Source organism: Paenibacillus nuruki, from assembly GCF_963311185.1.
Taxonomy (GTDB): Bacteria; Bacillota; Bacilli; order Paenibacillales; family Paenibacillaceae; genus Saccharibacillus; species Saccharibacillus nuruki.
This window is the reverse complement of the sequence record NZ_OY725677.1, coordinates 5,005,001-5,062,671: the sequence shown is the minus strand read 5'-3', so window position 1 is coordinate 5,062,671 and position 57,671 is coordinate 5,005,001. Positions and strand designations below refer to the sequence as shown.

65 protein-coding genes, 2 rRNA genes, 2 pseudogenes and 1 other annotated feature (2 of these 70 running past the window's edge) are annotated in these 57,671 nt (G+C 41.5%); of the genes and pseudogenes, 1 reads left to right on the top strand and 68 read right to left on the bottom strand.

All coding sequences use genetic code 11. From position 1 onward, the window contains the following. From RCP16_RS22470 to RCP16_RS22145, 66 genes and pseudogenes are all read right to left on the bottom strand, one after another. Positions 1 to 521: the 5' portion of a phosphoadenylyl-sulfate reductase gene (locus RCP16_RS22470; protein ID WP_069328379.1), read on the bottom strand. The gene continues 172 nt to the left of window position 1, outside the view; 521 of the gene's 693 nt are visible here — the first part of the coding sequence; it begins with the start codon at positions 519 to 521; the stop codon falls past the left edge of the window. Positions 522 to 880: 359 nt separating this feature from the next. Further along, positions 881 to 1,273 (bottom strand): 30S ribosomal protein S9, encoded by a 393-nt coding sequence (gene rpsI, locus RCP16_RS22465; RefSeq protein ID WP_069328378.1) that lies wholly within the window; start codon positions 1,271 to 1,273, stop codon positions 881 to 883. 19 nt (positions 1,274 to 1,292) lie between these two features. Continuing rightward, a complete protein-coding gene (gene rplM, locus RCP16_RS22460) occupies positions 1,293 to 1,730 on the bottom strand; it encodes a 50S ribosomal protein L13 (protein WP_069328377.1) in 438 nt (145 codons plus the stop codon). Positions 1,731 to 1,998: 268 nt separating this feature from the next. Next, complete coding sequence (gene truA, locus RCP16_RS22455) at positions 1,999 to 2,778, bottom strand: tRNA pseudouridine(38-40) synthase TruA (protein ID WP_308641377.1); 780 nt, start codon at positions 2,776 to 2,778, stop codon at positions 1,999 to 2,001. A 144-nt stretch (positions 2,779 to 2,922) separates the two neighbouring features. Next, positions 2,923 to 3,288, bottom strand: a complete 366-nt coding sequence (gene rplQ / locus RCP16_RS22450) for a 50S ribosomal protein L17 (protein ID WP_069328375.1) — start codon at positions 3,286 to 3,288, stop codon at positions 2,923 to 2,925. A gap of 35 nt (positions 3,289 to 3,323) precedes the next feature. Next, a complete protein-coding gene (locus RCP16_RS22445; RefSeq protein ID WP_069328374.1) occupies positions 3,324 to 4,268 on the bottom strand; it encodes a DNA-directed RNA polymerase subunit alpha in 945 nt (314 codons plus the stop codon). A gap of 139 nt (positions 4,269 to 4,407) precedes the next feature. After that, positions 4,408 to 4,803 (bottom strand): 30S ribosomal protein S11, encoded by a 396-nt coding sequence (gene rpsK, locus RCP16_RS22440; RefSeq protein ID WP_017815387.1) that lies wholly within the window; start codon positions 4,801 to 4,803, stop codon positions 4,408 to 4,410. Between the two features lie 17 nt (positions 4,804 to 4,820). Then, entirely contained in the window at positions 4,821 to 5,186 is a 366-nt protein-coding gene (rpsM, locus tag RCP16_RS22435) for a 30S ribosomal protein S13 (RefSeq protein WP_069328373.1), read from the bottom strand. Positions 5,187 to 5,209: 23 nt separating this feature from the next. After that, a complete protein-coding gene (rpmJ, locus tag RCP16_RS22430) occupies positions 5,210 to 5,323 on the bottom strand; it encodes a 50S ribosomal protein L36 (protein ID WP_003333770.1) in 114 nt (37 codons plus the stop codon). 113 nt (positions 5,324 to 5,436) lie between these two features. Beyond that, positions 5,437 to 5,652, bottom strand: a complete 216-nt coding sequence (gene infA / locus RCP16_RS22425) for a translation initiation factor IF-1 (RefSeq protein WP_017815385.1) — start codon at positions 5,650 to 5,652, stop codon at positions 5,437 to 5,439. A 2-nt stretch (positions 5,653 to 5,654) separates the two neighbouring features. Further along, positions 5,655 to 5,951: a KOW domain-containing RNA-binding protein gene (locus RCP16_RS22420; protein WP_069328384.1), complete on the bottom strand. Its 297-nt coding sequence runs from the start codon at positions 5,949 to 5,951 to the stop codon at positions 5,655 to 5,657. 29 nt (positions 5,952 to 5,980) lie between these two features. After that, on the bottom strand, positions 5,981 to 6,730 hold the full coding sequence (map, locus tag RCP16_RS22415; protein WP_137225640.1) for a type I methionyl aminopeptidase: 750 nt from the start codon (positions 6,728 to 6,730) through the stop codon (positions 5,981 to 5,983). A 5-nt stretch (positions 6,731 to 6,735) separates the two neighbouring features. Then, positions 6,736 to 7,383: an adenylate kinase gene (locus RCP16_RS22410; RefSeq protein ID WP_069328371.1), complete on the bottom strand. Its 648-nt coding sequence runs from the start codon at positions 7,381 to 7,383 to the stop codon at positions 6,736 to 6,738. A 94-nt stretch (positions 7,384 to 7,477) separates the two neighbouring features. Then, positions 7,478 to 8,776 (bottom strand): preprotein translocase subunit SecY, encoded by a 1,299-nt coding sequence (gene secY, locus RCP16_RS22405; RefSeq protein WP_069328370.1) that lies wholly within the window; start codon positions 8,774 to 8,776, stop codon positions 7,478 to 7,480. Continuing rightward, positions 8,776 to 9,216 carry a 50S ribosomal protein L15 gene (gene rplO, locus RCP16_RS22400; protein WP_069328369.1) on the bottom strand — a complete coding sequence of 147 codons (441 nt, stop codon included), beginning with the start codon at positions 9,214 to 9,216 and terminating at the stop codon, positions 8,776 to 8,778. Before rplO ends, secY begins: the two co-directional genes overlap by 1 nt. A gap of 45 nt (positions 9,217 to 9,261) precedes the next feature. Further along, entirely contained in the window at positions 9,262 to 9,447 is a 186-nt protein-coding gene (gene rpmD / locus RCP16_RS22395; RefSeq protein WP_069328368.1) for a 50S ribosomal protein L30, read from the bottom strand. A 12-nt stretch (positions 9,448 to 9,459) separates the two neighbouring features. Beyond that, positions 9,460 to 9,957 carry a 30S ribosomal protein S5 gene (gene rpsE / locus RCP16_RS22390; protein ID WP_069328367.1) on the bottom strand — a complete coding sequence of 166 codons (498 nt, stop codon included), beginning with the start codon at positions 9,955 to 9,957 and terminating at the stop codon, positions 9,460 to 9,462. A 26-nt stretch (positions 9,958 to 9,983) separates the two neighbouring features. Then, positions 9,984 to 10,349: a 50S ribosomal protein L18 gene (gene rplR / locus RCP16_RS22385; RefSeq protein WP_069328366.1), complete on the bottom strand. Its 366-nt coding sequence runs from the start codon at positions 10,347 to 10,349 to the stop codon at positions 9,984 to 9,986. 81 nt (positions 10,350 to 10,430) lie between these two features. Next, positions 10,431 to 10,973, bottom strand: a complete 543-nt coding sequence (rplF, locus tag RCP16_RS22380) for a 50S ribosomal protein L6 (protein ID WP_069328365.1) — start codon at positions 10,971 to 10,973, stop codon at positions 10,431 to 10,433. A gap of 31 nt (positions 10,974 to 11,004) precedes the next feature. Continuing rightward, on the bottom strand, positions 11,005 to 11,403 hold the full coding sequence (rpsH, locus tag RCP16_RS22375) for a 30S ribosomal protein S8 (protein ID WP_069328364.1): 399 nt from the start codon (positions 11,401 to 11,403) through the stop codon (positions 11,005 to 11,007). Positions 11,404 to 11,435: 32 nt separating this feature from the next. Continuing rightward, positions 11,436 to 11,621, bottom strand: a complete 186-nt coding sequence (locus RCP16_RS22370) for a type Z 30S ribosomal protein S14 (protein ID WP_037291562.1) — start codon at positions 11,619 to 11,621, stop codon at positions 11,436 to 11,438. A 68-nt stretch (positions 11,622 to 11,689) separates the two neighbouring features. Then, positions 11,690 to 12,232: a 50S ribosomal protein L5 gene (gene rplE / locus RCP16_RS22365; protein WP_069328363.1), complete on the bottom strand. Its 543-nt coding sequence runs from the start codon at positions 12,230 to 12,232 to the stop codon at positions 11,690 to 11,692. Positions 12,233 to 12,265: 33 nt separating this feature from the next. Further along, positions 12,266 to 12,622 carry a 50S ribosomal protein L24 gene (gene rplX / locus RCP16_RS22360; protein WP_069328362.1) on the bottom strand — a complete coding sequence of 119 codons (357 nt, stop codon included), beginning with the start codon at positions 12,620 to 12,622 and terminating at the stop codon, positions 12,266 to 12,268. 57 nt (positions 12,623 to 12,679) lie between these two features. Then, entirely contained in the window at positions 12,680 to 13,048 is a 369-nt protein-coding gene (gene rplN, locus RCP16_RS22355; RefSeq protein WP_069328361.1) for a 50S ribosomal protein L14, read from the bottom strand. A gap of 37 nt (positions 13,049 to 13,085) precedes the next feature. After that, the gene (rpsQ, locus tag RCP16_RS22350; RefSeq protein ID WP_017815371.1) at positions 13,086 to 13,349 is read right to left on the bottom strand and encodes a 30S ribosomal protein S17; all 264 of its coding nucleotides are present in this window, start codon (positions 13,347 to 13,349) and stop codon (positions 13,086 to 13,088) included. 48 nt (positions 13,350 to 13,397) lie between these two features. Next, positions 13,398 to 13,598, bottom strand: coding sequence for a 50S ribosomal protein L29 (rpmC, locus tag RCP16_RS22345; RefSeq protein WP_017815370.1), 201 nt, complete (start codon positions 13,596 to 13,598; stop codon positions 13,398 to 13,400). Continuing rightward, positions 13,588 to 14,022: a 50S ribosomal protein L16 gene (rplP, locus tag RCP16_RS22340; protein WP_069328360.1), complete on the bottom strand. Its 435-nt coding sequence runs from the start codon at positions 14,020 to 14,022 to the stop codon at positions 13,588 to 13,590. The genes rpmC and rplP overlap by 11 nt, the downstream gene beginning before the upstream one ends. A 2-nt stretch (positions 14,023 to 14,024) precedes the next feature. Further along, complete coding sequence (gene rpsC / locus RCP16_RS22335; protein WP_069328359.1) at positions 14,025 to 14,690, bottom strand: 30S ribosomal protein S3; 666 nt, start codon at positions 14,688 to 14,690, stop codon at positions 14,025 to 14,027. 20 nt (positions 14,691 to 14,710) lie between these two features. Further along, positions 14,711 to 15,058, bottom strand: coding sequence for a 50S ribosomal protein L22 (rplV, locus tag RCP16_RS22330; protein ID WP_069328358.1), 348 nt, complete (start codon positions 15,056 to 15,058; stop codon positions 14,711 to 14,713). A gap of 36 nt (positions 15,059 to 15,094) precedes the next feature. Beyond that, on the bottom strand, positions 15,095 to 15,373 hold the full coding sequence (rpsS, locus tag RCP16_RS22325) for a 30S ribosomal protein S19 (protein ID WP_069328357.1): 279 nt from the start codon (positions 15,371 to 15,373) through the stop codon (positions 15,095 to 15,097). Positions 15,374 to 15,435: 62 nt separating this feature from the next. After that, a complete protein-coding gene (gene rplB, locus RCP16_RS22320) occupies positions 15,436 to 16,266 on the bottom strand; it encodes a 50S ribosomal protein L2 (protein WP_069328356.1) in 831 nt (276 codons plus the stop codon). A 13-nt stretch (positions 16,267 to 16,279) separates the two neighbouring features. Further along, positions 16,280 to 16,573 (bottom strand): 50S ribosomal protein L23, encoded by a 294-nt coding sequence (rplW, locus tag RCP16_RS22315; RefSeq protein ID WP_069328355.1) that lies wholly within the window; start codon positions 16,571 to 16,573, stop codon positions 16,280 to 16,282. Next, positions 16,573 to 17,196, bottom strand: a complete 624-nt coding sequence (gene rplD / locus RCP16_RS22310) for a 50S ribosomal protein L4 (RefSeq protein WP_069328354.1) — start codon at positions 17,194 to 17,196, stop codon at positions 16,573 to 16,575. Before rplD ends, rplW begins: the two co-directional genes overlap by 1 nt. A gap of 25 nt (positions 17,197 to 17,221) precedes the next feature. Then, positions 17,222 to 17,845 carry a 50S ribosomal protein L3 gene (gene rplC, locus RCP16_RS22305; RefSeq protein WP_069328353.1) on the bottom strand — a complete coding sequence of 208 codons (624 nt, stop codon included), beginning with the start codon at positions 17,843 to 17,845 and terminating at the stop codon, positions 17,222 to 17,224. 44 nt (positions 17,846 to 17,889) lie between these two features. Continuing rightward, the gene (rpsJ, locus tag RCP16_RS22300) at positions 17,890 to 18,198 is read right to left on the bottom strand and encodes a 30S ribosomal protein S10 (protein WP_028609655.1); all 309 of its coding nucleotides are present in this window, start codon (positions 18,196 to 18,198) and stop codon (positions 17,890 to 17,892) included. A gap of 329 nt (positions 18,199 to 18,527) precedes the next feature. Then, positions 18,528 to 19,718: an elongation factor Tu gene (gene tuf, locus RCP16_RS22295; RefSeq protein WP_069328352.1), complete on the bottom strand. Its 1,191-nt coding sequence runs from the start codon at positions 19,716 to 19,718 to the stop codon at positions 18,528 to 18,530. A gap of 112 nt (positions 19,719 to 19,830) precedes the next feature. Continuing rightward, positions 19,831 to 21,906, bottom strand: a complete 2,076-nt coding sequence (gene fusA, locus RCP16_RS22290) for an elongation factor G (protein ID WP_069328351.1) — start codon at positions 21,904 to 21,906, stop codon at positions 19,831 to 19,833. A gap of 51 nt (positions 21,907 to 21,957) precedes the next feature. After that, positions 21,958 to 22,428 (bottom strand): 30S ribosomal protein S7, encoded by a 471-nt coding sequence (gene rpsG / locus RCP16_RS22285; protein WP_069328350.1) that lies wholly within the window; start codon positions 22,426 to 22,428, stop codon positions 21,958 to 21,960. Between the two features lie 15 nt (positions 22,429 to 22,443). Then, the gene (gene rpsL, locus RCP16_RS22280; RefSeq protein ID WP_308641376.1) at positions 22,444 to 22,896 is read right to left on the bottom strand and encodes a 30S ribosomal protein S12; all 453 of its coding nucleotides are present in this window, start codon (positions 22,894 to 22,896) and stop codon (positions 22,444 to 22,446) included. Between the two features lie 138 nt (positions 22,897 to 23,034). Then, on the bottom strand, positions 23,035 to 23,283 hold the full coding sequence (locus RCP16_RS22275) for a ribosomal L7Ae/L30e/S12e/Gadd45 family protein (protein WP_069328348.1): 249 nt from the start codon (positions 23,281 to 23,283) through the stop codon (positions 23,035 to 23,037). A gap of 237 nt (positions 23,284 to 23,520) precedes the next feature. After that, positions 23,521 to 27,135 (bottom strand): DNA-directed RNA polymerase subunit beta', encoded by a 3,615-nt coding sequence (rpoC, locus tag RCP16_RS22270; RefSeq protein WP_069328347.1) that lies wholly within the window; start codon positions 27,133 to 27,135, stop codon positions 23,521 to 23,523. A gap of 156 nt (positions 27,136 to 27,291) precedes the next feature. Then, positions 27,292 to 30,840, bottom strand: coding sequence for a DNA-directed RNA polymerase subunit beta (gene rpoB / locus RCP16_RS22265; protein WP_069328346.1), 3,549 nt, complete (start codon positions 30,838 to 30,840; stop codon positions 27,292 to 27,294). A gap of 368 nt (positions 30,841 to 31,208) precedes the next feature. Next, positions 31,209 to 31,805: a class I SAM-dependent methyltransferase gene (locus RCP16_RS22260; RefSeq protein WP_069328345.1), complete on the bottom strand. Its 597-nt coding sequence runs from the start codon at positions 31,803 to 31,805 to the stop codon at positions 31,209 to 31,211. Positions 31,806 to 31,892: 87 nt separating this feature from the next. Then, positions 31,893 to 32,255 carry a 50S ribosomal protein L7/L12 gene (rplL, locus tag RCP16_RS22255; protein ID WP_069328344.1) on the bottom strand — a complete coding sequence of 121 codons (363 nt, stop codon included), beginning with the start codon at positions 32,253 to 32,255 and terminating at the stop codon, positions 31,893 to 31,895. 102 nt (positions 32,256 to 32,357) lie between these two features. Then, entirely contained in the window at positions 32,358 to 32,861 is a 504-nt protein-coding gene (rplJ, locus tag RCP16_RS22250; RefSeq protein ID WP_069328343.1) for a 50S ribosomal protein L10, read from the bottom strand. 72 nt (positions 32,862 to 32,933) lie between these two features. Further along, positions 32,934 to 33,098, bottom strand: a sequence feature (ribosomal protein L10 leader region). A 76-nt stretch (positions 33,099 to 33,174) separates the two neighbouring features. Further along, complete coding sequence (rplA, locus tag RCP16_RS22245) at positions 33,175 to 33,867, bottom strand: 50S ribosomal protein L1 (RefSeq protein ID WP_069328342.1); 693 nt, start codon at positions 33,865 to 33,867, stop codon at positions 33,175 to 33,177. Between the two features lie 95 nt (positions 33,868 to 33,962). Further along, the gene (gene rplK / locus RCP16_RS22240; RefSeq protein ID WP_069328341.1) at positions 33,963 to 34,388 is read right to left on the bottom strand and encodes a 50S ribosomal protein L11; all 426 of its coding nucleotides are present in this window, start codon (positions 34,386 to 34,388) and stop codon (positions 33,963 to 33,965) included. A gap of 174 nt (positions 34,389 to 34,562) precedes the next feature. Next, on the bottom strand, positions 34,563 to 35,096 hold the full coding sequence (gene nusG / locus RCP16_RS22235; protein WP_069328340.1) for a transcription termination/antitermination protein NusG: 534 nt from the start codon (positions 35,094 to 35,096) through the stop codon (positions 34,563 to 34,565). 22 nt (positions 35,097 to 35,118) lie between these two features. Beyond that, complete coding sequence (secE, locus tag RCP16_RS22230; RefSeq protein WP_069328339.1) at positions 35,119 to 35,310, bottom strand: preprotein translocase subunit SecE; 192 nt, start codon at positions 35,308 to 35,310, stop codon at positions 35,119 to 35,121. 320 nt (positions 35,311 to 35,630) lie between these two features. Then, positions 35,631 to 36,275, bottom strand: a complete 645-nt coding sequence (gene sigH / locus RCP16_RS22225) for an RNA polymerase sporulation sigma factor SigH (RefSeq protein WP_069328338.1) — start codon at positions 36,273 to 36,275, stop codon at positions 35,631 to 35,633. A 185-nt stretch (positions 36,276 to 36,460) separates the two neighbouring features. After that, positions 36,461 to 36,985, bottom strand: coding sequence for an NYN domain-containing protein (locus tag RCP16_RS22220; RefSeq protein ID WP_069328337.1), 525 nt, complete (start codon positions 36,983 to 36,985; stop codon positions 36,461 to 36,463). Between the two features lie 5 nt (positions 36,986 to 36,990). Continuing rightward, a complete protein-coding gene (rlmB, locus tag RCP16_RS22215) occupies positions 36,991 to 37,743 on the bottom strand; it encodes a 23S rRNA (guanosine(2251)-2'-O)-methyltransferase RlmB (protein ID WP_069328336.1) in 753 nt (250 codons plus the stop codon). Between the two features lie 31 nt (positions 37,744 to 37,774). After that, positions 37,775 to 38,242: a Mini-ribonuclease 3 gene (locus RCP16_RS22210; protein ID WP_193555972.1), complete on the bottom strand. Its 468-nt coding sequence runs from the start codon at positions 38,240 to 38,242 to the stop codon at positions 37,775 to 37,777. Beyond that, the gene (cysS, locus tag RCP16_RS22205; RefSeq protein ID WP_069328334.1) at positions 38,227 to 39,624 is read right to left on the bottom strand and encodes a cysteine--tRNA ligase; all 1,398 of its coding nucleotides are present in this window, start codon (positions 39,622 to 39,624) and stop codon (positions 38,227 to 38,229) included. The genes RCP16_RS22210 and cysS overlap by 16 nt, the downstream gene beginning before the upstream one ends. A gap of 67 nt (positions 39,625 to 39,691) precedes the next feature. Next, positions 39,692 to 40,339 (bottom strand): annotated as a pseudogene (gene cysE / locus RCP16_RS22200) (serine O-acetyltransferase); the annotation flags it as partial. A gap of 461 nt (positions 40,340 to 40,800) precedes the next feature. After that, positions 40,801 to 42,261: a glutamate--tRNA ligase gene (gltX, locus tag RCP16_RS22195; protein ID WP_308641375.1), complete on the bottom strand. Its 1,461-nt coding sequence runs from the start codon at positions 42,259 to 42,261 to the stop codon at positions 40,801 to 40,803. A gap of 42 nt (positions 42,262 to 42,303) precedes the next feature. Next, the gene (ispF, locus tag RCP16_RS22190) at positions 42,304 to 42,780 is read right to left on the bottom strand and encodes a 2-C-methyl-D-erythritol 2,4-cyclodiphosphate synthase (RefSeq protein WP_069328331.1); all 477 of its coding nucleotides are present in this window, start codon (positions 42,778 to 42,780) and stop codon (positions 42,304 to 42,306) included. Then, the gene (ispD, locus tag RCP16_RS22185; protein ID WP_308641374.1) at positions 42,780 to 43,475 is read right to left on the bottom strand and encodes a 2-C-methyl-D-erythritol 4-phosphate cytidylyltransferase; all 696 of its coding nucleotides are present in this window, start codon (positions 43,473 to 43,475) and stop codon (positions 42,780 to 42,782) included. Before ispD ends, ispF begins: the two co-directional genes overlap by 1 nt. Before the next feature lie 127 nt (positions 43,476 to 43,602). Beyond that, complete coding sequence (locus RCP16_RS22180; RefSeq protein WP_308641373.1) at positions 43,603 to 44,595, bottom strand: PIN/TRAM domain-containing protein; 993 nt, start codon at positions 44,593 to 44,595, stop codon at positions 43,603 to 43,605. Between the two features lie 104 nt (positions 44,596 to 44,699). Further along, a complete protein-coding gene (gene pssA / locus RCP16_RS22175) occupies positions 44,700 to 45,410 on the bottom strand; it encodes a CDP-diacylglycerol--serine O-phosphatidyltransferase (RefSeq protein ID WP_069328328.1) in 711 nt (236 codons plus the stop codon). 55 nt (positions 45,411 to 45,465) lie between these two features. Beyond that, positions 45,466 to 46,542, bottom strand: a complete 1,077-nt coding sequence (gene disA, locus RCP16_RS22170; protein ID WP_069328327.1) for a DNA integrity scanning diadenylate cyclase DisA — start codon at positions 46,540 to 46,542, stop codon at positions 45,466 to 45,468. A gap of 12 nt (positions 46,543 to 46,554) precedes the next feature. Beyond that, positions 46,555 to 47,928, bottom strand: a complete 1,374-nt coding sequence (radA, locus tag RCP16_RS22165; protein WP_069328326.1) for a DNA repair protein RadA — start codon at positions 47,926 to 47,928, stop codon at positions 46,555 to 46,557. Positions 47,929 to 48,126: 198 nt separating this feature from the next. Continuing rightward, entirely contained in the window at positions 48,127 to 50,622 is a 2,496-nt protein-coding gene (gene clpC / locus RCP16_RS22160; RefSeq protein WP_069328325.1) for an ATP-dependent protease ATP-binding subunit ClpC, read from the bottom strand. Between the two features lie 20 nt (positions 50,623 to 50,642). Further along, complete coding sequence (mcsB, locus tag RCP16_RS22155) at positions 50,643 to 51,716, bottom strand: protein arginine kinase (protein WP_137225658.1); 1,074 nt, start codon at positions 51,714 to 51,716, stop codon at positions 50,643 to 50,645. A gap of 13 nt (positions 51,717 to 51,729) precedes the next feature. Further along, positions 51,730 to 52,253 (bottom strand): annotated as a pseudogene (mcsA, locus tag RCP16_RS22150) (protein-arginine kinase activator protein McsA). 27 nt (positions 52,254 to 52,280) lie between these two features. Continuing rightward, positions 52,281 to 52,742 carry a CtsR family transcriptional regulator gene (locus RCP16_RS22145; protein WP_069328322.1) on the bottom strand — a complete coding sequence of 154 codons (462 nt, stop codon included), beginning with the start codon at positions 52,740 to 52,742 and terminating at the stop codon, positions 52,281 to 52,283. A gap of 713 nt (positions 52,743 to 53,455) precedes the next feature. On the opposite strand from RCP16_RS22145, the gene serS reads away from it, so the two are divergent. Then, positions 53,456 to 54,757: a serine--tRNA ligase gene (serS, locus tag RCP16_RS22140; protein WP_308641372.1), complete on the top strand. Its 1,302-nt coding sequence runs from the start codon at positions 53,456 to 53,458 to the stop codon at positions 54,755 to 54,757. 325 nt (positions 54,758 to 55,082) lie between these two features. On the opposite strand, the gene rrf is transcribed toward serS, so the two are convergent. Further along, positions 55,083 to 55,199: ribosomal RNA gene (gene rrf / locus RCP16_RS22135) — 5S ribosomal RNA — on the bottom strand. Between the two features lie 63 nt (positions 55,200 to 55,262). Next, a 23S ribosomal RNA gene (locus RCP16_RS22130) occupies positions 55,263 to 57,671 on the bottom strand (it continues 514 nt past the right edge of the window).

Genomic DNA, 57,671 nt, shown 5'->3' with positions numbered 1-57,671 from the left:
TCAGAAGTCCAATCTGCAATAGGGTTAAACTTCATCAAACCAAATTTGGAATCATATTCGATCTTTTTAGCATTTGCACGAGTGGGTGCTTGGTCACGCCGAATACCCGTAATCCATGAATCATATTGAGATAATATCCGAGTTAAAGGTTCTACTTTGCGAATATTGCAGCAAGCATTAGGATCGACAGTCCATAGCGATTCTCCATGAGCAGCAGCTTGTTCTTCAGGAGTCAGCTTTGGAGCTACTTTAACAAATTCCATACCATAACGCTCAATCATACGATCACGAGTCTCATAGGTTTCTTTAAAATGGAAATCAGTATCTAAATAGAAAATATCAGTGGACGGGCTGATATTCTGTAACATATCCACAATGACTACATCTTCTGCTCCAAAACTACAAGCAAAAGTAAGACTTTCAAAATTATCCACAGCCCAACGGATGACTTGTTCAGCTGTAGCATGTTCTAACTCTTCCGCTTTTACTCGAGCTAACTCTTCTTTTTCCAACAGATTCATATTTAGTTCCCCCATCTTTGGAATTCATTTTACCATTTTGGTTTTAAGTACCTTCAGTAAATGACTACACTTTTAAAAGGATTCAAATTAAAGCCGACTAAACAACTAAGAATTATGTATATTATAGTACTTAATGGTTGAGGATTCAATAGTATTTTTGGAGTTAATCACAAGTTATTCACAATCTTGTACAGCTGATTCTATATTTAATTTTAATTGCTATTAATATTTATGATTGTACACAGGGTTATACACATATAAAATGGTGGTCAAAATGTGGTCACGTTTCTTTTAAACACAAAAAAACCTCCAACCATTTCTGGTAAGAGGTCTTTGTAAACCTTGATATACAAGGAATATTAACGTTTGGAGAACTGAGGTGCGCGACGTGCTGCTTTAAGACCGTATTTTTTACGCTCTTTCATACGAGGGTCACGAGTCAGGAATCCAGCTTTTTTCAAAGATCCACGAAGTTCAGGATCAGCTTTAAGCAATGCACGGGAGATACCGTGACGGATTGCTCCTGCTTGACCAGAAATACCACCACCGTGAGCCAATACGATTACATCGTAGCTTCCGATTGTTTCTGTCAAGTTAAGTGGTTGTTTAACGATCAGTTTAAGTGTATCTAAACCGAAATATTCATTGATGTCGCGTTTATTGATGACAATGCGTCCTTCACCCGGTACAAGGCGAACACGTGCTACCGAATGTTTACGACGACCTGTCCCATAGTATTGTACTTGTGCCATGAAACTGTCCTCCTTTTAATTAGCCGCGAAGTTCGTAAACTTCCGGTTTTTGTGCTGCATGTGGGTGTTCTACGCCAGCATATGCTTTCAATCTTAACTTCATTTGGTTACCCATACGAGTTTTTGGAAGCATACCATGAACTGCAAATTCGATTACACGTTCTGGTTTGTTTTTAAGCATTTCATCAGCAGTGGTAACTTTAAGACCACCTGGATGCATTGAGTGACGGTAGTATTTTTTGTCTTGCAATTTTTTACCAGTCAAGTGGATTTTGTCAGCATTGATTACGATAACGAAATCTCCACCGTCTACATGAGGGGTAAATTGTGGTTTGTGTTTGCCGCGAATAAGTGCTGCTGCTTCACTAGCCAAACGACCAAGCGTTTTGCCTTCAGCATCGATAATGTGCCAATTGCGTTCTACTTCACTTGGCTTGGCAATGTACGTCGTACGCATGAAAAGTTCCTCCTTAGTGTGCTTTTGAAAATATATCATTACGGTATATTCTCATATATCTTCGTTCTTGAGTTAGTGTTGTTAGTACACAGTGTTACATAGTTATTAAGTGATGGATTAAAAATTTTAGGTGGTGTTATTCTTAATGGGGCTGTGGGATAGCCTTAAGAAAACACAAACTTTATTTTACAGCATAAAAACACGTTAAGCAAGAACTATTTGAAGTTTTTCTAGAAAAAATTTCGTAGGCATTTGCTTTGAAATTTTACTATGTATTAAACTCCTCATAGTGAACCCCCCACATCGTCAACGCTTTGCTGACTGCAGTTGGTCCTGCCTCACTACGATCCTCCGCAGCAATCATATTAGAAATAGCATCTGGTGCGTGTTTACCTTCTCCCACTTGTACCAGTGTCCCCATAATAATACGTACCATATGCTGTAAAAATCCACTGCCCGTTATATAAAAGTGTAGAATACCTTGGTCTCTTGTATCAGGACGGGTCATAGAATAATCTACTTCCAATCGTGCTTCGTAGATTGTACGGATATGACTTTGCTTTTCAGAATGTTTTGAAGCAAAGGTTGTGAAGTCATGAGTACCTATAAAGTGGGAAAGAGCTTCACGCATTGCTTCAATATTCAGTTTGCCTGGATGATGTAATTGCATATGCCTTAGAAAAACATCTGGATATTGATTAGCGTTAATCGTGTATCGATATGTTTTTCGTTTGGCTGAGCGCCGTGAGTGGAAGTCCAAATGAACCTCGCGCGCATTTGTAACAATAATATCTTTGGGCAAGCGACCATTTAAAGCAAGTGGCCAACGTTCTGCTGGGACAGTTGATTCAGTCAAGAAATGAAAGACTTGTCCAATCGCATGTACACCTGCATCTGTACGACCTGAGCCATGAATCTTTGGTTTTTCTCTAATGATCGAGGCAATTGCTTTTTCTAAATGATCCTGAATCGTATTTCCGTCCGGTTGGGTCTGAAATCCGTTATATCTAGTTCCATCATAATTGACAGTCATACAAAGATTCCTCATATATCCTCACCTTTTATACAAAGCAAGGGAGCCCCTAATGGAGCTCCCTCCCTCATTATCCTCAAACACTGCATGTTCCAAACAGAGAAAAAAAGGGTTTTGTCAGAATCTGTTGACCCTGTCCACCCTTTCCTCATCTGCATGTTACGCGCGGTCTACCAATTCAAGATAAACCATAGGTGCAGCATCGCCGCGACGAGGTCCTAATTTAAGAATACGAGTGTATCCACCTGGACGCTCTGCATAGCGAGTTGCTAAATCAGAAAACAATTTTTGGATAGCATCTTGTCCACCATCGAGAGACTCGCGACGAACATAAGCAGCTACTTGACGACGAGCATGAAGATCTCCACGTTTAGAAAGGGTGATCAGTTTTTCAGCGATAGAACGAACTTCTTTCGCTTTAGCTTCAGTCGTTTGAATACGCTCATACAAGAACAGGTCAGTTACCAGGTCACGAAACAAAGCTTTACGAGCGCTGGAGTTACGACCCAATTTTTGGTATGCCATGTTGTTTTTCCCTCCTTCATTACACTATTAAATGATTAGTCTTCTTGACGAAGTCCTAATCCTAATTCTTCAAGCTTCTCTTGAACTTCCTCAAGCGATTTGCGGCCCAAGTTGCGGACTTTCATCATATCGTCTTCGGATTTCGTAGTTAGCTCTTGTACGGTATTAATACCAGCACGTTTCAAGCAGTTGTAAGAACGTACAGAGAGATCAAGCTCTTCGATAGTCATCTCGAGCACTTTCTCTTTTTTATCTTCCTCTTTTTCGACCATGATTTCAGCATCCTTTGCTTCGTCAGTTAGACCAACAAATAACATCAAATGCTCAGTCAAAATTTTAGCGCCCAGACTAACTGCTTCTTCAGGGCGAATGCTACCATCCGTCCAGATTTCAATAGTTAGCTTGTCATAGTTCGTTACTTGACCTACACGAGTATTTTCCACGCCATAGTTAACGCGGGAAATCGGAGTATAGATAGAATCTACAGGAATGACACCAATTGGTTGATCATCACGTTTATTCTTATCTGCAGCAACATAGCCACGACCACGATTTGCAAAAATACGCATGTGAAGTCTAGAACCTGGAGCTAAAGTGGCGATATGAAGATCCGGATTCAGGATTTCAACATCACTGTCTGCACGGATATCTCCTGCAGTGATCGCCCCTTCTCCTTCCGCATCAATCTCCAACACTTTTTCTTCATCAGAGTGGATCTTAAGCGAAAGGGCCTTGAGGTTCAGAATGATTTCTGTAACGTCTTCCATCACACCTTGAACCGTTGAGAACTCATGCAATACACCATCGATTTGAACAGATGTTACTGCTGCTCCCGGAAGAGAAGATAACAAAATTCTACGAAGTGAGTTGCCAAGTGTTGTGCCATAACCACGTTCGAGCGGTTCAATGATGAATTTACCATAGTTACCTTCATCATTTACATCTACGGTCTCAATTTTCGGCTTTTCGATTTCTATCACTGCAATATCCCTCCTTCAAAACGTCGCTCCTGTGAAACTGTCGCTGAATACTTACAAATAGACATGCAGTAGTATACCCAGTAAACGGATCTTTACCTTTGCCGGGAATTATACTACAAAATGAAGAGACATGCTTCAATTATACGCGGCGACGTTTTGGTGGACGGCATCCGTTATGCGGGATTGGCGTTACATCTTTGATTAGGTTAACTTCAAGACCAGCTGCTTGCAAAGAACGAATTGCTGCTTCGCGTCCAGCTCCTGGACCTTTAACCATAACCTCAACGGCTTTCATACCGTGTTCCATTGCTGCTTTAGCTGCTGTTTCAGCTGCTAATTGCGCTGCGAATGGAGTAGACTTACGAGATCCTCTGAAACCTAGACCGCCTGAGCTCGCCCAGGAAATCGCGTTACCATGAGGGTCCGTAATTGTAACGATCGTATTATTAAACGTGGAACGGATGTGCGCCACGCCAGATTCAATATTTTTACGGTCACGACGTTTTGTACGTACGACTTTTTTAGCTTTAGCCATTGTGTGTTATACCCCCCTTACTTCTTCTTGTTCGCTACAGTACGACGAGGACCTTTACGTGTACGAGCATTAGTTTTAGTACGTTGTCCACGAACCGGCAATCCACGACGGTGACGAACACCACGGTAACATCCGATTTCGATTAGACGCTTAATGTTTAGAGAGATCTCACGACGAAGATCACCTTCAACTTTAGTACTACCAATTACTTCACGCAATTTTCCAACTTCATCTTCTGTAAGATCGCGGACACGAGTGTTCAGGTCAATACCAGTATCACTCAGAATTTTCTGGGAAGTCGTTTTACCGATTCCGAAAATATATGTCAAGGCGATCTCAACGCGTTTATCACGTGGTAAATCCACGCCAGCTATACGTGCCATTTTACGCTACACCCCCTAGATAATTATCCCTGTTTTTGTTTGTGTTTAGGATTCTCACAAATTACCATTACATTCCCTTTGCGGCGAATGACTTTGCATTTTTCGCAGATGGGTTTTACAGAAGGTCTTACCTTCATGTTAATTACCTCCTCAAGTTTTACGTCCGTAAAACTTACTTGTAATCATTGTATCTGCTGACAAGCAATGATTTCATAAACATCTATTATAACATAGATTAGTGTTAAAGTGTCTATTTGCGGTAAGTTATACGACCTTTTGTCAAATCATAAGGTGACAATTGTACAACTACTTTATCTCCAGTCAAAATACGGATAAAGTGCATCCGTAGCTTTCCAGAAACGTGAGCGAGAATCTGATGACCATTCTCTAATTCAACTTTGAACGTTGCATTTGGCAAGGGTTCAAGAACCACGCCTTCTACCTCAATAACATCTTCCTTGGCCACAGTCAGTCTCCTTTCTGTTCAACATTGTTTTCGGCAGATTCCAAGAACTTGGTAACTGCATAGCGCAATTTCCCGTTCGTGACCCGACCGCTTTCTTGCAAACTGTTTACTACTTCGCTGCTAATCACCGGCATTAGCTCCAGATGAAGCAGATTCTTCTTCTTCGGCTGGTCAAACTTTCGTTTGTTCCCGTCGGCGATATAAACAAACTTTTCATCCGGTACTGCAATGATAACAGCAGGTTGAGAAGCTCCCTGACCTTTTAACACTTTCACAATTTGACCGACCTGCGGGTTCATTGTTGTTTTCACAAGAATCACCTACGCATTTAGTTTAGTTTTGTGAAAATTTCCATACCGTCTGGTGTAACCGCAACTGTATGTTCAAAATGGGCACATAATGAGCCATCAACAGTAACTACTGTCCATTTGTCTTCAAGCGTTTTGACATGTTGCTTGCCGGCATTTACCATCGGCTCGATTGCCAGAACCATTCCCGGCTTCAGCCTCGGTCCGCGATCCGCAACTCCATAGTTTGGAATTTGAGGGGCTTCGTGCAGCTTCGCTCCGATACCATGTCCTACGTATTCACGTACGACAGACATACCGGCATCTTCAATAAAACGCTGTATCGCATGCGATATTGTAAACAAGCGTACATCTGGCTTGACCAGTTCAAGTCCTGCATACAAAGAACCTTCAGTTACTTCCAAAAGTTTTTTTGCATCATCAGAAATCTGTCCTACCGGATAAGTCCATGCAGAATCTCCATGATAACCTCGGTATTCAGCACCAATATCAAGTGTAACGATGTCGCCTTCTTGCAATTTGCGTTTATTCGGGAATCCATGAACTAATTGCTCATTAACCGAAGCACAAATGCTGGCAGGAAAACCATTGTATCCTTTGAATGACGGTAAGGCATTTTGACTGCGAATATAACGGTCTGCAATCTGATCAAGATGTTCGGTCGTAATACCTGGCTCGATCGCTTGCTTGATTAGACGATGCGTCTCAGCTACAATTCGCCCTGCTTCCCGCATAAATCCTAGTTCTGTTTCGGATTTGCAAATGATCATTCTGCTTAACCTCTAAGCAATGAAACAATATCCTTAGATACCGCATCAATACTTTGATCGCCATCAATCTCTCTCAATAGCTTTTGATCACCGTAGTAAGCAATAAGTGGCGCTTCTGTTTTCGTATGATACTCATTCAGACGCGTTCCTACGCTTTCTTCGTTATCATCAGCACGTTGATAAAGTTCACCACCATCAATATCGCATACGCCTTCTTGCTTCGGCGGATTGAATTCAATATGGTAAGTAGCTCCACAAGTTTTGCAAATACGTCGTCCGGTAATCCGAACAAGCAATTTGTTAAGGTCTACTTTTAAATTGATCACGTGGTCCAGCTTACGCTCCATTGCTGCCAGCATTTTATCCAACGCTTCAGCTTGAGCTAAAGTTCTTGGAAAACCGTCAAGCAAGAAACCTTTTTTACAATCGGGCTGAGCAAGACGCTCTTCCACGATTCCGTTCGTTACGTCATCCGGTACAAGTAAACCTTGATCGATGAACTCTTTGGCTTTTACTCCAATTGGAGTTTCCTGTTTGATCGCTAGACGAAATGCATCGCCTGTAGAAATATGAGGAATACCTAGCTCTTTCACAATCACTGCTGCTTGTGTTCCTTTTCCTGCTCCCGGAGGCCCCATGAATATGATGTTCACGTAATGTCACTCCCCCTAAGACTAATGCTGCAAGAACAGCACGGAAAGGCGCCGGTGTGAACAAGCATGACTTGTCCCAGCCGGAACCTGCCGTCTATTTATTGATAAAACCTTTGTAATGGCGTTTAATGAGCTGGCTTTCGATCGTTTTCATCGTATCAAGTGCAACCCCGATTACGATAAGAAGCGATGTACCGCCGATTTGCACAGATTGTGGCAAACCTGAAATAGCTCCTAAGAATACTGGTAATACCGAGATGACCGCAAGGAATAATGATCCTGTCATGGTCAAACGAGTCATAACACGAGTCAAATAAGTAGCCGTTGGCTTACCTGGACGAACACCCGGGATATATCCACCATTCTTTTTCATATTATCTGCCATTTGCGTAGGATTCATTTGCACAAATGTATAGAAGAAAGTAAAACCTATGATCATTATAACATACAGTACCATACCAAGCGGTTTGTCATACCACAAGTTTGCAGTAATCCATTTTGCCCAGATATGAGTAGACCAGAAGCTTGCTATAATAATCGGAAATTGTAGCAATGAAACGGCAAAGATAACAGGGATAACACCCGCTGAGTTAACTTTCAACGGAATATGTGTGTTCTGTCCACCATACATTTTGTTACCTACAACGCGTTTTGCATATTGTACTGGAATTTTACGGATACCCTGTTGGATAAATATAACTCCGACAACGATGAAAATCACGACGATAACAACGATGGCTAACTTCGCAACATTAAAGAATGTCTGACCTTGTTGAAGGAAATCCGATTGAACCATATCACGGATATGCTGCGGCATAGCTGCAACAATACCAGCGAAGATGATGATCGAAATACCGTTACCGATTCCTTTTTCAGTGATTTGTTCCCCAAGCCACATCAAGAATGATGTACCTGCCGTTAACACAATAGCAATAATGATGTAATCTACCGCCGTAGCGTTAGGAATCATTTCTGCATTGTATAAACGGTTGAAACCGATCGATGTACCAAAGGCTTGGATAAGACCCAGAATAACAGTACCATACCGGGTAATCTGTGCCAGTTTCTTTTTACCGTGTTCCCCTTGTTTGGCCCATTCCGCAAATTTCGGAATGACATCCATAGATAATAGTTGAACTATAATGGATGCAGTGATATACGGCATGATCCCAAGGGCAAAAATGGAGAAATGCCCCAAAGCTCCCCCTGAGAAAGTATTTAGAAGACCGAACAATTCTTTACCTTGAGCGTTAGCAGACTGGAATACACTTTTGTCTACACCCGGAACCGGTACAAACGCACCGATACGGTAGACAATGAGCACCAGCAAGGTAAAGATAATCCGATTTCTAAGATCCTCAACCCGCCATATATTCTTTAGGGTCTTGAACATTAGATCACCTCGGTTTTACCGCCGGCAGCCTCGATTTTCTCTACCGCAGATTGAGAGAACTTATTCGCTTTTACAGTCAATTTCACAGTGATGTCGCCATTACCAAGAATTTTAATTCCGCTTCTTGCATTTTTAACGATTCCCTGTTCCATCAAGAACGTAGGAGTTACTTCTGTATCAGCAGCAAAGCTGTTTAAATCTTCGATGTTTACGAGTGCATATTCTTTACGAGTAGGGTTAACAAATCCGCGTTTAGGCAAACGACGATACAATGGGTTTTGTCCGCCTTCAAATCCTGGACGAACGCCCCCGCCTGAACGAGAGTTTTGTCCTTTGTGACCACGACCCGATGTTTTACCAGTACCACTACTTGGACCGCGACCTACACGTTTGCGTTCCTTGCGTGAACCTGGGCTTGGTGAAAGCTCATGCAATTTCATCGTTCGTTGCACCTCCTTATTAATAATAGGTTAATTTTTAATCAATTAACCTTCGATTTCTTTTACAGATACTAAATGTTGTACTTGTTTGATCATACCGCGCATAGCAGCATTATCGTTTTGAACTACTGAGTGATTCATTTTACGTAGTCCTAGTGTTTTAACAGTAGTACGTTGTTTCTCTGAACGACCGATCACGCTACGGACGAGGGTAATTTCCAATTTAGCCATGAGGTTCCCTCCTTAACCGAGCAACTCTTCGATAGATTTTCCACGCAGTTTAGCCACGTCTTCAGCACGTTTCAAACGAGACAAGCCTTCCAACGTTGCGTTAACCATGTTCATGGAATTCGAAGAACCCAGAGATTTAGTCAAGATATTGCCTACACCAGCAAGTTCTAATACAGCACGAACCGGTCCACCAGCAATAACTCCAGTACCTTCGGATGCTGGTTTCAACAATACACGTCCTGCTCCGAATTTACCTGTAACAAGGTGAGGAATTGTTGTTCCAACGATAGGAACATGAATCAAGTTTTTCTTAGCATCTTCGATGCCTTTACGGATAGCGTCAGGTACTTCACCGGCTTTACCGATACCAGCGCCTACCCAGCCATTACCATCGCCCACTACTACAAGTGCGCTAAAGCTGAAACGACGTCCACCCTTAACTACTTTAGCTACACGATTAATGTTTACAACTCTTTCAGTCAGCTCTAAAGTGTTTGGATCAATACGCAAGTCGTTAACCTCCTTTTTACAATGTTTTAGAATTGAAGACCAGCTTCACGAGCTGCATCTGCCAAGGCTTGAATCCGTCCGTGATACAAGTAGCCTCCGCGATCAAATACAACAGCTGTGTGCCCTTTTTCAGATGCACGTTTTGCAACCAATTCGCCAACTTTAGTAGCAGCTTCTACGCTACCGCCGTTTTTAATATCTGCAAGTTCTTTATCAAGAGTCGAAGCGGAAACTAAAGTTACACCCGCTACGTCATCGATCAATTGAGCGTAGATATGTTTAGCAGAACGGAATATGTTCAAACGTGGACGTTGAGAAGTACCAGTGATGTTCTTACGAACACGTAGGTGTCTTTTCAGACGCGCTTTATTTTTATCTGCTTTTGTAATCATGACTGTACATTTCACTCCTTTCACGTTGCCTTCACAGGCTCACTTCAACATGCATAAGGTAAAGGAACGTATTCCTTTATCTTATTTTTTCTTACCAGCTTTACCTTCTTTACGAAGAATACGCTCGCCTTCATACTTGATACCTTTACCTTTATATGGTTCTGGTTCACGTACGGAACGGATTTTAGCAGCGTAAGCTCCTACGCGCTCTTTATCGATTCCATTAACGATGATTTTCGTATTTGTAGGAACATCGAACTCGATGCCTGGTTCAGGAGAAATTTCCACTGGATGAGAGTAACCCACGTTTAGAACAATTTTGTCGCCAGATTTGCTTGCGCGGTATCCAACTCCAACTAGCTCTAGGGATTTGGAGAAACCTGTAGTTACTCCACTCACCATATTACTTACTACACTACGAGTAGTGCCGTGCAGGGAACGATGAGTCTTATTATCAGAAGGACGTTCGATTGTGATCACGTTCTCTTCGATGTTTACTTTCATATCTTTATGAATCTCACGGGAAAGCGTACCTTTCGGTCCTTTTACCGTAATTTGAGTATTATCCAAGTTAATTTCAACACCACTTGGTACTTCGATTGGTTTGCGGCCAATACGAGACATAGAGTTGCACCTCCTTATTATATGACGTTAATTACCAAACGTAGCAAACGACTTCGCCGCCGCTTTTCGATTGACGAGCTTCTTTATCAGTTACTACCCCTTTAGAAGTAGAGATGATAGCGATTCCCAGTCCACCTAGTACGCGAGGGATTTCATTGCTTTTCGTGTAAACACGAAGTCCTGGTTTACTGATACGTTTCAAACCAGTAATTACACGTTCGTTATTTTGACCGTATTTCAAGAAAATACGGATAATTCCTTGTTTGTTATCCTCAACAACTTCAGCATCACGAATGAAACCTTCGCGTTTTAGGATATCAGCGATTTGCTTCTTCATTGTAGAAGCAGGAACTTCAACTGTTTCGTGACGCACAACGTTCGCGTTACGAATACGAGTAAGCATATCAGCAATTGGATCTGACATAGTCATGTGTGTAAACCTCCTTCCCCTTAATCAAATGTTTACCAGCTTGCTTTTTTCACACCAGGGATCTGGCCTTTATGAGCCAATTCACGGAAGCAAATTCTGCAAATTTTGAACTTTTGCAATACCGAGTGTGGACGACCACAACGTTCGCAACGTGTGTATGCACGTACTTTGAACTTCGGTGTGCGTTGTTGTTTAACTTTCATTGAAGTTTTAGCCACTTAGCCTGACACCTCCTAATATTTTCGGAGAACTAGGGTTTATATTCGAACCCTGTACGTTTCAATAATTATTTTACGAAAGGCATTCCCAATTGGGTAAGCAATTCACGAGACTCTTCGTCAGTTTTAGCTGTCGTTACAATAACGATATCCATACCGCGAACTTTGTCTACTTTATCATACTCGATTTCAGGGAAGATCAATTGTTCTTTCAAACCTAGTGTATAGTTACCGCGTCCGTCGAACGCTTTAGAAGATACACCACGGAAGTCACGTACACGTGGAAGTGTAATGTTGAACAATTTATCCAAGAAATAATACATACGATCGCCACGAAGTGTTACTTTAACACCGATAGGCATGTTTTCACGAAGCTTAAATCCAGCGATAGATTTTTTAGCACGTGTGATAACTGGTTTTTGACCAGAGATCAATTGAAGATCACTAACAGCAGAATCCAATACTTTGGAGTTCGATACTGCTTCACCTACACCCATGTTGATAACAACTTTTTCAACTTTCGGTACTTGCATAACCGTTGTATAGTTGAATTTTTGTACCAAAGCTGGGGAAATTTCATTCAAGTAAAGCTCTTTCATTCTTGTTGCCATGTTGGAAGATCCTCCTTTCCGTAACAATTAGTATTAGTCGATTGTTTCACCGGAGCGTTTAGCTACGCGAACTTTTTTGCCGTTATCCAATGTTTTGTAACCGATACGGGTTACTTTTTTTCCGTCCTTAGGATCAACGTGCATTACGTTCGAAACGTGGATCGGCGCTTCTTGCTCAACACGTCCTCCTTGCGGATTCAGTTGAGTTGGTTTTTGGTGTTTGGTGATCATATTCACGCCTTCAACCAACACGCGGTTTTCACGAGGATACGCTGCGATAACGCGACCTTTTTTACCTTTGTCTTTACCGCTGATTACAAGAACCGTATCATCTTTTTTCACGTGAAGTTTGTGGTTGTGAGATTCCAACACTTTTTTCACTTTCGCCATTTGTGTACACCTCCTATAACTCACTTCAGGCCATAGCCTTTATATCTTACAAATCGTTTAGATAACTTCCGGAGCCAAAGAAACGATTTTCATGAAGTCTTTATCACGCAATTCACGAGCAACTGGTCCAAAGATACGAGTACCACGAGGGCCTCTGTCATCTTTAACGACTACTGCTGCATTCTCATCAAATGCGATGTAAGATCCGTCTTTACGACGAACGGAACTCTTTGTACGAACGATTACCGCTCTTACAACATCACCCTTTTTGACAACGCCGCCTGGTGTTGCTTGTTTTACAGAACAAACGATCAAATCGCCGATTGCAGCTGTACGACGTCCAGTACCACCTAGTACGCGGATACACATAAGTTCTTTTGCGCCAGAGTTATCGGCTACAGCCAAACGTGTAAATGGTTGAATCATTGTTAGTTCCTCCTTCCAGACAGGTTTGCATCATTCATCAAATGATGATTGCTTCTTCTACTACTTCCACTAATCTCCAGTTTTTATCTTTAGATAATGGACGTGTCTCCATGATTTTAACAACATCACCAATTTTAGCAGTGTTATTTTCATCATGAGCCTTGAATTTTTTCGTATATTTAATACGTTTGTGATACAAGTCATGCTTTTTATAAGTTTCTACAGCAACAACGATGGTTTTATCCATTTTATCACTGACCACTTTGCCTACTTGTACTTTACGGGCATTGCGTTCGCTCATAGTTAATCTCCTTCCTAGCTGATAGCATTTAAGCTCTCAAATATTGGATTACGATGTGATTCCAAGTTCTCTTTCACGAACTACTGTTTTAGCACGTGCAATTTGTTTACGCACAGCGCTGATACGAGTAGGGTTATCCAATTGACCGGTAGCAAGTTGAAAGCGCAGGTTAAAGAGTTCCTCTTTAAAACCAGCAATCTTTTGCTCGATTTCAGCAGTGGTAAGGTTGCGCAATTCATTAGCTTTCATTTGCTTCACCACCCAATTCTTCACGTTTCACAAACTTAGTTTTTACAGGCAACTTGTGAGAAGCAAGACGCATAGCTTCACGTGCGATCTCTTCAGAAACACCTGCAAGTTCAAACATAATTTTACCTGGTTTAACAACGGCAACCCATTTTTCTACGTTACCTTTACCACTACCCATACGAACCTCAAGAGGCTTTTGAGTAATTGGCTTATCCGGGAAAATTTTAATCCATACTTTACCACCACGTTTGATATAACGAGTCATAGCAATACGAGCAGCTTCGATTTGACGGTTAGTGATCCAAGAAGGCTCAGTAGCTTGCAAACCGAATTCTCCGAAGTTCAATTCAGTACCGCCTTTAGCGCGACCTGACATGCTTCCGCGTTGTTGTTTACGGTGTTTTACACGTTTTGGTACCAACATGATTAGTTGCCTCCTTCCTGAGCAGCTTGTTTCTTAGCCGTAGGAAGAACCTCTCCACGATAAATCCATACTTTTACGCCAATACGACCATAAGTAGTATGCGCTTCTGCTGTACCATAGTCAATATCGGCACGAAGCGTATGAAGTGGAACAGTTCCTTCGCTGTAGCCTTCAGAACGGGCAATTTCAGCACCGCCAAGACGTCCGCTAACTGCTGTTTTAATTCCTTTAGCGCCTGAACGCATAGTTCTTTGAATTGCTTGTTTCAATGCACGACGGAAAGAAACACGACGTTCCAATTGTTGTGCAATACTTTCTGCAACTAGAATTGCATCAAGCTCTTGATTTTTGATTTCAGAAATGTTGATATGAACTTTTTTGCCACCAGCAATTTTAGTTACTTGTGTACGAAGAACTTCAACTTCTGAACCACCGCGTCCGATAACCATACCAGGTTTAGCTGTATGGATCGTTACGTTAACACGATTAGCCGCTCTCTCGATTTCGATATGAGAGACAGCAGACTCTTTAAGTTTGGTTTTAAGGTATTCACGGATTTTAACGTCTTCGATAAGAAGATCGCCAAAGTCTTTACCAGCATACCATTTAGATTCCCAATCACGGATAATACCTACACGTAATCCGACGGGATTTACTTTTTGGCCCACACGTTTTCCCTCCTTCTATCTTATTTTTCAGCTACCACCAAAGAAATATGGCTGGTGCGTTTGTTGATTTTACTTGCACGTCCCATTGCACGAGGGCGGAAACGTTTTAGTGTTGGTCCTTGGTTAACATAAACCTGAGAAATTACCAAGTTGTTAACATCAAAAGTCAACTCTTTTTCTGAGCTAATGAACTCAGCGTTGGCAATTGCGGAGTTAAGAAGCTTCTCAACAATTGGGGATGCGGATTTCGGCGTATGACGCAGAATCGCGATCGCTTCTCCAACTTGCTTACCGCGGATCAAGTCAACTACTAATTGAACTTTACGCGGAGCGATGCGTACAAACTTTGCGTGTGCTTTCGCTTGCATTGCGTGACCTCCTCTCTTACTTTAAATCCTTATATATTAACGTCTTGTTTTTCTGTCGTCATTAGCATGACCTTTGTACGTACGAGTTGGTGCGAACTCACCAAGCTTGTGTCCGACCATATCTTCCGTTACATATACCGGTACATGTTTGCGACCATCATAAACAGCGAATGTATGTCCGATAAATTGTGGGAAAATCGTCGAGCGACGGGACCAAGTTTTGATTACGACTTTTTTATCGTCTTCGTTCAATACTTCTACTTTTTTAAGCAAGTACCCGTCCACGAAAGGACCTTTTTTAAGACTACGGCTCATAGGTTGAATCCTCCCTTCATCTTTTCGTCACTTCACACTTTACAAGCATTCAAGCACAAATCTTACTTCGTGCGGCGGCGAATGATGTATTGATCGGAAGCCTTACCTTTTTTACGAGTTTTGTAACCAAGAGTAGGTTTACCCCATGGAGACATTGGAGATTTACGTCCGATTGGAGCTTTACCTTCACCACCACCGTGTGGGTGATCATTAGGGTTCATTACTACGCCTCGAACTTGTGGACGTTTGCCCAACCAGCGATTACGACCGGCTTTACCGATTTTAATCAATTCATGATCTTCATTACCAACTGATCCGATTGTAGCACGACATACTTTAAGTACGCGACGTACTTCACCAGAAGAAAGGCGAATGGAGACATATTTTTCTTCTTTACCAAGTAATTGAGCTTCCGTACCAGCTGCGCGAACGAGCTGACCACCTTTACCTGGTTTCAATTCGATATTGTGAATAACTGTACCAACTGGAATGTTTTCCAATGGAAGGCAGTTACCGATTTTGATGTCAGATCCTACGCCAGAGAAAATTTGATCTCCAACTTTTAATCCTTTAGGAGCGATGATATAACGTTTCTCTCCATCAGCATAGTGGATCAGAGCAATGTTAGAAGTACGGTTAGGATCGTACTCGATTGTAGCAACGTTACCTGGTATTCCATCTTTAGTACGTTTGAAGTCAATAATACGGTATTTACGTTTGTGTCCGCCGCCGTGGTGACGAACTGTAATTTTACCTTGGTTGTTGCGGCCTGCTCTTTTGAAAAGCGGAGCCAACAACGATTTCTCCGGTTGGTTCGTTGTAATCTCTTCGAATGTAGAAACACTCATGTTACGACGAGCCGGGGATGTCGGTTTGTACTTTTTAATTGGCACTGTTTATTCCTCCTTACTCTACAGATTCAAAAAACTCAAGCGGTTTACTTTCTGGAGCCAAAGTTACGATAGCTTTCTTCCATTCGGAAGTGTAGCCGGAATGACGTCCATAACGTTTCGGTTTAGCAGGCATGCGAAGAGTGTTTACTTTAGACACTTTCACTTTGAAAATTTCTTCAATTGCCTTTTTAACTTCCGTTTTATTAGAACGAATGTCTACTTCGAAAGCATATTTCAGTTCACTCATGTACTCGGCAGTGCGCTCAGTAATTACCGGACGCTTAATAATATCACGAGGATCTTTCATTACGCGAACACCTCCTCTACCTTGTGAACTGCATCCTTAGTAAGGATCAGCTTATCGTACGTAAGTACGTCTAGAACATTAACGCCGTCAGCTGCAACGAATTTAACACCTGGGATGTTACGAGCAGATAGTGCAACATTATCATCATAACTAGGAGTTACGATTAATACTTTGCGATCTACTTTAAGGTTGTTTAAAATTGCTGCGAACTCTTTTGTTTTCGGTGCGCTAAAGCTTAGTGCATCCAAAACGATGATTTCGTTAGCTACTACTTTAGAAGACAAAGCAGATTTGATCGCTAAACGACGAACTTTCTTAGGCAGTTTGTAAGCATAGCTGCGTGGAGTCGGTCCAAATGCTACGCCGCCGCCTTTCCATTGTGGAGAACGAATAGAACCTTGACGCGCACGTCCTGTTCCTTTTTGTTTCCATGGTTTACGTCCACCACCACGAACTTCAGAGCGTCCTTTTACTTTGTGATTACCTTGACGAAGGGAAGCACGTTGCATAATGACTGCATCATGAAGCACATGAGTGTTAGGTTCGATACCGAATACGGAATCACTCAATTCAACTTCGCCAACTTGGCTACCGTCGATACTGTAAAGTGCTACTTTTGGCATTTCCTGTTCCTCCTTTCTTGATTGGTTATTTTTTAACCGTTTCTCTTACTTTTACATAACTATTTTTAGCACCAGGGATAGAGCCTTTAACGAGAATTACGTTACGTTCAGCATCTACTCTGATAACTTCGAGGCGTTGGATCGTTACTGTATCATGACCCATGTGACCTGGCAGACGTTTACCTTTCGGTACACGGTTCGCTTGGATAGAACCCATTGAACCTGGTCTGCGATGATAACGGGAACCGTGAGACATTGGTCCGCGGCTTTGGCCCCAACGTTTGATAACGCCGGCAAAACCTTTACCTTTTGAAATACCCGTTACGTCAACGAACTCACCTTGAGCAAACAAGTCTGCTTTGAGTTCCTGGCCAACCTCGACATTTGCGAGGTCAACACCGCGAATTTCGCGAACGTAGCGCTTAGGCACAGTATTCGCTTTAGTAGCGTGTCCTGCTTCCGGTTTGTTAGATCTGCTTGCTTTTTTATCAGCAAAACCGATTTGTACCGCTTCGTATCCGTCATTTTCCAGGTCTTTCTTCTGCAGAACCACACATGGTCCAGCTTCGATAACCGTTACAGGAATTACGTTACCTTCCGCAGTAAAGACTTGAGTCATACCCAATTTTCTTCCTAAGATACCTTTCATGTTGACACCTCTTTTCATTTTACGTGTTACCACATCTATGTGGATTATAATTTAATTTCGATATCTACGCCAGACGGTAAGTCCAAACGCATCAATGCATCCACAGTTTGTGGAGTTGGGTTAACAATATCGATCAAACGTTTATGTGTACGTTGCTCGAATTGCTCACGAGAATCCTTGTATTTATGAACCGCACGAAGAACAGTGATAATCTGTTTTTCAGTAGGAAGCGGAATTGGTCCAGATACTCCTGCGCCAGAACGTTTAGCTGTTTCAACGATTTTCTCTGCGGATTGATCAAGAATTCTATGATCGTATGCTTTCAAACGAATACGAATTTTTTGCTTTGCCATTTTTAGTCCCTCCTTCTATCGCCCAATTTGGTATCGGACATACTCAGTGAAAATTTTCCGGCATACCGTCCATGGCAAAGGAGCCGGGTGTGTCGGTAACCTCTCACGTCATCGCAACGTCTCAGAACAACATTTATTATTGTATATGATAACAAACAGTTATGCAAGTCTTTTTTGAAACATTTACATAAAAAAATAAGACCTGTCTCCCTTATAAGGAAACAGGCCTCATTTGGTCTTTCGTTTACAGTACAATGTTGCTTCGTTACAATACAATGTTGCTTATATTAAAATCTTCAAATCGTTTCCGATTCACAATGAAGATTTAATTATTTTTGGATAGATGCTACAGCGCCAGCGCCTACTGTACGTCCACCTTCGCGAATAGCGAAACGTGTACCTTCTTCAATCGCGATTGGATTGATTAGGGATACAGTAACAGTGATGTTATCACCAGGCATAACCATTTCAGTACCTTCTGGTAAAGAAATAACGCCAGTTACGTCAGTTGTACGGAAGTAGAACTGTGGACGGTAACCAGTGAAGAAAGGTTTGTGACGTCCGCCTTCTTCTTTAGTCAAAACGTATACTTGAGCAGTGAACTCAGTATGAGGTTTAACAGTACCTGGTTTAGAAAGTACTTGACCACGTTCGATTTGAGTACGTTCTACACCACGCAACAATGCGCCGATGTTGTCGCCCGCTTGTGCGGAATCCAACAATTTACGGAACATTTCTACGCCTGTAACAACGGATTTCTTAGTTTCTTCATGGATACCAACGATTTCGATCTCTTCGCCGACTTTAACAGTACCACGCTCAACACGACCAGTTGCAACTGTACCACGACCAGTGATCGAGAATACATCCTCAACAGGCATCAAGAAAGGTTTGTCAGTGTCGCGCTCTGGATCTGGAATGTAAGTATCGATTTCAGTAAACATGTCAACGATTTTTTGAGCCCATTCGCCATCAGGGTTAGCCAATGCTTCACGAGCAGATCCACGAGTGATTGGAGTATCGTCACCAGGGAACTCATATTCGTTAAGAAGGTCACGAACTTCCATTTCAACCAATTCCAAAAGCTCTTCGTCTTCAACCATGTCGCATTTGTTTAAGAATACAACGATGTAAGGTACGCCTACTTGACGAGACAACAAGATGTGCTCGCGAGTTTGTGGCATAGGACCGTCAGCTGCAGATACAACCAAGATCGCTCCGTCCATTTGTGCAGCACCAGTGATCATGTTTTTAACATAATCGGCGTGACCTGGGCAGTCAACGTGTGCATAGTGACGGTTAGGTGTTTCGTACTCAACGTGTGCAGTTGAGATTGTGATACCGCGTTCGCGTTCTTCTGGAGCTTTATCGATTTGATCAAATGCTACAGCAGCACCGCCGTAAGTTTTAGACAATACAGTTGTGATTGCAGCAGTCAAAGTTGTTTTACCATGATCGACGTGACCAATAGTTCCGATGTTAACGTGCGTTTTATTACGTTCAAATTTAGCCTTTGCCATGTTAAACGTTGCCTCCTTGAAGGTAGAGTTTTGTTTGTATTTTAGTTTGAAACGTACAGAGAGCAGTCATGCTACTTTCTGTACATCCCATAAGTGAAAACGGATTGAAAACTTAGCCGTTTGCTTTGGTACTGATTTCGTCAGCGATGCTCTTAGGTACTTCTTCATAATGAGAAAGTTCCATAGAGAATACACCGCGACCTTGTGTACCAGAACGAAGTGTTGTGGAATATCCAAACATTTCAGATAAAGGTACTTTTGCACGAATGATTTGAGTACCACCGCGTGAGTCCATACCTTCGATACGACCACGACGGGAGTTCAGCATACCCATAACATCACCCATGTATTCTTCAGGTACTGTTACTTCAACTTTCATAAGTGGCTCAAGCAATACAGGACGACATTTGTCTTTTGCAGCTTTAAGCGCCATAGATCCGGCAATTTTAAATGCCATTTCATTGGAATCGACATCATGATAAGATCCGTCTACTACTGTAGCTTTTACGTCTACAAGTGGGAAACCGGCGATAACACCGTTCTTCATTGCTTCTTCAATACCTTGCAATGCAGGACCAACATATTCTCTTGGTACGGAACCACCGACAACTTTACTTTCGAACTGGCTACCTGTACCTGCTTCCAATGGTTCGAACTCAACCCATACATGACCGTATTGACCACGACCACCGGATTGACGAACGAATTTACCTTCAACGCGAGCTGGTTGACGGAATGTTTCACGATAAGCAACCTGAGGTTTACCTACGTTAGTCTCCACTTTGAATTCGCGACGCATACGGTCAACGATAATTTCAAGGTGAAGCTCACCCATACCCGCCAAGATTGTTTGGCCAGTTTCTTCATCCGTATGAGCACGAAGAGTTGGATCTTCTTCAGTCAATTTGGACAAAGCAATACCCATTTTATCTTGGTCAGCTTTTGTTTTTGGTTCCACTGCAACTTCAATAACTGGGTCAGGGAAATTCATGGATTCTAAGATAACAGTATCTTTTTCATCACATAGTGTATCACCTGTACCTGTATCTTTCAAACCAACAGCTGCTGCAATATCACCAGCGAAAACTTCGCTGATTTCTTGACGAGCGTTAGCATGCATTTGCAGGATACGACCAATACGTTCACGTTTGCCTTTAGTAGCATTTAGAACGTAAGAACCGGATTGCAATACGCCAGAATATACGCGGAAGAACGTAAGTTTACCCACGTAAGGGTCTGTCATAATTTTGAACGCTAGTGCAGAGAATGGCTCTTCATCAGAAGAATGACGAATTGCCTCTGTGCCGTCTTCGTGCAAACCTTTAATTGCCGGAACATCCGTAGGAGCCGGAAGGTAGTCGATAACAGCATCCAACATAGGTTGAACACCTTTGTTACGGTAAGAAGAACCACAGATTACTGGGAAGATTTTAACGTCACAAACACCTTTACGTAGAGCAGCCTTAATCTCAGCGATTGTTGGCTCTTCTCCTTCAAGATATTTCATCATTAGATCTTCATCTAGTTCTGCAACTCTTTCGATCAAGTCAGCACGCAGTTCTTCAACTGTTGCTTTAAGATCTTCTGGAATTTCGATAGATACTGGATCGCGTCCAAGATCATCTTGATATTCGATAGCTGTTTGCTCGATGATATCGATAATACCAACGAAGTCATTTTCTGCGCCGATCGGCAATTGAATCGCTACTGCGTTCGCTTGCAGACGTTCACGCATGTCTTTAACAACGTTAAGGTAGTCAGCACCAATAATATCCATTTTATTAACATATGCTATACGAGGTACACCATAACGATCTGCTTGTCTCCAAACAGTCTCGGATTGTGGTTCTACACCCTCTTTTGCACTAAATACGCCTACTGCTCCGTCCAATACACGCAGGGAACGTTCAACTTCAACTGTAAAGTCAACGTGACCTGGAGTATCAATGATATTAACGCGGTAGCCTCTCCACTGAGCCGTAGTAGCTGCGGATGTAATAGTGATTCCGCGCTCTTGCTCTTGCTCCATCCAGTCCATTGTAGCAGCGCCTTCGTGAACTTCACCGATTTTGTGCGTACGGCCTGTATAGAACAAGATACGTTCTGTAGTGGTAGTTTTACCAGCATCGATATGAGCCATGATACCAATATTACGTGTATTTTCTAAGGAGAACTCTCTTTTTGCCATGAATGGGTGCTCCCTTCAAAAATATCAATTTTTGAAATAAAGGCTTTGATCCTACCAGCGGTAGTGAGCGAATGCTTTATTCGCTTCAGCCATTTTGTGTGTATCTTCGCGTTTTTTCACTGCTGCGCCTGTATTGTTAGAAGCATCAATGATTTCAGCTGCTAAACGTTCTTCCATTGTTTTCTCTCCGCGGCTACGTGAATAATTCACTAACCAACGAAGTCCCAATGTAGTACGTCTTTCAGGTTTAACTTCGATCGGAACTTGATAGTTAGCGCCACCTACACGGCGAGCTTTAACTTCGAGGACCGGCATAATGTTCTTGATTGCCGCCTCAAATACTTCCATAGGATCGTTACCTGTACGTTCTTGAATCAATTTAAAAGAATTGTAAAGGATGCTTTGAGCAACCCCACGTTTTCCGTCGACCATAATGCGGTTGATCAAACGTGTAACCAACTTGCTGTTATACATAGGATCTGGCAATACGTCTCTTTTCATTACTGGACCTTTTCTTGGCATGGTTATCCCCCTTCCTTAGATATAAAGCGCAGTGATCTGCGCTACTGGATTATTTTTTTCTTTCGGACGTTTTGTACCGTATTTAGAACGTGATTGCATACGATTGTTTACGCCTGCTGTATCCAAAGCACCACGAACGATATGATAACGAACCCCTGGTAAATCTTTAACCCGTCCACCGCGGATAAGTACCACGCTGTGTTCTTGAAGGTTATGACCGATACCTGGAATGTAAGCAGTAACCTCGATACGGTTCGTTAAACGAACACGAGCATACTTACGAAGTGCGGAGTTCGGTTTTTTTGGAGTCATAGTACCTACACGAGTACATACACCACGTTTTTGTGGAGCGCTAATGTTCGTCTCTTGACGTTTCAAAGCATTATACCCTTTTTGAAGTGCAGGTGATTTTGATTTCTCAATTTTAGCTTGACGTCCTTTACGGACTAATTGATTAATAGTTGGCATTGTGTTGCCACCCCCTTCCCATATTTGTAGTTCCAATATAAACCATATCTTAAGTCCACAGACCCAGGTGGTTCATAAAAGAACAAATGAAAAGTCCTTGCCTGCCACTCACGACCAGCAAAAACATTCCTGATTGCATTATTTAAGGACAACGGCCATAGCAGTTCCCACTTCGATTCCGCAAGCTTTGCCCAATTCTTTCATTGTATCCACATATGTGATCTTAACAGAATGAGTCGAGCATAATTGAACGATTTTCGAGATGAGATGATTTTCCGCATCCTGCGCAACATAGACTTCTTCAGCTTGACCCGTCTCGACCATCCGCATTGTCTGCTTTGTGCCTACTTTGATCCGGGCATCCTTTAATCCTTTGTCATTAGTCATCTTCCGATTTCCTCCAAAAGATCAGGGATCAGCATGCTATTCACGCACCTTTGCTATAGTACCATTAGCTAAAGGATACTGTCAATAGATAACTATAATTCTATTTCATAAATAATCATTATATTTCTTTGACTTCACCCATTAAACAGCAGCTAGAACTGAATAACATCAACTGTTGTTCAGTTCAGCCGCTTATTTATGAGCAATATAAGATTACATTATAACGAGATTAACAAATTACTCAACAGTTACCGTTTCAAGACCAGGTTTCTTGGCTTCAAACTTTTCTGCATCTTCAAATTTAACGCTACGATAACGGTTCATCCCTGTACCAGCTGGAATCAACTTACCGATAATAACGTTCTCTTTAAGACCAAGTAATTTATCGACTTTACCTTTGATCGCTGCATCTGTCAGGACACGAGTTGTTTCCTGGAAGGATGCCGCAGACAAGAAGGAATCAGTTTCCAGAGATGCTTTAGTAATACCAAGCAATACTGGTTTAGCAACTGCTGGCTCTTTGTCAGCCATGATTGCTACTCTGTTCGCATTCTCATATTCGTACATATCAACAAATGAACCTGGCAACAATGTTGTTTCACCAGCATCGATGATACGGATTTTACGTAACATCTGTCTGATCATAACTTCAACGTGCTTATCATTGATTTCTACACCCTGGTTACGATATACGCGTTGTACTTCTTGCAGGATATAGTTCTGTACGCCACGGATACCTTTGATACGTAGCATTTCTTTAGGGTCAATCGAACCATCTGTTAGTTCATCCCCAGCTTCGATTTCCATACCTTCTTTAACTCTTAGGCGGGAACCGTAAGTTACAGGGTAAACTTTAGTCTCTGCTTCACCTTCAACCTCGATTTCACGACGGTCTTTAGTTTCACGGATTTCTTTAACCACACCATCAATTTCACTGATGATTGCTTGACCTTTAGGATTACGCGCTTCGAAAAGCTCTTGAATACGCGGCAAACCTTGAGTAATATCGTCCCCTGCAACACCACCAGTATGGAACGTACGCATTGTAAGCTGCGTTCCTGGTTCACCGATAGATTGTGCTGCAATAATACCAACTGCTTCACCAATCTCAACGTGTTTACCAGTAGCAAGGTTACGACCGTAACATGTTTTACATACTCCGTGTTTTGCACGACAACTCAGTACTGAACGGATTTGAAGTTTTTCAACTCCAGCTTCAACGATCGCTTCAGCTTTATCCGAATCTAGCAATTCGTTACGACGAGCAAGAATCTCACCTGTTTTTGGATGACGAACAGTTTCGAAGCAATAACGACCTTCTAAACGATCATAAAGATCTTCGATAACTTCTTTGCCATCTTGAATACGGCTTACAGTGAAACCTTTATCTGTTCCACAATCTTCTTCACGTACGATTACATCTTGTGCTACGTCAACTAGACGACGAGTTAGGTAACCTGAGTCAGCAGTACGAAGTGCTGTATCCGCCAAACCTTTACGCGCTCCGTGAGTAGAAAGGAAGTATTCTAATACTGTCAGACCTTCACGGAAATTCGATTTAATTGGAAGTTCGATGATACGACCCGATGGATTCGCCATCAGACCGCGCATACCACCAAGCTGAGTGATCTGCGATTTGTTACCACGAGCTTTGGAGTCAACCATAAGCATAATAGAGTTATAGCGATCCATTGATTTCATAAGGACTTCAGTAATGTCATCCTTCGTACGAGACCAGATCTCAATAACACGATCATAACGCTCTTCATTCGTAATCAAACCACGACGGTATTGATTCGTAATAACAGCAACTTTTTTATCAGACTCATCCAAGATTCCTTGTTTTTCAACAGGAACAATAACGTCAGATACACCAACAGTAATACCTGCACGCGTAGAATAAGTGAATCCAAGTTGCTTGATTTTATCCAAAATAATAGATGTTAATGTTGTATGGTAGATTTCAAAACAACGAGCGATAATTGAACCTAAATACTCTTTACCGATAGCGCCTGTTTGAGGAACACTACTAATAAATTCACGGATATTCACACCTTTGTCATAGATAAAGTAATGATCCGGTGTACCTTGGAACAAGTTACGACGCGTTGGCTCATTAATGTAAGGGAATGATTCAGGGAAAATCTCGTTAAAGATAATTCGTCCGATAGTTGTTACCATCATTCCTGTTTGCTGCTTCTCTGTAAAGCTTGTTTTGTTCAAAGCTTTAACAGGGATCGCTACACGAGCATGCAATGAAGCAACGCCACGTTGGTAACCCGATACTGCTTCGTTCACTGTACGTAAAATCATACCTGAACCTTTAGCTTCATCATTATCCATAGTTAGATAGAATGAGCCCAAGACCATATCCTGTGAAGGAGTAACAACTGGTTTACCATCTTTAGGGTTCAAAATGTTACCAGATGCAAGCATCAAGATACGTGCTTCCGCTTGCGCTTCAGCAGACAATGGAACGTGAACCGCCATTTGGTCACCATCAAAGTCAGCATTATATGCTGTACATACAAGTGGGTGAAGACGAATTGCACGTCCTTCAACCAAAATAGGTTCAAATGCTTGAATACCAAGTCTATGCAGAGTAGGTGCACGGTTTAGAAGAACTGGATGTTCTTTAATAACTTCTTCAAGTACATCCCATACTTCTGGACTTACACGTTCTACTTTGCGTTTTGCGCTCTTGATATTATGAGCAAGACCTTTGTTAACCAATTCTTTCATAACGAAAGGTTTGAATAACTCTAGTGCCATCTCTTTTGGAAGACCACATTGGTACATTTTCAAGTAAGGACCTACAACGATAACCGAACGACCAGAATAATCGACACGTTTACCTAGTAAGTTCTGACGGAAACGTCCTTGTTTACCTTTTAGCATATGACTAAGAGATTTCAATGGACGGTTACCTGGTCCTGTAACTGGGCGACCACGACGACCATTATCAATAAGAGCATCGACAGCTTCTTGAAGCATACGTTTCTCATTTTGTACGATAATGTCAGGTGCACCTAGATCCAATAGACGTTTAAGACGGTTGTTACGGTTAATTACACGACGATACAGATCATTCAAGTCAGACGTCGCAAAACGTCCACCATCCAACTGTACCATCGGACGAAGTTCTGGAGGGATAACTGGCAATACATCCATGATCATCCAATCAGGGAAGTTACCAGAGTTACGGAATGCTTCGATAACTTCAAGGCGTTTGATCGCACGATTACGACGTTGACCTTGAGCTGTACGTAGCTCTTCACGTAAAAATTCTAGTTCTTTATCAATATCAAGGTCTTGAAGCAATCGTTTAATCGCTTCTGCACCCATACCTGCATGGAAACCATGACCGTATTTTTCACGGTAGCTACGGTATTCTTTTTCAGATAAAAGTTGTTTTTTCTCCAGCGGTGTCTCACCTGGATCTGTTACAACATAAGATGCGAAGTAGATTACTTCTTCCAAAGAACGTGGAGACATATCAAGTGCTAGACCCATACGGCTTGGAATACCTTTGAAATACCAAATGTGAGATACAGGAGCTGCAAGCTCAATGTGTCCCATACGTTCGCGACGTACTTTAGCGCGTGTTACTTCAACGCCGCAACGATCGCAGACTACGCCTTTGTAACGTACACGTTTGTATTTACCGCAGTGGCATTCCCAGTCTTTGGTTGGTCCAAAAATACGTTCACAGAACAACCCGTCTTTCTCTGGTTTAAGCGTACGATAGTTGATTGTCTCCGGTTTTTTAACTTCTCCGCGGGACCAAGAACGAATTTTGTCTGGGGAAGCTAGCCCAATTTTCATAAATTCGAAATTGTTAACGTCTATCAAAAGACACCCCTCCTAAGGCCAAATCCTGTTTATTGTCATTCTTATCAAAAACTGTATGAATTCCCATATACCCTCTCATCAATAAGGGATAGACCGGGATAAATCTCCGGTCTATCTTCATTGTTAGATCACATAGGGAATGTGTAGTGGCAATAGTTACTCGGCTCCGACTTCAGAACCTTCTAGATTAAGACTGAGCTTATCGTTCGTGCTCGCCTCTTCTTCATCATCCAATTCTCGCATTTCGATCTCATTCTCATTTTCATTGAGAATTTTGACGTCCATACCCAAACTTTGCAATTCTTTGATTAGAACTTTGAATGACTCAGGAACACCTGGTTCAGGAACATTCTCGCCTTTAACGATGGATTCGTATGTTTTCACACGACCAACGACATCATCAGATTTGACTGTAAGGATTTCTTGTAGGGTGTAAGCAGCACCATAAGCTTCAAGTGCCCATACTTCCATCTCCCCGAAACGCTGTCCACCAAATTGAGCTTTACCACCCAACGGCTGTTGCGTAACCAAAGAGTAAGGACCTGTAGAACGAGCATGGATTTTATCATCAACCATGTGTGCCAGCTTGATCATATGCATGACACCAACAGTTACTTCACGTTCAAATTCTTCACCGGTTCTACCATCATAAAGGATCGTTTTACCGTTACGTTGCATACCTGCTTCTTCCATCGTATCAAATACATCATACTCTTTTGCTCCATCAAATACTGGTGTAGCAACATGAATACCAAGTTTCATAGAAGCCATACCTAAATGGACTTCAAGAATCTGACCAATGTTCATACGGGAAGGTACACCTAGTGGATTCAATACAACTTGTACTGGAGTACCATCAGGCATAAACGGCATATCTTCTTCCGGCAAAATACGTGCTACAACACCTTTGTTACCATGTCGTCCCGCCATTTTATCGCCTTCAGAGATTTTACGTTTTTGCGCAATATATGCACGTACCAAGTGATTAACACCTGGTGGCAATTCATCGCCATTTTCTCTAGTGAATACTTTGACGTCCACAACAATACCATCAGTACCATGCGGTACACGAAGACTAGTGTCACGAACTTCACGAGCTTTTTCACCAAAGATAGCGTGCAGAAGGCGTTCTTCAGCAGTTAGTTCAGTTACACCTTTAGGTGTTACTTTACCAACAAGAATATCACCAGCAGCAATTTCAGCACCAATACGAATAATTCCGCGTTCGTCAAGATTTTTGAGTGCTTCTTCACCAACGTTAGGAATATCACGTGTGATTTCTTCAGGTCCAAGTTTAGTGTCACGAGCTTCAGATTCGTATTCCTCGATATGAATCGAAGTGTATACATCCTCTTTAACAAGTTTTTCACTCAATAGGATCGCATCTTCATAGTTGTAACCTTCCCAAGTCATGAAGGCAACAACTACGTTACGTCCTAAAGCAATCTCGCCCATCTCAGTCGAAGGACCGTCAGCAAGGATATCTCCTTTTTGAACGTAATCGCCTGTTTTAACGATAGGACGTTGATTAATACAAGTTCCCTGATTCGATCTCATAAATTTGTGTAATTTATGTTTAACAAGATCGCCTTTTACTTCTTTGCCATCTACGAGTTCAATACGACGTACTGTAATCTCGTTAGCAGTAGAACGTTCAACGATTCCGTCATGTTTACTTACGATACAAACGCCTGAATCTTTTGCTGCTTTATGCTCCATACCAGTACCAACAAGTGGTGCTTTAGGAATAAGCAAAGGAACAGCCTGACGCTGCATGTTAGAACCCATCAATGCACGGTTGGAGTCATCATTTTCCAAGAAAGGAATCAATGCTGTTGCTACAGACACAACCTGTTTAGGGGATACGTCCATATAATCAACACGTTCATTTGGCATTGGTAAAATGTTATCCGCTTGTTTGTTATAACGAACGATAACCATTTCGTCAGTGAAAGATCCGTCTTCATTCAACGCTGCATTCGCCTGAGCAACAACATAGTTATCTTCTTCATCAGCAGTCAAATAATCAATTTGATCTGTAACACGATTTGTCTTAGGATCTACACGACGGTATGGAGCTTCAATAAAGCCATACTCATTGATACGTGCAAATGTAGACAAGGAGTTAATCAAACCGATATTCGGTCCCTCTGGAGTCTCGATCGGACACATACGGCCATAGTGACTGTGATGGACGTCACGAACTTCAAAGCCTGCGCGTTCACGAGTCAAACCGCCGGGTCCCAAAGCAGATAAACGACGTTTGTGCGTCAATTCACCCAATGGGTTCGTTTGGTCCATAAACTGTGAAAGCTGGGAGCTACCGAAGAACTCTTTAATCGATGCAATAACAGGACGTATATTGATCAAAGCTTGTGGTGTAATGACGTTAGCATCTTGAATAGACATTCTTTCACGAACCACACGTTCCATACGGGACAAACCGATACGGAATTGGTTTTGTAAAAGTTCACCTACAGAGCGCAAACGACGGTTACCCAAGTGATCGATATCATCTGTATCGCCAATACCGTTCAACAAGTTCAAGAAATAACTGATTGAAGCGATAATGTCAGCTGGAGTAATATTTTTAACTGTTTTATCAATAATTCCGTTCGCAATCAAAGTCACAACTTTACCATCTTCGATTGGAGAGAATACATTGATGCTTTGCATTGGGATATCATTATCATCCAATACGCCGCCAGCTACGTGATATGTTTTATGATTCAAATCGCCTTCCAAATACGGCATGATTTCGTCTAAAAGACGACGGTCTACCATTTGTCCAGCTTCAGCAATAATTTCACCAGTATCCGTATCAATTAGCGTCTCAGCCAAACGTTGGTTGAAAAGACGGTTTTTGATATGGAGTTTTTTGTTGATTTTGTAACGACCTACGTTTGCAAGATCATAGCGTTTTGGATCAAAGAAACGCGCTACTAACAAGCTCTTCGCATTGTCGAGAGTTGGTGGTTCACCTGGACGAAGACGCTCATAAATTTCAATCAGCGCTTTGTCTGTAGAATCCGTGTTATCTTTATCTAAAGTATTGCGGATATATTCATCGTTACCAAGTAGGTCTAGGATTTCAGCATCTGTACCGAATCCAAGTGCACGCAATAGTACTGTAACTGGAATCTTACGAGTACGGTCAATACGAACATAAATGATATCCTTAGCATCCATTTCAAGTTCAAGCCATGCGCCACGGTTAGGAATAACTGTAGCAGTATATGATGTTTTACCATTCTTATCGACTTTAGTGCTGAAATAGACGCTGGGAGAGCGAACCAACTGGCTGACAATAACCCGTTCTGCACCATTAATAACAAAGGTACCGGTTTCCGTCATCAACGGGAAATCACCCATAAATACTTCCTGCTCTTTGACTTCACCCGTTTCTCTGTTGATAAGACGGACTTTTACCCGAAGTGGAGCAGAATAAGTAACGTCACGCTCTTTTGCGTCGTCTACTGTATATTTCGGCTCACCAAGGCTGTAATCGATGAACTCGAGAACCAAATTGCCTGTAAAATCTTGGATTGGCGAGATATCGTGAAACATTTCGCGCAAACCTTCTTCCAAAAACCACTGATATGATTTCTGTTGGATTTCGATCAGGTTAGGTACTTCAAGAACTTCGTTAATTCGTGCATAACTTCGCCGAGTGCGTCGACCATATTGAACAAGATGTCCTGCCAACTTAAACTCACCCCTTAATGTCTACTCGCTTAAAAATTTCATTGCGAACTACTGTTTGGATCACGTATAATAGGTGCATACATAGAAGTTCACATCCATAAAATAGAGAAAAGCCCTTATCGAATACTTTCGAAAAAAGAGCAGCATCAACTACCAACGAATGTGATTACACATTTGAATGCTGTATTACGGCTGAAATTGACCGAAATACCCCTTAATATACGATTATAGACAATATTAAACACCTTCATGGATGACTAATTTTCATGATTATTTCAGAAAACTAAAGCCAAGAAGGGCATCTTAATACTGACATTTTGTAATCATACCATGTTCAGAACTTCGAGTCAATGATCCTAAAGCAACTTTTATTTAGTAGCTTTGAAAATCCGATAGCCTTTATCTTTCGTTACTTCCTCTACAGTATCAAACAATTCTTCCAATTTTGCTTTGGCTGAAGGAGCACCCTGTTTCTTCTGAATCACAATCCACAGTGTACCACCTTTATGCAAATGCTCTGCTGCCTCTTCAAAAATAGTGTGAACTGTCGATTTACCTGCACGAATAGGTGGATTTGTCAGAATCACATCAAACATCTTTCCTTTGACTGCACTAAACAAATCACTTTCCAAAATAGTTACGTTACTGATCCCATTCAATTTAGCATTTTCTTTTGCCAACTGAACAGCTCTTTCGTTCACATCAACCATCGTTACATGACCTTTAGTCGCAAGATAAGCCGCAGATAACCCCATAGGTCCATAACCACAACCTACATCTAACACATGAGCATTCTCAGCAATATCTATTGCTTCAATTAAGACCCGGCTTCCATAGTCAATACCTGTTTTGGAAAAGACACCGGCATCGCTTGTAAAACGAAATACTTTACCTCGCAAGGTTGCTTCCAGGACTCGCCGATCGTGTGCCGCTCCTGGCTGATTGGAATAATAATGGTCTCCCATATTCTCCGCTCCCTCTTTTCAAGCTGATCTACAAAACAAACCCCTTGAACGAATTCAAGGGGTTTGCCGAAAATAAGAGGAAACCTCTTATTTTACTTCTACAGATGCGCCAGCTGCTTCTAATTTTTCTTTGATAGAATCAGCTTCTTCTTTAGCAACGTTTTCTTTGATTGCTTTAGGAGCGTTGTCTACTACTTCTTTAGCTTCTTTCAAGCCAAGACCAGTGATTTCGCGTACTGCTTTGATTACGTTGATTTTAGATCCGCCAGCAGAAGTCAAGATAACTTCGAATTCTGTTTGCTCAGCAGCAGCTTCGCCGCCACCAGTACCAGCAGCAGCTACAGGAGCAGCAGCAGTTACGCCAAATTCTTCTTCAATTGCTTTTACAAGATCGTTTAATTCAAGAACTGTCATGCCTTTGATGGCTTCAAGGATTTGTTCGTTACTCATTTGTAAACCCTCCATATAATGGTTTTATTTTTAAATCGATTTTAGCTGATCACACAGCCATCGTTATATCTGTTAAACAGATGTAACGGTTGAGCAAAAAGCTTACGCGCTTTGCTCTTCTTTTTCTGCAACAGCTTTGACAGCCAGTGCAAAACCGCGCATTGGTGCTTGAAGCACGCTGAGAAGCATAGACAACAAACCTTCGCGTGATGGCAATTCTGCCAACGCTTTGATTTCTTCAGCTCCAACAATACGTCCTTCAACCACTCCACCTTTTAATTGAAGAGCTTCGTTTTTCTTAGCGAAGTCATTCAAAATTTTAGCTGGAGCAATTGCATCATCTTTACTGAAAGCAATAGCAGTAGGACCGGTAAGAATTTCATTCAAACCAGCAAGATCAGCAGATTCAGTAGCACGACGAACCAATGTATTTTTCAATACTTGGAACTCAACTCCAGCTTCACGTAATTGCTTACGTAATTCTGTAATTTGAGCTACGTTTAGACCACGATAGTCAGCTACAACAGTAGTTGTGCTTTCGCGCAATTTTGCTGCAACAACTTCTACCGCTTCTTGTTTTGCATGGATTACTTTTGCGTTTGCCAAATTGGACACCTCCTGATCGTATTCTAGCTTTTCTCTGTTTCCGTAGAAGTCAGAAGAAAAGACTTTCCTACACGGACATTAAAAAAAGCCCCCGCAGAATAACGAAGGCTTGATTGAGCGGAACCGAGACGCAGACTAATCTGCGCTCTCAAGTATCCGGTATTCTATCATAACACCTCGGTAGGAAATTAAGCCTGTTACAGCACCTACTGTCTACGGTTAAACATATTCAAATGTAAATGCAAGTACAAAGTTCAAGCATATTCACAACTTTTACATAATATCAAGTATATTGACTATTGTCAACAACTAATTATTTGTAGATAGAAGCGTTTACGCGTGCGCTTGGTCCCATTGTCGAAGAAATCGCAATGTTTTTAAGGTAGATACCTTTAGCCGCAGCTGGTTTAGCGCGGTTAAGAGCTTCAACAAGAGCTTTAAGGTTCTCGTTTAATTGCTCAGCAGAGAAAGATACTTTACCGATAGGAGCGTGAATTTGTCCTGCTTTGTCTAGACGGTATTCGATTTTACCAGCTTTGATTTCTTGAACAGCTTTGGTAACGTCGAAAGTTACTGTGCCGGCTTTAGGGTTAGGCATAAGACCTTTACCACCAAGCAAACGACCCAATTTACCAACTTCGCTCATCATGTCAGGCGTAGCTACGCAGACATCAAATTCGAACCATCCTTGTTGGATTTTGTTAATCATATCTTGATCGCCTACGAAATCAGCTCCAGCAGCTTCTGCTTCTTTTGCTTTTTCTCCTTTAGCGAATACCAAGACACGTTGAGTTTTACCAGTACCGTGTGGCAATACAACTACACCACGAACAGCTTGGTCTTGTTTACGTGGGTCTACGCCCAAACGTACTGCTGCTTCAACAGTTTCATCGAATTTTGCAGTAGATGCCTTTTTCACTAGATCAACAGCTTCTGAAGGCTCGTAAGTTGCTTCGCTATCAATAAGCTTAACAGCTTCTAAATATTTTTTACCGTGTTTAGCCATTTTATATTCCTCCTTTGTGGTATTAGCGGATATTCCTCCCACAATTACTGAATTCATACGAACTCAGTACTGAGACTATTCACTACAAGAGTGAATTAGTCTTCGATCGTGATACCCATGCTACGTGCTGTACCTTCAACCATCAACATCGCCGCTTCTACGGACGCTGCATTCAAGTCAGGCATTTTTTGTTCTGCAATTTCACGAACTGCGGAACGTTTAACAACTGCAACTTTTTTCTTATTAGGTTCGCCAGATCCTTTTTCGATCTTAGCAGCAACTTTCAAAAGAACTGCAGCCGGTGGAGTTTTAGTGATGAAAGTGAAAGAACGATCTTCAAACACTGTGATTTCAACCGGAATGATCAAACCTGCTTGATCAGCTGTACGAGCGTTGAATTCTTTACAGAATGCCATGATGTTGACACCTGCTTGACCCAATGCCGGACCTACTGGAGGAGCCGGATTCGCTTTACCCGCTGGAATTTGCAGTTTCACCATTTTGATTACCTTTTTAGCCATGTAAAACACCTCCTTGCGAATAGTGGTAGACGGACATTGCTGCCCTCCCACGCAAAACGCCGCATTATACGAAAATCGAAATGATCATATAAGTGCGGTAAAACTGGAAGCACTGGTCAGGAGCCATTGTGATACGAGATCATCAATGATTCCCCGTGTCATCCTAGAAACCTACTATATCTTTTCCACTTGAGTATAATCTAGCTCAAGCGGGGTTTCCCGTCCGAACATGTTAACATGTACTTTCAGCTTGCTCTTTTCAACCAAAATTTCTTCCACGGAGCCAACAAAGTTCGCAAACGGTCCTACTTTAATGCGTACAGATTCATTGATGTCGAATTCAATAGTTTCCTTCGGCTCATCCATACCCATGTGTTTGAGAATTTGTTCTACTTCTTCTGGTAGTAATGCGGTTGGCTTAGAGCCAGCACCTGTTGAACCGACAAAGCCAGTTACACCAGGAGTATTACGCACAACATACCAAGAATCGTCAGTTTGAACCATTTCGACAAGAACATAACCGGGGTAAACTTTACGCATAACGGTTTTTTTCTTACCGTCTTTGTTTACCACTTCTTCTTCCATAGGAACAAGAACGCGGAAAATTTTGTCTTCCATGCCCATAGACTCAACGCGTTTTTCTAAATTGGCTTTGACTTTGTTCTCATACCCTGAATAGGTATGAACGACGTACCATCTTTTTTCCATATCAAGCCACCTGGAACCCTTCTTAAATTATCGCTTCGATCACAGCGGAAATGCCGATGTCTAGAACCCAAAAATAAATGGCGACAAACAAAATCGTACCAATAACGATAAGAGTATAGTTAGTCAGCTCTTTACGATTAGGCCAGCGAACCTTTTTAAGTTCAGCCCAGCTTTCGGAGAAAAAGGAAAACACAGACTTGAAGCTTCGTGCCACGACTACACCTCCAAAAGACTATCTGGTTACATGATGAGAATCACAAGTTCTGGAACTAGTGCATTCCGCATCCCATGCGGTCAGGGTGGTTACACTTGCTTTAAATGCAATCATTTTGCCGCAAAGCAAAGGTTGACACATTAAAAAGCAGGCGAAATTAGGCCTACCTAAAACACTTTATCATAGCGTTCCAACCCTGTCAACGAATAAAGCACAACGATTAACAAATATTTTCCATCCATAGGGTCACTATTTTGATACACCCTTGAGCAAATAAAAAAGACTCCAGAGTAAGAGTCTTTGCTTGATTGCTTCCGGATTCAATTATCACGTACTTCGAGATAGCGTTCCAGTTTACGTTTGACACGTTGTAGTGCATTATCAATAGACTTGACATGACGACAAAGATCAACCGCAATTTCCTGATACGAACGACCATCCAGATAGAGCATTAGAACTTTACGTTCCAAATCGCTCAAAATCTCAGACATCTTATCTTCCAATCCTACGAACTCTTCCTTGTTAATGACAAGCTCTTCGGGATCAGATACCTGAGAACCGCAAATGACATCAAGCAGGGTTCGATCAGAATCTTCATCATAGATCGGTTTGTCTAGTGACACATACGAATTGAGCGGAATATGCTTTTGCCGTGTTGCCGTCTTAATAGCTGTAATAATCTGACGAGTAATGCATAATTCAGCAAAGGCTTTGAACGAAGAAAGCTTATCGCCTTTAAAGTCACGAATCGACTTGTACAGACCAATCATACCTTCTTGCACAATATCCTCGCGATCTGCACCAATCAAAAAATAAGATCGGGCTTTCGCACGCACAAAATTTTTGTACTTAGTAATTAAGTACTCTAGTGCCTGAGAATCGCCTTGCCGGACGGCTTCTACAAGATCTTCATCACTTTGGTAATCGTACGGTGACACCATCATATCTTTGAGGTCGACACTCACAAACAATCCCTCCGGTTGCAACGCAAGGTCTCCGTTACCCTATGAAATATAGCCCAAGTATATATTATGTAACCTCACATCGTCAACAACTTATGTCGTATTTACCGCTTATTTGATGACATTTATTGATATTTAGTATTAAATAGAACGCAGGTTCGTAAGTAAGCTGTCATTTGATTGACAGCTCACTCTCCTCTGCGCCACTTTTCAAACAGATCACGTTGTTTTGAATTTAATTTACCATCTAACGTATTACGTGCTCCACTTTGTTTATGGTCTGTAATTTTTTGTTTTACTTCTTTTTCGCTAAGCTGAACTTCGATCAATAGCTCTCTTGCTGATACTCTGAGCGCACCTTGTCCAAAAATAACGTGTTGCTCTGTCATATCACTAGTCGCCACATAAATTTGTCTGCGTTTGCGTCCAAGTTCACGAACAAACCGCTCAATCGCTTCGTCAGCTGTTTCTTTTTCTTTTGTAAAATAGACTTCGACTTTACCTTGATTAAAAGATTTGCCTAGACCGATTACTCGGTACGCATCAAATACAGCAATCACTCGGCGATCTGAGAAAGCTTGATAGTTAGCCAATCTGGTTAATAAACGATCGCGAGCTTCCTCTAAACCGATTTCGGAAAGCTGAGCCAGTTCAGGCCAAGCTCCGATCATGTTGTAGCCATCTACTAGAAGAACATCCCGTAAATCGGTCATCACATTTAACCTTGACCTAAAGATTGTCTGCGACGCAGCACTTCATACATCACAACACCTGCTGCAACAGAAGCATTCAATGAATTAATTTGACCTTGCATTGGTAGTTTGATCAACACATCGCATTTTTCACGAATCAATCGTCCCATACCTTTACCTTCATTTCCAATAACAATCGCTACTGGACCTGTGAATACTTCAGCATCATACAAGCTACTGTCTGTATCTACGTCTGTTCCCACGACCCAGACACCTTGCTCTTTCAAACGATCTATCGTTTGTCCTAAATTCGTCACACGTGCAACCGGAACATATTCAACAGCACCTGCTGATGTTTTGGATACGGTAGCTGTGATTGAAGCAGAGCGACGCTTCGGTACGATCACTCCATGTACACCTGTACAATCTGCTGTACGTAGAATAGAACCTAGATTATGAGGATCTTCGATTTCATCAAGCAAAATCAAAAATGGAGCTTCGTTTTTGGCTTGCGCAGCTTGTAGAAGATCTTCAACTTCTGCATATTCATAAGGAGCAGCTTGAGCGATAACGCCTTGATGCTGTACATCAGGCACAAGTGTATCCAGCTTACGCTTGTCTACTAATTGCACCACGATTCCTTTTTTCTTGGCTTCTGTCATAATTGGTTGTGTTAGATTTTTCTGCGATCCTTCAGCAATCCAGATCTTATTGATACTACGTCCAGCACGTAAAGCTTCTGTTACTGAATGCTTACCTGCAATATATTCCTCTTCCATACCGTTTCCTCCTAATGTTGTATCATCCGTGTTAGGACTGTTTTTCCAAATGACGGATTCCTTCAGTGATTAACTGCTCCATACGTGCATGTTCACCTTTATAATATAGATAACCCAAAAGACACTCCCATGCTGTCGCATAACGATAATCAATCACACTTGCATTTTTAGGAATAGTTCCCGATTTGGCATTTCGCCCTTGGCGTACTACATTACTTTCAGCTTCTGTTAACGATGGTTCAAGATGAGCTAAGATTTTGGCTTGGGCACCCGCAGATACAAAGCTTGTAGAAGAGCGATGTAAATGATGAGGACGCAAATTTTTACCTGATAATAAATACTGTCTGATCGCTACTTCATGAATAGCATCCCCCATATAGGCAAGTGCCAGTGGGGGAAGTTGCTCTACAGGCTTGGAAGGGTCAAAATTGAACCATCCTTTATTACTTTTCTGAGGTTGAGCGGGATTCAACGATTCTTCACTCATTTGCGGCGCCATCTCATGCCTTGTGGAGTATCCTCCAACATGATCCCTTGCGCAGATAATAGATCACGAATCTCATCAGCACGTGCCCAGTTTTTATTTTGACGAGCTTCTACACGCTCTGTAATTAATTGATCGATATCTGCATCTACCAATTCTTCCTCTTTCCAGTAAATACGAAGTACTTCATTCATTTCATCAAACAAATCTAGCAATGCTTCAAGCGAAGCTTTGGCTACAACTTCTTTTTGTAACAACAAATTAGCTTCATTGACCCATTCAAAAATAGCTGTGATTGCATCTGGTGTGTTGAAATCATCTTGCATTTTCTCATGAAACAGATGACGAATCTCAGTCAAGCGTTGGTTCAAGCTTTCTTCTACAGGTGAAGCTTGGTCTGAAGCAGAAAGGCGATGCTTCACATTATTTACGGCATTCGCAATACGGTCTACACTATTTTCGGCTTGTTGAATAGTATCTGCATTGTAGTTCAATGGATTACGGTAATGCGTAGATAACATGAAGTAACGAATCGCTGCTGGTTTGTGTGCTTTACGCAAATCTTTAACCAAAATACCGTTACCTAAAGATTTGGACATTTTCTCATCGTCTATACGAATAAATCCATTATGCATCCAGTAATTAGAAAGTGGCTTGCCTGTAACAGCTTCTGATTGAGCGCATTCGCACTCATGATGCGGGAACTGCAAATCTTGTCCGCCTCCATGAATATCTAGCGTATCTCCCAAGTAATGACGTGCCATTGCAGAGCACTCGATGTGCCAACCCGGTCTACCTGCTCCCCAAGGACTTTCCCATGATACTTCACCTGGCTTAGCGGCTTTCCATAATACGAAGTCTTCTGGATTTTCTTTACGCTTATCGACTTCTACACGAATCCCAAATTGTAATTCGTCTAATTTCTGATGAGATAACTTACCATAGTCTGCAAATTTGCGAGTGCGGAAATACACATCGCCTTCTTTAGCATAAGCATAATCTTTATCTACCAGACTCTGGATAAACTCCAAAATGATATCCATGTTCTCTGTTACACGTGGATGCATTGTTGCATGGCGAATCCCTAATCCTTCAAGGTCCTCAAAGTAAGCCGCAATAAAACGTTCTGCTACATCAGCGACTGTTGTATTTAATTCTTCAGCTTTGCGAATTAATTTATCATCTACATCTGTAAAGTTAACTACATAATTTACGTTATACTGTTGATTTTCTAAATAACTACGAACGACATCGAAAAAGATCATCGGTCTTGCATTACCAATATGGATATAGTCGTACACGGTAGGTCCGCATACATACATTTTAATTTCTCCTGGCGTCATACTGACAAACTCTTCTTTCATACGGCTCATCGTGTTATATATTTGCAATGCCATACTGTCATCCCTTTCGTATATGTTGCTCTAGTACTTATCGAATATGTTTAAAAGTAACAGGTCATCATTACTCTTTTTTAATTTCTGCTTCACAGGTAGCTAATTGTTTGCGTAATTGATCGATCTCAGATTGTAATTCATTGAGTTTACTTGTTATTGGATCAGGCATTTGATGTCTTAAGCGATCAGCAGGCTGTCCATTTTGTCGAACAATTTTACCAGGAATGCCGACAACTGTACTATCCGGTGGAACTTCGCGAAGAACGACTGAATTGGAACCAATATTACTTTGATCGCCTACTTTGAAAGAACCCAGAATCTTAGCTCCCGATCCAATCACGACATTATTCCCAATCGTAGGATGACGTTTCCCTTTTTCTTTGCCTGTTCCTCCCAAAGTAACCCCTTGATAAATCAGAACATCATTACCAATCTCACAAGTTTCTCCAATTACTACACCCATACCATGATCAATAAATAATCGTTGTCCAATCGTAGCTCCTGGATGAATCTCGATCCCTGTCATAAACCGACTACATTGTGAAAGAGTTCGTGCAACTGTAAACCAACCTCGACGATAAAAAGCATGAGCTATCCGATGCCACCAAATTGCGTGTAATCCGGAATACGTAAAAATCACTTCAAACCAGCTACGTGCGGCTGGATCATTATCAAAAACAGCTTGTATATCAGATCGCATATTTTTCAGCATTACGTTTCCCCTTTTAACCTGCGCTTCATTAAAAAAAACGCCCCCACAGCCCCTTAGAGGCTGCAGAGGCGTGAATTGACGCGGTTCCACTCTGCTTGAGTTATTTATTGATTACATCTTATAAAAGATGTATACGTAAATAAAATAACTCTACTTATCATGTTCCTTAACGAGGAACGGTCGGTATATTTTACTTCATACTTGCTATCTTTTAATCAATACGGATAAAAGATGGCAGAAATGGTTCAAATATACAGCTCACAGGTGCATGTTCAAATGTTTGTAAATAGATGATTTCCAGCCAACATTAGATAATATTCTTATCTAATCCGATCATCGTCTCTGGGATTCACAATATCATTTTACTTTTCCTGATCATCGCTATTTATAGGTATACAACAATTATTCTCAGGTCATCATTATAACGAACTCTATGCGATTAGACAATACAGTCTGTTCACCAATTAGCCTTTTATTTGTGAAGCTAGACGTTCAATAACACGATCGCGTCCTAAAAGGTAGATCGTATGGTTAAGATCACGTCCATGCATTTCACCTGTCAACGCTACACGGATCGGCATAAACAGTTGCTTGCCTTTAAATCCTGTTTCTTTTTGGACTTCTTTAATCAATGCTGCTGCACGAGTAGGACTGAATTCGTCTGAAGCTTTGATTTTTTCAAGTAAAGCACTAAGCACTGTACTTACATGCTCTTCACCAATAATCAATTGCGATTCATGATCCATTTGCAAATGCGTACGGAAGAACACTTCAGATAATTCTACAATATCGGAAGCAGAAGTCATTTGCTCTTGATACAACGCTACAAGATCGTGTGCCCATTGTTGTTGTTCTTCACTGAGTTCCGCTGGTAAACGTCCTGCTTTTTGCAAATGAGGAACAGCCAACGCTTTAATACGATCTGTATCTGCATTTTTGATATACACATTATTCAAATGAGATAATTTGTGTGTATCAAATACAGCCGGACTTTTCGATAAACGTTTAGCATCAAAGATTTTGGTCAATTCTTCACGAGAGAAAATTTCTTCTTCGCCTTCTGGAGACCAGCCTAGCAAAGCAATAAAGTTAAACATTGCTTCTGGCAAATAACCTAAATTGTCATATTGTTCAATAAACTGAATAATCGACTCATCACGTTTGCTTAACTTTTTATGATTTTCATTCACAATTAGTGTCATATGTCCGAAAATCGGTGCTTCCCAGTTCAACGCTTCATAGATCATCAATTGACGAGGAGTATTGGAAATATGATCTTCTCCACGTAGCACATGAGAGATTTTCATCAAATGGTCATCAATCGCTACCGCAAAGTTATACGTAGGAATACCGTCTTTTTTGACAATAACAAAATCGCCTGTATCTTCAGTTGTGAATGAGATTTCACCTTTAACGATATCATCGAATGTAAATGTTTTGTTTTCCGGTACACGGAAGCGAATACTTGCTACTCTACCTTCTGCTTCAAAAGCAGCACGTTGCTCATCTGTTAGATCACGGTGTTTACCTGAATAGCGAGGATTTTCGCCACGTGCAATCTGCTCTTCACGTTCTTGCTCTAGTTCTTCTTCTGTACAATAACATTTGTAAGCTAGACCGCGATCAAGCAGGTCTTGCCAGTACTCACGATAGATGTCTAGACGTTCTGTCTGACGATAAGGACCATAGTCGCCACCTACATCAATACTTTCATCCCAATTCATCCCTAACCATTTCAAATACGTCAGCTGGCTTTCTTCGCCACCTTCAATATTACGTTTGATATCTGTATCTTCAATTCTTATAATGAATTTGCCCCCTTGACTACGAGCAAATAAATAGTTAAATAAGGCTGTACGTGCATTCCCGATGTGTAAATGTCCTGTTGGACTTGGTGCGTATCGAACTCGAACTTCGTTAGTCATTTGTTATTTCCTCCTTCAGTGTATTACGGTTAGTCTCACTTATTACTCTTTAATTAAGCATACCACTGCTTGTGCAGCAATACCTTCTCCACGGCCTGCAAATCCTAATTGTTCTGTAGTCGTTGCTTTTACATTCACCTGATCCAATTCAGCTTCTAATGCTTTAGCAATCACTTCAACCATTTGCGGAATATAAGGAGCCATTTTAGGTTTTTGCGCAATAATTGTTGCATCAATATTTCCCAGACGATATCCACGTTCACGAATAAGTGCCCATACATGATTAAGCAATTTCAAGCTATCTGCATCTTTAAATTCAGGATCTGTGTCTGGAAAATGTTTACCGATATCTCCCATCGCTAGTGCGCCTAATACCGCATCTGTAATCGCATGTAGTAGCACGTCTGCATCAGAATGACCTAACAATCCTTTTTCATAAGGAAGGGTAACGCCTCCGATAATACAGTCTCTTCCTTCTACAAGCTGGTGTACATCGAATCCTTGTCCAATACGAATCATTATACTTTCTCTCCCCTACGTTGCAATAAATAAGATGCATAATCCAGATCATCCGGTGTCGTGATTTTGATATTTTCATAACTGCCTTCTACTACGGATACAGTCACACCCATACGTTCAATCAACATGGAGTCATCTGTCCCACGAAATTCTTCAGCCAGTGCTTGTTGATGCGCTTGTTGAAGGTCAGCAGTACGAAACGTTTGCGGTGTCTGAATCGCCCATAACTGACTGCGATCTGGTGTGCTTAAGATATGTTTTTGTAGATCGACTTGTTTGATCGTATCTTTAACCGGTACAGCCAATACAGATGCTCCGGCTGTAACTGCACTGTGATAACAATCCATAATCTGATCCTGTGTTATAAAAGGGCGTACGCCATCATGCACCATGATCCAATTAGAGTGTATATACTGTAAACCGTGAGCAACAGATTCTTGGCGATCATAGCCTCCAACTACCACTTGCTTCACTTTGGTCAGTTTATACTCTGTAATCCAATCCTCACAACGCTGTACATCGTCTTTACCTGTTACAATAACAATTTCATCAATAATAGATGAATGTTCAAAGACTTCCAGTGTATGTATCAGGATCGGCTTATTTTGCAGTCTTAGATATTGCTTACTCTCTGTTGTGCCCATCCGTGAACCTTTACCCGCGGCAACAACAATAACACCTGCTTTATTTTCCATAATCCCCATCCTTAACCTGCTGTCCTGCCCTTTAATAGATATCAAAGTGCCAAACTCCATTCCTTAATAATATACCCCTCTATAGGCACAGCACAACAATTAAAAGGAATTGGCTTTGAATCGTAGCTTATTCCGTACGATATAATTTAGCGAAAATCATTTTTCCATTCGCTGTTTGTAGCACACTGGTCACGATAACTTCACACTCTCGCCCAATATAAGATTGGCTATCCTCTACCACAATCATTGTTCCATCCTCTAGATAAGCGATACCTTGCCCTGCTTCTTTGCCTGATTTCATAATGGTTGTTTTGACGATTTGTCCTGCACGCAGTATAGGCTTCATAATCGAAGCAAGGGTATGGAGATTCAACACATGGATATGCTGTAGCTGAGCGAGTTGTTGTAGATTACTATCGTTGGTTATAAGCGTAGCTGACTTGTCCAAAGCGAGTCGAATTAACTTGTTGTCTGTATGTTCTGTTTCTTCATACTTTGTATTCTCTATAATGACTTCCAAAGATTCTAATTGTTGCAAATGAGTAATCACTTCAAGTCCTCGTTTTCCACGGTGACGACGTAATGTATCTGAAGAATCGGCAAGAAGTTGTAATTCATGAAGTATAAAATCTGGTACAAGTAATGGTCCTTCGATAAATCCATCCTGACACAATTCTATAATACGTCCATCGATCGCTATATTACTGTCGATCATTTTGTGATCGGTAGAGGGTAGAGATACAGCAACAGATTCACTTTTCCAAAATGAAAGAATATCCTGACTTTTGGCAAGTCCTATTCGCAGTCCAACATAACCAAAAATACTCATCAAAATAGCTCTAATAATTTCTCCTATACTCCCTAACCATATCATAATAAATGAACTCAGTAAGCCCACAAGCAAACCTATCGTCAGTCCAATCGTTCCTGTCATCACAAGTGAAATAGGTACAGTGAGTAAATGATTCTTGGTATACTCCACATAATAAACGAGCTTACGTACACTCAGTATAGTTACCGTCAATATTACAATCACAAATGCTAGACTAATCCATAGTTCATTCATACCTTCTTGTGCTTGGATCCATCCTTTGGGCGATCCTATTAATTGTTGCCACATGCTTTTAATCTCCTTACATTATCTATTTTTTCCATGAAAAAAAGCATTCATTTCCCGGGAAGTAGAGAAATAAATGCTTTTAAGCATAACATGTGCTGTAAAAGTTATCGAAGTGATTCTTTTTCTTTTTTAGAACGTCGACGAATGAGGCGGTCTATACTTTGCTTCACGCCCAATAACGCATATAACGCTAACGGCACAAAAATTAATTTGGATACCTGATTAGGAAACATCACTGCAATAAAGACCGCAGCAATAATGACCCAAGGAGCTAACCATAAAGCTTTACGTGGAATACCTGCTTTTTTGAAATTAGGATAGCGCACACGACTGACCATCAAATAAGACAATAAAATAGTACTTATAATCATATACGGTGTAGTCACATCATTATGAAATAAAGACAATGTAGCTAACACACCACCAGCTGCTGGAATAGGTAATCCTGTGAAATACCCTGGAACCCCAGCCCGTACATTAAATCTTGCTAGACGAAGTGCTCCACACATTGGAAAAATTAAAGATGCCGAAATAGCTAATACCGGATTTAACTCTTTAAATGCTATATCATACATAATAATAATAGGTGCTACGCCAAAAGAAACAAGATCAGACAGTGAATCCAACTCTTTTCCAAACTCACTCTGTGCATTAAGCGCACGTGCCATACGACCGTCCAGACCGTCCATCAACATCGCTATTATGATCATAATGGCTGCAAGACTGTAATTATCATTAAGCGCCATTAGAATAGCTACCATCCCAAGACATAAGTTAAATAACGTACAAATGTTTGGAATTGACTTTGTTATCATTTTTTCACCTCAAAGATGGATATATTAACCAGTTCATCTCACGATTGTAGCTAAATTAAATTTGTCTGTCAATGAATACTTGATCTTGGATGCGATGTAACCCTGCTCGAATCGTCCGTGCTCGTACTTCCCCAATACCTTCTACCTCATCCAAATCATCAATACTTGCTGCAATTACATGATGCAATGCACCAAAGCGTTCCACCAAATTATGAATAATCACATTCGGCAAACGTGGAATTTTGCTAAGTACGCGATATCCTCTAGAAGAAATAACTTCTTCAGATTGAGCTGCTGCTGTCGGATACCCTAATAACTTAATAATTTGTGTAATATCTAACAATTCGTTTTCTGTGGTACGTTTGAGACTGTTGGTAATTTCATTAAGACGTTCATCGCTACTATCCCGACCATAGTCTTTAAGCAACAATAGAAATTCTTCTTCTGTATTGCCAATCAATTCTTCCATTTGCATGGTGATAAGACGACCTTCAACACCCAACTCATTAACATAACGCCGAATCTCTGTCTGTATACGTAGTACCATTTCTACACGTTGTACTACACCTGCTACTTCTGTAATCGTCACTAATTGTTCGAACTCAGAAGCTGTCAGGTTGGTAAAGGATTGACTCAACACCGCCCGATAACGTTCCAATGTCTGAATCGCTTGATTGGCTTTGGTTAAAATAACACCAATTTCTTTCAGTGCATATCTAAGATTACCCTGATATAGCGTAATGATATTCCGACGCTGTGAAATTGAAATGACTAACTCTCCTGTTTGCTTGGCTACACGCTCTGCCGTACGGTGACGAATCCCTGTTTCGGATGAAGATATCGAAGAATCAGGAATCAACTGTGTATTCGCATATAAAATACGCTTGAGATCATCACTTAAAATGATCGCTCCATCCATTTTGCCCAGTTCATACAGATAGTTTGGTGAAAAATCACAGTCAATTGAGAATCCTCCATCGACAACTTCTCTAACTTGCGGGCTGTAACCAACCACAATCAATGCTCCTGTTTTGGCACGCAATACATTCTCTAATCCATCGCGAAAAGCTGTACCAGGCGCAACCATTTTCAACAAATTATTCATCTTCTCAAGCTGACTGAGTTCTTTCATCATTATGTCCCCCTAATCTAACGCAGCCTTTAATGCTTCTGCTACTGTATTAATACCGATTAATTGTATACCTTTAGGATGCTTCCATCCTTTCAGACTTTTTTCGGGTAAAATCACTCGTTTAAATCCTAACTTGGCAGCTTCTTTAACCCGTTGTTCTGCCCGAGATACACCACGCACTTCACCAGTCAATCCAATTTCTCCAAATATCACATCATCTGGTTTGGTTGGAACGTCTTTGAAGCTAGAAGCTAGACTGACTGCAATTGCTAAATCTACAGCAGGTTCATCTAATTTCACTCCGCCTGCTACATTCAGATAAGCATCCTGATTTTGTAGAAACATCCCCATCCGCTTTTCCAATACAGCAATAATCAGACTCAATCGGTTATGATCAACACCTGTTCCCATACGACGTGGAGAAGGAAAATGAGTTGCAGCAACAAGCGCTTGCAGTTCAACAAGCATAGGGCGTGTGCCTTCCATACTAGCAACCACTGTAGAGCCGGCTACACCTATCGAACGTTCTGATATAAATAATTCAGACGGATTGGAGACTTCGATCAATCCATCTTCATGCATTTCAAAAATACCCATTTCATTGGTAGAACCAAAACGATTTTTAACAGCTCTTAATATTCTGTACGTATGATGACGTTCCCCTTCAAAATAAAGTACACAGTCTACCATATGTTCAAGCATCCTTGGGCCTGCAATTGCACCTTCTTTGGTAACATGCCCTACAAGCACTGTAGCCACTCCACGAATTTTGGCTACTCTCATAAATCGTGATGTACACTCACGTACTTGAGATACACTACCTGGTGCACTAGTAACTTCAGGTTGATATACCGTCTGTATAGAATCGATCACTAGAAAATGAGGATCTAATTGATCAATCGCTTCTTCGATCAGATCCATATTACTTTCACAAAGTACAAATAATTGATCTGATAAGGCTCCAAGACGTTCTGCACGTAACTTGGTCTGTCTTACCGACTCTTCTCCTGATATATAAAGAACACGTAATCCAGCTTGTGTTAGCGCATAGGAAGTTTGTAATAACAATGTAGACTTACCGATACCCGGATCTCCACCGACTAAGACTAGCGAACCTGGAACAACACCACCACCTAATACACGGTTTAGTTCTCCAATCCCTGTCTGGATGCGAGGTTCTTTGCCGCTTTCAATTTCTGTAATGGCTTGCGGTTTTTGCTTCGTCTGTGTCTGAAATAAAGAAGAATTCATCCCTTGTGTTTTTACATTGCTTTCTTTTTCTTCAACCATACTATTCCAAGACTGACATCCCGGACATTTACCATACCATTTTGGAGATTCGTATCCACATTCTGTACAAAAAAACTTGGTTTTGACTTTAGCCATGGATAACTCCCTCTATATTGATGTCAACTTATTATAAGCTTAACATTCTATACGTTTTATCGTAAAACAATATTGTAAACTTTACATCTTTGCGATACATCTTCTCTATTATAACATCAAAAAGGTTGATCCCGGAGCAAATTCTGCTCTCAAGAACCAACCTTTAGTTAGACGTAAATGATGATAAATAAGTTACACTTAGTTCGAAGATTTAGCTTCATCCGATGTAGATTCATCAATCGAAATGTTTTCTACAGGTGCTTCTGTTTTAGCTACTTTCTCTACAGTCAAAGCACCGTCTTTTTCATCGATGATCAACGTATCTCCTTTGACGATACCACCTGTTAACAATTCTTCAGACAATTTGTCTTCGATATGTTTTTGGATTGCACGACGTAATGGACGCGCACCATAAGCAGGATCGAATCCTTCTTTTGCCAAGAATGCTTTAGCTGTATCTGTCAAAGTAAAGTCTACTGCATATTCACGTAGACGTTTACGCAGTTCTTCAGACATTAACGTTACGATTTCAGCAATATGTTTTTGTTCCAAGGAGTGGAATACAATTGTATCATCAATCCGGTTCAAGAACTCAGGACGGAAACTACGTTTCAGTTCATCCGTTACTTTACCCTTCATGTTTTTGTAATCTGCCCCAGAATCTACAGCAGCTGTAAATCCAAGCGTAGAATTACGACGAATTGCATCTGCACCGACGTTGGAAGTCAAAATAATCAACGTATTACGGAAATCGACAACACGTCCTTTAGAATCAGTAAGACGTCCATCTTCTAATACCTGTAACAAGATATTAAATACTTCTGGGTGAGCTTTTTCAATCTCATCCAATAGCACTACAGAATACGGTTTGCGACGTACTTTCTCTGTCAATTGGCCGCCTTCTTCATAGCCTACATATCCTGGAGGAGCCCCTACTAAACGTGAAGTAGAATGTTTCTCCATGTATTCGGACATATCGATACGAATAATCGCATTTTCATCACCAAACATAGATTCTGCTAAAGCACGAGCCAATTCTGTTTTACCAACCCCTGTAGGTCCTAAGAAAATAAAGGAACCCATTGGACGTTTAGGATCTTTTAATCCAGCACGAGCACGACGAATCGCACGGCTAACAGCTACAACAGCTTCATCTTGACCGATAACACGTTGGTGCAACAGTTCTTCCATGTTCAATAGACGATCTGTTTCTTCTTCTTTCAATTTCGTTACCGGAATACCTGTCCAGCTTGCTACGATATCAGCAATATCTTCTGGAGTTACTTCAGAATCCGTACGACCTTGTTTTTCTTTCCACTGATTTTTCGTCGTATCTAATTCTTCACGAATTTTTTGTTCTGTATCACGTAAAGCAGCTGCTTTTTCAAACTCTTGGCTTTGTACAGCAGCATCTTTCTCTTTACGGATATCTTCTAAGCGACTTTCCAATTGTTTAAGATTTGGCGGGATTGTATAAGAATTTAATCTTACTTTAGATCCTGCTTCATCGATCAAATCAATCGCTTTATCCGGTAAGAAACGATCTGTGATATAACGATCAGACAATTTAACAGCTTGTACAATCGCTTCATCTGTAATTTTTACACGGTGATGAGCTTCATAACGATCGCGCAATCCCATTAAGATCTGAACCGCTTCATCAGGTGAAGGTTGATCTACAGTAATAGGTTGGAAACGACGTTCTAAGGCTGCATCTTTTTCGATATATTTACGGTACTCATCAAGTGTTGTCGCACCGATACATTGTAGTTCACCACGAGCCAATGCTGGTTTTAAAATATTAGAAGCATCAATAGCACCTTCAGCTCCACCAGCACCAATCAACGTGTGCAACTCATCAATAAACAGTACGATGTTACCTGCTTGACGAATTTCATCCATGATTTTTTTCAAACGATCTTCAAATTCACCGCGATATTTAGTTCCAGCAACTACAGAACCCATATCTAGAGTCATTACACGTTTGTCGCGCAATGTTTCAGGAATTTCGTTGTTGATAATTTTTTGTGCTAATCCTTCAGCGATTGCTGTTTTACCAACCCCTGGTTCACCGATCAATACTGGATTGTTTTTGGTACGACGACTAAGCACTTGAATGACACGCTCAATCTCTTTGCTACGTCCAATTACAGGATCCAAGTTGCTATCTTTAGCGATAGCTGTCAAATCACGTGCCAAGCTATCTAGAGTAGGTGTACTCACGTTAGCTGGTGTACCATGATGACTAGATACCGCTTCATTGCTACCAAGCAATTGCAATACTTGTTGACGAGCTTTGTTTAAGCTAATACCTAGATTATTAAGAACACGAGCGGCTACGCCTTCACCTTCACGAATCAATCCCAATAAAATGTGCTCTGTACCTACATAGGTATGACCCAATTTACGAGCTTCATCCATAGAAAGTTCAATAACTTTTTTCGCACGTGGTGTATAAGCGATATTAGTAGGTTGTTCTTGACCTCTACCGATCAATGATTCTACTTCATCTTGAATTTTTTCAAGTCCAAGACCTAGACCGATAAGTGCTTTGGCTGCAATGCCTTCACCTTCACGAATCAAACCAAGCAAAATATGCTCTGTACCAATATTATTGTGACCCAAACGAACTGCCTCTTCTTGTGCCAACGCAAGAACCTTTTGCGCACGTTCCGTAAATCTACCAAACATCATATCTAAAGCACCTCCACGGTTTAGTCTTGTACGTTTACATTACTTAATGTATTACGGATCAGTTGCGCTCGGTACATATCGCTTTCTCCTGACCCCATTTTAACACCGAATGTTTTCTGAAGAAAACCCGGTTGTGTCATTATCGTTAATTCGTTCATTTGTGTAACAGAAGCTTTATCTATAAGACCAAGGTCTACACCCAAGCGTACATCGGAAATGCGTTGGAAAGCTTCTTTGGAATCCATCATCGTTGAATAAGAAAGTATTCCATACGAACGCATAATTCGATCAGTTACACGCAATTTGGATTCGCTTAGCAAACGACTGCGAGCATGTTGTTCATACTCTATCAGTTGTAAAACAACGCTGTGCAAGTTATCAATGATTTCTTCTTCAGCTAAGCCCAATGTAATCTGGTTGGAAATTTGAAAAATATTTCCGATCGCTTCGCTACCTTCTCCGTATAGACCTCGTACAGCAAGTCCTACTTGAGATACAGCAGATAACACACGCCCTACCTGATTCATAATAGCCAGTGCAGGTAGATGGAGCATTACAGACACTCTAAGCCCTGTACCTACATTAGTTGGACAACTTGTCAGATAACCTCTGCGATCATCGAAAGCAAAGTCCACTACTTCTTCAAAAGCATCATCAATTTGAGTCGCACGTTCCCATGCTTCTTGCAATTGAAATCCAGGATATAAACACTGGATACGCAAATGATCTTCTTCATTTACCATGATACTAACAGATTCATCATCGGTTAGCAGAACAGCTCCACTTTTGGAATCATTCAGTAAATTGGGACTGATCAAATGTTTCTCCATTAACACTTGGCGATCTACATCTTCTAATTCATCTAAAAGCAATGGCTCGAACGGTCCCAAATCTTGAAGTGCTTCATTACTCAACACTTCTGTTAACTGGTTCCGTACATCTTGCGCCTGCTCCATATTTGCCAGAATCGGGAAAGGGTGATGTATCAGATTACGGGCTATACGCACCCGACTACTGATCACAACATCCGAATATTCTCCGCCCTTTTGCATCCAATCGCTCAAAGGTTTTTCTGTAAAACGGAGATTCGGCATAAGTTATTCCTCCTTATGACTCCTGTGAAATTTGTTTTTCTAGCTCGCGTATTTCATCTCTCAAATGTGCGGCTTCTTCAAATTCCTCTTCAGCAATACGTTCTTTTAATTCTTGCTTTAAGTCACTCATTTGACGCTTGATTTTAACTTTGACTCCACTTCGTTTAGGAAGCTTGCCAGCATGAGAAGTGCTGCCATGTACTCTTTTAAAAGAGGATCTAATTGATTATCAAACGTTTTATAACATGAACTACACCCAAATCGTCCTAATTTACGAAATTGAGTATATGTCATACCACATTCTTCACAATGAACATCTTCACTACATTGCCCGGCAAGTTGCCCTTTACTACTAGAATCAAAATCCATTAGACCAGATAGTAGACTATGAATCGAAAAGCCTCCGGAAGTTCCCGGAATCAATTCGCCTTTTTCACGAGCACAAGTCTCACAAATATGAAACTCATTTTTTTCACCGTTAACAATTTTAGTAAAATGAAGAGTTGCCGGTCTTACCTGACATTCTTGACAAATCATCACGTATTGCCCCTTTCTCCCGAATGATTAGGGACGAAGCAATGCAATTAACATCGCCTTCATCATTCTTGCACGGATCTCATCCCTGTAGGGAAGCTTGATCGAAATAACATCTCTACATACTGCTGCACGCATCAGTTCTGCTTCACGATTGGAAATGACTCTAGCTTCAAGTAACTGATATACCAAACCTTCAGCAGCTGTCTGGCTCATATGCTGTCCAATACTCTCATGAATATGAGTATGAAGAATAGCTTGAGCAGGCAATTCAAGACGCCGGATACGAATATAACCACCGCCACCGCGCTTGCTTTCAACCAGATATCCTTTTTCCAATGTAAAACGTGTACTAATTACATAATTGATCTGCGAAGGTACACAAGAGAATTGATCAGCTAAATCATTACGCTGTATCTCGACTGCTCCCTCTCCACTATCTTGCAGCATTCGTTTTAGATATTGTTCGATAATGTCGGAGATATTACGCATTGTATATTCCTCCATCATGTTTAAAACATTTACTTATTCTAACTTTGATCCATTTATCATAAGTTCAAAATAGCAGATAGATATCACTTAACCATAAACCTAATCGTAAGAAACCAAAGAAGATATACAGTTTGATGATACAGCAATAGATTCATGAATAATCTGATCATTATAATCAAAAGTTCATAAATCCTATTTAACATCAAACCATCAGGTATATTCATATCTCGCAATAACTAGATCAGTTATTATTTTGAATAGTCGCTGACTTTGACTTTCTTTGACTTTAATTAATTATAACATATTTTCAGAATTTGCCAAGGGGTTTAGACAAAATATAATATAGAAAATCATATTTTTAAGAATTTAGTTGTATACAACCTATCAGAAATAAAAATTAGTTGCAAGTATCCCTTGACACTTTTTTTAAAAGTACGCTACAATACAACAAATTCAATACTATGAAACGGCCATCGAAAGGAATCCAACCTGGAGGCGTTCTCGGCAAGAAGCAGCAAAGAAATGATAGATTTCTACTTGTTGCTTCCTAAGTTAAACGGTTTTCGCCCGTTATCGCGAAACCTAAGAGGATCAGATACTATAAAGTATTTGATCAAGTTGGGTGGCACCGCGAGCAAAAAGCTCCTCGTCCCAAGTGATGAGGAGCTTTTTTGTGCATTTTACCTTTCAATTTGAAAAAGGAGCGGTGATTTATGTTAGACATCCAGTATATTAAAAATCATTTTACAGAACTACAAGAGGTGGCTGATCAGAAAAAAATAGACGTATCGATCACAACTCTTCTTGAAAAAAACCAGCTCAAAAATCAATATTTACAGCAGATCGAACAATTGCGTCAGCAACGAAATCAGTTAACACATACTATTAGTGGTCATATGCAACAACAGTCGTTATTACCTATAGAAACGATCCAAGCCCTTAAAGATCAAGTCAAACAAATCAATCAAGAACTTCAACAATTGGAACAAGAAAGTAAAGTTGTTCAACAGGAATATACTCAACTGATGGAACTTGTTCCTAATTATGTTTCTCCAGACACGCCTCAAGGACAATCGGATAAAGATAATGTAGTCATTCGTACATGGAGTACACCACCAGAGTTCCCATTCGCTTTTAAAGATCATATAGAACTAGGTGAGATCCATCAGATGATCGATACTTCTAGAGGAGTAAGAGTAGCGGGGAGTCGTAATTATTATTTAACAGGTATAGGTGCTTTGCTACATCGGGCAGTACAACAACTCGCTTTGGATCTATTACTGGCCAAAGGTTATCTTCCTATGGAGGTTCCTACGTTAGTAAGAAGTTCGGCTCTAAGCAATACAGCTTTCTTTCCTTTAGGAATAGATCAGACTTTTAAAATAGAAAACGAAGATAAATGGTTAACAGGAACTTCTGAAGTAGCTCTCGTCTCTTATTATCAAAATGAGATCATTGACCTTTCTCAAGGTGCTATTCGATTAGCCGCTGTTTCTCAAAATTTCCGTAGCGAAGTAGGATCAACAGGTAAAGACGTGCGGGGACTATATAGAGTTCATCAATTCGCCAAAGTAGAACAAGTCATTTTCTGCGAAGCAAATGCTGAAATATCTGAACACATTCACCAAGAGATTACAGCTAATGCTGAAGAGTTACTTCAATTATTAGAACTTCCTTATCAAGTGGTAGCCGTATGTACAGGAGACATGTCTCAAAAAACCTACAAACAATATGATATTGAAACATGGATGCCGAGCAGACAAAGTTACGGAGAAACCCATTCTTCTTCTAATATTCATGATTTTCAAGCTAGACGAGCCAATATACGTTACAAAGATAGTGAAGGTAATATTCAATATTGTCATACGCTGAATAACACAGCCGTTGCTTCACCACGTATACTAATCCCTTTATTGGAAAATCATCAGTATGAAGACGGAAGCATCTATATTCCATTAGCGCTCCGTCCTTATCTCAATAATAAAGCAAAATTAGCAAATCCTAATTTTCTTTAAATTGTATATGAAAAAAAGGACATCTTTGATTTAAAAGATGTCCTTTTTTATATGCTAGTATGAGTATTTTACAGTAATATACTCTATTGATCTAGCTCAATATATATTTAATAGCATCATGTAAGTTACTTTATACTTTCAAAAGTATTGTTTTTCATTTCTAGCATCTGTTAAGTCAGTTCGTAAATCGATTTGTTCTATAAAGATTATATAGATATTCCATATATTTCGTACAACATCTAAACGAAGCAAATCAATAAACAAAAACAAAACAAAAAAAGAGCGACTCCTGTAAATAGGAATCACTCTTTGGGTCTTGCTCGTTGCTTGGCAACGTCCTACTCTCCCAGGACCCTGCGGTCCAAGTACCATCGGCGCTGGAGGGCTTAACGGTCGTGTTCGGGATGGGTACGTGTGGAACCCCTCCGCCATCATTACCAAACAGTCAGGCTAATGTTGCTCCCTGAAAACTGAATCCGAAAACTGAAACATCGCATTTGTAGATTTGGATAAGCCCTCGACCGATTAGTATTGGTCAGCTCCATGCCTTGCGGCACTTCCACCCCCAACCTATCAACCTCGTCGTCTACAAGGGGTCTTACATACTGGGAAATCTCATCTTGAGGGGGGCTTCACGCTTAGATGCTTTCAGCGCTTATCCCTTCCGCACGTAGCTACCCAGCGATGCTCCTGGCGGAACAACTGGTACACCAGCGGTGCGTCCATCCCGGTCCTCTCGTACTAAGGACAGCTCCTCTCAAATTTCCTACGCCCACGACAGATAGGGACCGAACTGTCTCACGACGTTCTGAACCCAGCTCGCGTACCGCTTTAATGGGCGAACAGCCCAACCCTTGGGACCTACTTCAGCCCCAGGATGCGATGAGCCGACATCGAGGTGCCAAACCTCCCCGTCGATGTGGACTCTTGGGGGAGATAAGCCTGTTATCCCCAGGGTAGCTTTTATCCGTTGAGCGATGGCCCTTCCATGCGGTACCACCGGATCACTAAGCCCGACTTTCGTCCCTGCTCGACGTGTCTGTCTCGCAGTCAAGCTCCCTTATGCCTTTACACTCTTCGAATGATTTCCAACCATTCTGAGGGAACCTTAGGGCGCCTCCGTTACACTTTAGGAGGCGACCGCCCCAGTCAAACTGCCCACCTGACACGGTCCCTGTACCGGATCACGGTACGAGGTTAGAACTCAAATGCGATCAGGGTGGTATCCCAACGGCGCCTCAACCGAAGCTTGCGCTCCGGTTTCTACGGCTCCCACCTATCCTGTACAAATCGCACCCCAGTTCAATATCAAGTTGCAGTAAAGCTCCATGGGGTCTTTCCGTCTTGTCGCGGGTAACCTGCATCTTCACAGGTATTAAAATTTCACCGGATCTCTCGTTGAGACAGCGCCCAAATCGTTACGCCATTCGTGCGGGTCAGAATTTACCTGACAAGGAATTTCGCTACCTTAGGACCGTTATAGTTACGGCCGCCGTTTACTGGGGCTTCGGTTCATAGCTTCGCTTGCGCTAACCACTCCCCTTAACCTTCCAGCACCGGGCAGGCGTCAGCCCGTATACTTCGCCTTGCGGCTTCGCACAGACCTGTGTTTTTGCTAAACAGTCGCTTGGGCCTTTTCACTGCGGCCCCCTCGTGCTATTCACACTACCGGGGCACCCCTTCTCCCGAAGTTACGGGGTCATTTTGCCGAGTTCCTTAACGAGAGTTCTTCCGCGCGCCTTAGAATTCTCTTCTCACCCACCTGTGTCGGTTTACGGTACGGGCACCTGCTTCCTGGCTAGAGACTTTTCTTGGCAGTGTGAAATCATGACCTTCGCTACTACAATTTTCGCTCCTCATCACAGCCTGGCCTTGCGGTATGCGGATTTGCCTACATACCAGCCTCACTGCTTGAACGGACATCCATCAGTCCGCGTCACTATCCTCCTGCGTCATCCCATTGCTCATAACGGCTTTCGGTGGTACAGGAATTTCAACCTGTTGTCCGTCGACTACGCCTTTCGGCCTCGCCTTAGGTCCCGACTTACCCTGAGAGGACGAGCCTTCCTCAGGAATCCTTGGGTTTTCGGCGGATCAGATTCTCACTGATCTTTTCGTTACTCATACCGGCATTCTCACTTGAATGAGGTCCAGCGCTCCTTGCGGTACACCTTCAATCTTCATTCAACGCTCCCCTACCCCTGATACAAAGTATCAAGCCATAGCTTCGGTGGTGTGTTTAGCCCCGTTACATTTTCGGCGCAAAGTCACTCGACCAGTGAGCTATTACGCACTCTTTCAATGGTGGCTGCTTCTAAGCCAACATCCTGGTTGTCTGTGCAACTTCACATCCTTTCCCACTTAACACACACTTGGGGACCTTAGCTGATGGTCTGGGCTGTTTCCCTTTCGACAATGGATCTTAGCACTCACTGTCTGACTCCCGGAATAAAGTCTGTGGCATTCGGAGTTTGACTGAACTTGGTAACCCTTGCGGGCCCCGCATCCAATCAGTGCTCTACCTCCACGACTCAACTTCCGAGGCTAGCCCTAAAGCTATTTCGGGGAGAACCAGCTATCTCCAGGTTCGATTGGAATTTCTCCGCTACCCCCACCTCATCCCCGCACTTTTCAACGTGCGTGGGTTCGGGCCTCCAGTACGTGTTACCGTACCTTCACCCTGGACAGGGGTAGATCACCTGGTTTCGGGTCTACGTCCACGTACTTAATCGCCCTATTCAGACTCGCTTTCGCTGCGGCTCCGGCTTTTCACCTTAACCTTGCACGGGAACGTAACTCGCCGGTTCATTCTACAAAAGGCACGCCATCACCCATTAATAGGGCTCTGACTTTTTGTAAGCACACGGTTTCAGGTTCTATTTCACTCCCCTTCCGGGGTCCTTTTCACCTTTCC

Coding starts and splice junctions, on each gene's coding strand:
- fusA (WP_069328351.1), bottom strand. CDS start 21,906: ATGGCAAAAAGAGAGTTCTCCTTAGAAAATACACGTAATATTGGTATC.
- rplR (WP_069328366.1), bottom strand. CDS start 10,349: ATGATTACAAAAGCAGATAAAAATAAAGCGCGTCTGAAAAGACACCTA.
- mcsB (WP_137225658.1), bottom strand. CDS start 51,716: ATGCCGAATCTCCGTTTTACAGAAAAACCTTTGAGCGATTGGATGCAA.
- rpsK (WP_017815387.1), bottom strand. CDS start 4,803: ATGGCTAAAGCTAAAAAAGTCGTACGTACAAAACGTCGTGACCGTAAA.
- ispD (WP_308641374.1), bottom strand. CDS start 43,475: ATGGAAAATAAAGCAGGTGTTATTGTTGTTGCCGCGGGTAAAGGTTCA.
- secY (WP_069328370.1), bottom strand. CDS start 8,776: ATGTTCAAGACCCTAAAGAATATATGGCGGGTTGAGGATCTTAGAAAT.
- ispF (WP_069328331.1), bottom strand. CDS start 42,780: ATGATTCGTATTGGACAAGGATTCGATGTACACCAGCTTGTAGAAGGA.
- rpmJ (WP_003333770.1), bottom strand. CDS start 5,323: ATGAAGGTAAGACCTTCTGTAAAACCCATCTGCGAAAAATGCAAAGTC.
- rpsM (WP_069328373.1), bottom strand. CDS start 5,186: ATGGCACGTATAGCTGGCGTGGATTTACCACGTGATAAACGCGTTGAG.
- rlmB (WP_069328336.1), bottom strand. CDS start 37,743: ATGGAAGAGGAATATATTGCAGGTAAGCATTCAGTAACAGAAGCTTTA.
- RCP16_RS22260 (WP_069328345.1), bottom strand. CDS start 31,805: ATGGGAGACCATTATTATTCCAATCAGCCAGGAGCGGCACACGATCGG.
- rplP (WP_069328360.1), bottom strand. CDS start 14,022: ATGTTGGTACCAAAACGTGTAAAACACCGTAAACAACAACGCGGAAGC.
- rplD (WP_069328354.1), bottom strand. CDS start 17,196: ATGCCAAAAGTAGCACTTTACAGTATCGACGGTAGCCAAGTTGGCGAA.
- rpsI (WP_069328378.1), bottom strand. CDS start 1,273: ATGGCACAAGTACAATACTATGGGACAGGTCGTCGTAAACATTCGGTA.
- map (WP_137225640.1), bottom strand. CDS start 6,730: ATGATCATTTGCAAATCCGAAACAGAACTAGGATTTATGCGGGAAGCA.
- RCP16_RS22145 (WP_069328322.1), bottom strand. CDS start 52,742: ATGCGTAATATCTCCGACATTATCGAACAATATCTAAAACGAATGCTG.
- rpsS (WP_069328357.1), bottom strand. CDS start 15,373: ATGAGCCGTAGTCTTAAAAAAGGTCCTTTCGTGGACGGGTACTTGCTT.
- rplC (WP_069328353.1), bottom strand. CDS start 17,845: ATGAAAGGTATCTTAGGAAGAAAATTGGGTATGACTCAAGTCTTTACT.
- rplN (WP_069328361.1), bottom strand. CDS start 13,048: ATGATTCAACCATTTACACGTTTGGCTGTAGCCGATAACTCTGGCGCA.
- rpmD (WP_069328368.1), bottom strand. CDS start 9,447: ATGGCTAAATTGGAAATTACCCTCGTCCGTAGCGTGATCGGTCGTTCA.
- rpsL (WP_308641376.1), bottom strand. CDS start 22,896: ATGCCAACTATTAATCAATTAGTCCGTAAAGGACGTCAAGCTAAAATT.
- rpsJ (WP_028609655.1), bottom strand. CDS start 18,198: ATGGCAAAGCAAAAAATTCGTATTCGTTTGAAAGCATACGATCATAGA.
- rplV (WP_069328358.1), bottom strand. CDS start 15,058: ATGCAAGCGAAAGCACACGCAAAGTTTGTACGCATCGCTCCGCGTAAA.
- rplA (WP_069328342.1), bottom strand. CDS start 33,867: ATGGCTAAACACGGTAAAAAATATTTAGAAGCTGTTAAGCTTATTGAT.
- rplE (WP_069328363.1), bottom strand. CDS start 12,232: ATGGCAACAAGAATGAAAGAGCTTTACTTGAATGAAATTTCCCCAGCT.
- radA (WP_069328326.1), bottom strand. CDS start 47,928: ATGGCTAAAGTCAAAACCAAGTTTTTTTGTACAGAATGTGGATACGAA.
- rpmC (WP_017815370.1), bottom strand. CDS start 13,598: ATGAAAGCTAATGAATTGCGCAACCTTACCACTGCTGAAATCGAGCAA.
- disA (WP_069328327.1), bottom strand. CDS start 46,542: ATGAAAGAACTCAGTCAGCTTGAGAAGATGAATAATTTGTTGAAAATG.
- rplL (WP_069328344.1), bottom strand. CDS start 32,255: ATGAGTAACGAACAAATCCTTGAAGCCATCAAAGGCATGACAGTTCTT.
- clpC (WP_069328325.1), bottom strand. CDS start 50,622: ATGATGTTTGGTAGATTTACGGAACGTGCGCAAAAGGTTCTTGCGTTG.
- rplQ (WP_069328375.1), bottom strand. CDS start 3,288: ATGGCATACCAAAAATTGGGTCGTAACTCCAGCGCTCGTAAAGCTTTG.
- serS (WP_308641372.1), top strand. CDS start 53,456: ATGTTAGACATCCAGTATATTAAAAATCATTTTACAGAACTACAAGAG.
- truA (WP_308641377.1), bottom strand. CDS start 2,778: ATGAGGAATCTTTGTATGACTGTCAATTATGATGGAACTAGATATAAC.
- rplO (WP_069328369.1), bottom strand. CDS start 9,216: ATGAAATTGCATGAGCTTTCACCAAGCCCAGGTTCACGCAAGGAACGC.
- tuf (WP_069328352.1), bottom strand. CDS start 19,718: ATGGCAAAGGCTAAATTTGAACGTAATAAAACGCACGTTAACATCGGA.
- RCP16_RS22220 (WP_069328337.1), bottom strand. CDS start 36,985: ATGACCGATTTACGGGATGTTCTTCTAGTAGATGGCTACAACATGATC.
- RCP16_RS22420 (WP_069328384.1), bottom strand. CDS start 5,951: ATGAACCCGCAGGTCGGTCAAATTGTGAAAGTGTTAAAAGGTCAGGGA.
- RCP16_RS22210 (WP_193555972.1), bottom strand. CDS start 38,242: ATGGCGCCGCAAATGAGTGAAGAATCGTTGAATCCCGCTCAACCTCAG.
- gltX (WP_308641375.1), bottom strand. CDS start 42,261: ATGACTAACGAAGTTCGAGTTCGATACGCACCAAGTCCAACAGGACAT.
- nusG (WP_069328340.1), bottom strand. CDS start 35,096: ATGGAAAAAAGATGGTACGTCGTTCATACCTATTCAGGGTATGAGAAC.
- rpsG (WP_069328350.1), bottom strand. CDS start 22,428: ATGCCAAGAAAAGGTCCAGTAATGAAAAGAGACGTATTGCCAGATCCT.
- rplW (WP_069328355.1), bottom strand. CDS start 16,573: ATGAAAGATCCTCGTGATATTATTAAGCGTCCGGTAATTACTGAGCGC.
- rplK (WP_069328341.1), bottom strand. CDS start 34,388: ATGGCTAAAAAGGTAATCAAAATGGTGAAACTGCAAATTCCAGCGGGT.
- rplM (WP_069328377.1), bottom strand. CDS start 1,730: ATGCGTACGACGTACATTGCCAAGCCAAGTGAAGTAGAACGCAATTGG.
- cysS (WP_069328334.1), bottom strand. CDS start 39,624: ATGGCATTGCAAATATATAACACGATGAGCCGTATGAAAGAAGAGTTT.
- rplF (WP_069328365.1), bottom strand. CDS start 10,973: ATGTCTCGTATTGGCCGCAAACCAATCGAAGTACCAAGTGGTGTTGAA.
- RCP16_RS22275 (WP_069328348.1), bottom strand. CDS start 23,283: ATGACTAATGACAAAGGATTAAAGGATGCCCGGATCAAAGTAGGCACA.
- rpsQ (WP_017815371.1), bottom strand. CDS start 13,349: ATGAGCGAACGCAATGCCCGTAAAGTACAAGTAGGCAAAGTGGTCAGT.
- rpsH (WP_069328364.1), bottom strand. CDS start 11,403: ATGACTATGTCAGATCCAATTGCTGATATGCTTACTCGTATTCGTAAC.
- pssA (WP_069328328.1), bottom strand. CDS start 45,410: ATGATAACAAAGTCAATTCCAAACATTTGTACGTTATTTAACTTATGT.
- rplX (WP_069328362.1), bottom strand. CDS start 12,622: ATGGCGAAAGTGAAAAAAGTGTTGGAATCTCACAACCACAAACTTCAC.
- RCP16_RS22180 (WP_308641373.1), bottom strand. CDS start 44,595: ATGTGGCAACAATTAATAGGATCGCCCAAAGGATGGATCCAAGCACAA.